The sequence below is a fragment of the Winogradskyella psychrotolerans RS-3 genome (assembly GCF_000427335.1).
Taxonomy (GTDB): domain Bacteria; phylum Bacteroidota; class Bacteroidia; order Flavobacteriales; family Flavobacteriaceae; genus Winogradskyella; species Winogradskyella psychrotolerans.
Genome location: NZ_ATMR01000215.1, coordinates 1 through 57671 on the forward strand (window position 1 = coordinate 1; position 57671 = coordinate 57671).

Here is a 57671-nt window from a genome sequence, read left to right on the forward strand (position 1 = left end):
AGTAACCGTTACACTATCTATATCTGAATTCCCAAAACTATCCGTTACTGTTACCGTGTAAGTTGTAGTTTCTGTTGGATTTAAAGTTAGAGAATCACCTGTTTCACCTGTACTCCATGTGTAATTTATTCCGCCAGAAGCATTTAATGTAACACTTTCGCCAAAACAAATAGCAACATCATTACCTGCATCTGCATTAACTTCTGCTATGACTGTTACAGTAACTTCCGCTACACTCTGACATCCATTAGCAGAAAAACCTGTAACACTATAAGTTGTTGTTTCTATAGGACTAACCTCAATTGAATTGGAAGTGTCACCTGTATTCCATAAGTAAGAATCTCCTCCACTCACTAGAAGTGTCGTAGAACTACCAGTTGTAATCGTTATATCTTCACTTACAACAAACTCTGGCATGGTAGAAACAAATACGGTAACATCAGCACTATCTGAACAATTGTTAGAGAATGTCTCTACTGTATATATAGTGTCTTCATTGGGATTTACTGTAATATTAGCTGTAGTCTCACCAGTATTCCATAAATAAGTATCCCCACCTTCAGCTGTTAAATTTACAAACTCACCTACACAAATAGTTTGGTTTTCTCCTGCATTTGCTATTGGTAATGGATTGACGGTTACAATAACATCATCTGTATCCGAGTTTCCAAAGCCATCAGCAATTGTAACTGTGTAAGTTGTGGTTTCTGTAGGTGTAACTGTTGGTGTTGCAACTGATCCACCTGTATTCCAAATGTAAGTTATGCCTCCTGAAGCATTTAACGTTACGCTTTCTCCTAAACAGATTGAAACGTCTTCTCCAGCATTGGCATTTAATACTTCTACTACAGTTACAGTAACCTCAGCAGTATTTTGACAACCATTTTCTGAAAATCCTGTAACTATATATGTTGTTGTTACATCTGGACTTACTGAAATTTCATTTGTAGTTTCTCCTGTACTCCAAACAAAATTATTCCCTCCATTAGCCGTAAGTGTTGTAGAATCACCTATCATAATGAACACGTCATCACCAACTGTAATATTTGGTGATTCATTTACAAATACAGTAACACTATCATCTTTAGTATAACCATACTCATCTTCCACAGTTACTGTATAGGTTGTTGTAATCGTAGGGTTAATAATAAGTTCAGAACCTGAATCTCCTGTATTCCATAGATAGGTTAATCCACCTGAGGCAGATAAAGTAACGAATTCTCCATCACAAATAGTAACATCTTCACCAGCATCAGCTATGATTTCGGCTATTACTGTTACAGTAACATTAGCACTACTTACACATCCACTCCCACTAACAGAGTTAACTGTATATGTTGTTGTTTCTGCTGGATTTACCTCTATAGATTCTGTAGTTTCACTTGTGCTCCATTCGTAGTTTTCTCCACCAGTTGCTGTAAGCGTAGTTGTCTCACCTTCAACAATTACAATATCTTCAGAAATAGTAATATTTGGAATTTCGGCTACAAAAACAGTAATTTCATCTATGATCGAACAGTTCTCATTACTTACTTCAACACTATAGCTTGTTTCTACTAATGGATTTACCTCAATTGAAGCTGTAGTTTCACCTGTATTCCATAAATAAGAGACTCCTCCGGTAGCAACCAGTGTTGCAGATTGACCTAAGCAAATAGTTTGATCTTCCCCTGCGTTTGCTAAAGGTATGCTGTTTACTGTTACAGTAACACTCGCTTCTTCGGATTGACCAAAATCATCTGAAACAGTTACAGTATATGTTATTGTTGCATTAGGAGTTACTTCAATACTTTCAGTAGTTTCACCTGTACCCCAAACATAACTTGTTCCTCCACTCGCTGTAAGTGTGACGCTTTCGCCTTCACAAATTTGTTGGTCAGTACCTGCGCTCGCTTGGAGCGCTTCAGGAAAAACCGTTATTTCGGAGGTGTCTGTAAATCCTCCATCATTAGTAGTAAATGTAATTGTAACATCACCTAATGAAACCGGAGTCACTAATCCGTTAGAATCTACTGTTGCTATAGATTCATCGCTTGAAGTCCACTCCCCACTCTGATTCGAAGCATTTGATGGTGTTATTGTGGCTATTAACTGTAGTGTTTCTGATATTTGCAATTCTGCAGTGGCAGGAGTTACTGCTATGCTTTCAATTCCTATTGCTGCAGTTTCAGAGTCGGCATCTACACCATTAAGGTATTCTTCTAACCACGTGTAACCGCTTGGTGCTATGTCGTTGTGATTTTGACCTGCTGGAACGTTTGCAGCAAACCAAACTTCTGGTATGTGTGGGTTTGAAGCGTAGAAATCTGAAGATCTCGTATTTTGCGGAATTGTAGGGTAAGGAATCTCACTTCTAGGAAAATATGTAAAATTAGATGAACTATAACTAACAAATGTATCATCTTGTATCATTGATATATCATTTGCATCCTTAGTATCCAAATACTCATTTATAGTACCATTAGCATTTAATGTTTTATTAGCACCAACATCATTCAATACATCTAAATAAGCTTGGTTTGCTGTTTTTATGGTAAAAGCTTCTCCTGCTAACGGAAACTGAGTGCTTGTAAAAAAATTATTTGCCACTGGATTACCTTCAGGGAAGGCTGAGTTAGAACCAGCAAAATACTGCCACATATCAGAATCATCCTCTAGAGGGACTTCTCTTTGTCCTGTAATTACACTTCCTGATGTGTAAATAAGCGGATTATCTGTTAGTTGAACTTGTAACTTATGTAATCTTGAAGTGATTTCAGTATTACCAGGATACCATCCAGCTCGTCTTAAGCCTTCTTTTGATGACTTATAATAATTATTAATAATATTATAATTTCCATTTCCAGTAGCTCTAATAAGTCGGTTGTTCCAATTATAAACCACATTATTAACCACATCAATCTGACCATTTGTATCTGCTGTTGTATTTGGAAACCTATGAGAAATACCACTGATCGCATTATTGGTAAAAGTAAAACTTCCAGTTGCTGACTTATCCCCCATCAATGATCCTGTTTTACTATCTTGTATAAAACAATTTTGAATAGTTATGTTATTTGACGATCTAGGACTAGCAGAAGAACTCACATCAAGTCCTTCATCATTACCATGACTAAACGTACAATGATCATAAATAACAGTATCAGAACCTAATAACCAAACCGCATCTGAATTAGAATGTGAAGAATTGTTTCTGAACCTTAAAAATCTCAAAATCACATTATCAACCTCATTTAGCACAAAAAAACTGGTTTTTATTGTGATTCCTCCTTTAGGAGCTGTTTGACCGGCTATTGTTAAATTACCATATTCAGAACCCGAAACTAATGTTTCATAATCACCCATTGCCGTTGCGTCTATTTCTCCACTTACGTCAAATACTATTGTCCTGGGTCCTGGCGTAGTGATAGCCTCTTTTAAACTTCCTGGTCCATCCCAGTTTAATGTTGTTACATGAATTACCTGTCCACCTCTACCGCCTGATGCATAAGCTCCTGCTCCTTTTGCAGAAGGGAAAGCTAGTTGCTGTGCTGATAAATTAGAAAAAGAAAGTAATATGAATAGTATTGGAAAATAACCAATTGAAGTTGGGAAGGTTTTAAAAATTTTCATAAATTCTTAAGGTATTTTAATTAAGTAGGTATGGCAATCTATAAAATTAAAATATCTTTTTTAGCTTAAAGGATTAATTATTCGATAAAATACATTGCAATGTTAATATATTCGTTTAAAAGGATTTTATTGTAAGTTTTTACATATGAAAAAATAGTTTTCAAACTTAGAGTTATATACGATTACATTACAAGTTTAGATGTTTGTTGTCGGAATATTTAACACTTTAACGGATTTTATTACAAAATAACCAGTGATTAAGTTCATTAAAAATTGAGAATTTGAGGTCTAAAATTTAAAAATCTAACAACAATTTTCAAATAAATAAAGTTAATTGATAGATTATGCTAAGAATATGAACTTAATTAGAGTTATAGGTTTCCCATCTGATCATAACTTTAGATAATTTCTTATAAAATTTGTATTTAAACCGAAAACAATAGACTTCACGTAATAATAATCTGATTTTCAATTATTTTATTCATATTTGTGTCCTTAAAAAATATTATGCCTTAAATAAACTATACCTACAGTAATTCATACAATTAAGCCTTTGTAAAAAACATATTATCGCATTAGTTTTGATCTTATTAAGTTTATTTACAGATAATAAAAATGTATTTGATAATTAAATATGTTAATTAAAAAATTATTAGAAAAAGCAAACATTGCTCTGCAGAATCCTATATTTAAAAGTATGGCAATTGTTGCAGTTGTAACTTTTCTTCTTAAAGCAGTTGCATTTTATAAAGAAACAATTATTGCTGGTAGTTTTGGACTAGACGAAGTTATAGACACTTTTATAATTGCGTCATTAATCCCTACTTTCATTAATAGTGTATTCATAAGTTCACTTACAAATTTATTTATACCAAACTATATTGCTGAATTAAAAAATGATGGTAATAAATCCAGTTTTCAAACTATAGTTTTTCTAATAACAATAGGTATTTCAATTGTTTCAATACTAATCTCATATTTCTCAATAGATTTTATACTAGATATTATCTACCCTAATCAACCAGAAGTAAATTACCAATTAGTTAAAAATCAGCTGTATATAATTTTGCCATGTTTATTATTTTGGGGAATTGAATCAGTCATGGTTGGACTTTTAGAAGTTGAAAATCGCTTTTTAATATCCACCATCTCTGGAATCTTTCCATTACTCACAATGATTCTATTTCTTTCTTGCTTTTTAGACACATTGGGACCTATGGTTCTAGCATATGGTACATTAGCAGGTACTATTATTGGTTTTATATTTTTATCTTTTGTCTCCATTAAATATAAGATCTTATCAATTGGAAAGCCCGTTTTAAACGATAACTCAAGATTAATGATTAGGCAGTTGCCACCAAAAGTATCTTCAGGTTTTCTTTCGGCCATGAATAACTTTATAGATCAATTTTTTGCAGGTCAATTAATCGTTGGTTCACTGGCGGCTTTAAGCTATGCCAATAGAATTCCTGCATTTGGTGTTGCTATTGTTATTATGTCTTTAGGAAATGTATTATTACCTCATTTCTCCAGACTTGTTATTGAGGACTTAAAAAAAGCTTATCAATATTTATTTAAAATTCTAAAATGGGTTTTTATTGTTGCTTTTGTAGCAACTGTTATGGGGATAATACTCTCTGATTGGATAGTTGAACTTTGGTTAGAACGAGATCAATTTACCCATGATGATACTATAAAGGTCTCAGCTATTCAACAAATTTTATTTCTAAACGTTCCTTTCTATCTTTGTACATTAATAATTGTCAAATTTTTAACAACTATTAATAAAAACAGCTTTATGGCATGGATATCTTTGGCTAATTTGATAATTAATATAATATTAAATGTCATTTTAATTAAACATTATGGTGTTTTTGGATTAGCTATGAGCACCTCCTTAGTATTTATTATAAGCAGTTGCTTTTATTTTGGATACACTTACAAACAGTATAAAAAACTAATCTAATGAAAATAGATTTTGTTGTTAATTCCCTAGCTTCAGGAGGTGCAGAACGCGTATTAGTCCTACTAGCCAATTACTTTAAAGAAAAAGGGAATGATGTTTCAATTATAACCTTTAATGAACCAGATATATGGGAACCTAAGGAAGATATTAAGCGTATAAGACTTCATCATGGTAATATTAAAAACCATATGATAAGAAGCTTTAAAAATTTAGTACAACATTATTATTTCAAAAAGAATAGACCAGATGTGCTAATCTCTTTTATGATTCATACCAATTTTATTGGCACACTCATATGTAAGCTATATGGTATTAAACTTATTGCATCAGAGCACAATAACCATCTCGAAAAGACGGATTTTATTGGAAAATTAACAAGAAAGTATATCTATCGATTTAGTAATGCATTAACTGTACTAACTAATTTTGATAAAGTCTACTATGAAAATAGAGATGTTAATGTATTTGTTATGCCCAATCCGTGTTCATTTACCGTTTTTAAAGAAAAAAATAGAGCTCGAAACAAAACAATACTAGCTGTTGGAGCACTTAATCGTTATCATCATAAAGGCTTTGATAATTTACTTAAATTAATTGGGCCTGTATTGAAAGAGAATCCAGATTGGAAACTAAGACTTGTAGGAGGTGGCGATGAAGGAAGTAAATTTTTAAAAAATATAGCGGCCAAGGAAAATTTAAATGATAATGTAATATTTGAAGGTTTTTCAAACGAGATTTCTGAAATTATGAAAGACTCTGAAATATATATCATGACCTCCCGATTTGAAGGTTTACCAATGGTATTGCTAGAAGCAATGTCTCAAGGCATGGCCTGTATTTCTTATGATTGTATTTCTGGACCTTCAGAAATTATAACGCATAATATAAATGGTATTTTAGTTGAAGATCAAAATTCTGAGTTAATGAGTAAGGAATTAGACAAACTCATTAAAAACCCTGAAAAAAGAATAGAATTAGCGGAGCATGGTATTAATTCGTTAGACCGATTTAAAATCGAAGCAATTTACTCCAAGTATTTAGAGATTTTTAAAGTCCTTTAAAGATGAAAAATAAACTAATTATAAGTCTTTGTTTTCTAGTCCCTTTTGTAATAACTGTACTCAATTTACAAGTTTTAGTAACCATATTTATATCTGCGGCGATTGCTCAGGTTATGGCTTATCTAAGTCTTGGCTTAATTATATTAGGGATAATTCTTATTTTAAAAAACAGAGGAGAGTTTTCTAGAACAGCGAGACTTTGGATTTACTTTTATATCTTATATTTTGTCATTGCCATTTTTTCTGGAGCAATCCATAATAATTATACCAATATCATAGCGAGTACAATTCCCTTTTTCTATGTGATAGGTTTTTACTATTACCTTAGCTTACCTGAAAATAGAAGCATTTTTGAAAAAACAGCTATTATCTCATTTATAACATCATGTGTCATCTCTATTTATTTTAATAGTATTAATTTTGATCTCGACAGTCGAGGTATAGGAGAATATGTTGTAGATAGAGCTCAGGGTGTCTATGGAGACGCTAATAACATGGCCTTGGTTACAATTCTAACATTCATTTTTATATATAAAATCTATAAACCCCAAAAGAAACTTTTTAAAATACTTAAAATAGGCATATTAGCAGTTGTGTTTTATAGTCTATTTATAACTTTCTCAACAACTGGACTTTCAGTATTCATCATCTCTTTAGTAATGCTGAATAGTAAATTTTTTTCAGGGTTAAGACTCATATTTGGAATTTGCTTACTACCTGTAGTGTATATTTTACTTTTAAACTTAAACAGTCTTACAGCTAATATTAATTTAGTAGGACAACAAAGAGATAAAATTAATAATCTTGTAAACGTATTGTCATTAAATTTTGAAGAAATAGATGATTCTGGCAGAAGTGAATTAGTTGCAGAAGTTTTAAATTATGTCTATGAAAACCCGCTATTAGGTAACGGAGTTGACTTTGGTGCAATTCATCAAACTCATAATACTTTTATTGCCGTTTGGGCAGATGCAGGAATTTTTGTTTTGTTATTCTTTTTAATTATGCTTGGTGTTTACTATCGTAGAGCCTTTTCATGTCCTGAAGAGATAAAATATTTTGTCTTACCAATGCTACTCACAATGTGTGTATTTATGCTCAGCCTGCACAGTGTAATAAACCAACCTTATCTTATGGCTGTTTTTGTTTATTTAGGCTATCTAATTGATGACGATAATAAGCAAATTATTTAATATTGAGTTCTCTTATTAGTATCAGAATATAATTAAATATGGAATCATCTTTTGCTGTTAAAAATGTTTATTCTATAAAATTAAGTATATCCATTCTTTAAAAATTTTATTTGCTATTAACTAGAATAAAGTTAAAGAAGAGAATAATATTGCAAATAATTAAATTTTAAGTGTTTAGTTTGTTCTCACTATCTAATTATGTAGATAATAGTTAATAATTGTAAGTTCAAAGAATTATTTTGACATTACTATTATTAACTCTCATATTTACCAATCGCAATTATGACCTAGCATAAAAACGACTCAAATTTAACCAACTATGCTGTTTAACTCGTTTGAATTTTTCATATTTCTGCCAATAGTCTTTATACTCTATTGGTTTGTCTTTGGCAAAAAATTGAAGTACCAAAATTTTCTTATAGTAATTGCTAGTTATGTGTTTTATGGTTGGTGGGATTGGAGATTTTTGTCACTCATTATTTTTAGTTCATTTATTGATTATGGTATTGGTGTACTATTGAGTAAAGAAAACAGACAGGTAAAACGTAAACTTTTACTCTGGACAAGTATCTGCATTAACATTGGATTTTTAGGTTTCTTTAAATATTACAACTTCTTTATTGAGAGTTTTGTAGCTTCATTTTCATTTTTTGGGTCTGACATAAGCACTAGCACACTTAATATTATACTTCCTGTAGGTATAAGCTTTTATACATTTCAAACATTAAGTTATACCATAGATGTTTACAACAAACGCTTAGAGCCTACTAAAGATATAGTAGCCTTTTTTGCCTTTGTAAGCTTCTTTCCTCAATTAGTTGCAGGTCCTATTGAAAGAGCAACCAATTTATTACCTCAATTTTATAAAAAAAGAGAATTTCATTATGCCAATGCAGTTGATGGAATGCGCCAAGTAATTTGGGGATTATTTAAAAAAGTGGTTATTGCAGATAATTGCGCAAAATATGCCAATATTATATTTAATAATTCAGACGATTATTCGGGAAGCACTTTACTTTTAGGAGCCTTTCTATTTGCTTTTCAAATTTATGGCGATTTTTCTGGGTATTCAGATATTGCAATTGGTATTTCTAGATTTTTTGGATTCAATCTAAAACAAAATTTTGCGTTCCCTTATTTTTCTAGAGATATTGCTGAGTTCTGGAGACGTTGGCATATCTCTTTATCTACTTGGTTTCGAGACTACATCTATATTCCCTTAGGTGGCAGTAGAGGAAGCTTAAATAAAAAAATCAGAAATGTATTTATTATATTTCTTGTTAGTGGCTTTTGGCATGGAGCAAATTGGACTTTTATAATTTGGGGTGGATTAAACGCTCTGTATTTTTTACCTTTATTATTAACAAATAAAAATAGAGTAAATACAGATATCGTCGCAGGAGATAAGTTACTTCCAAATTTTAGAGAAATTTTACAAATGACAAGTACCTTTTTTATAACATTATTGGCTTGGGTGTTCTTTAGAGCAGATTCCGTAACACATGCAACAGATTATTTGCAAAGTATGTTTACAGTTTCATTATTCTCAAAACCAGCAATTATGCCTTTCACAGTTTTATTTTTGGTTACAGTATTTATCACCATAGAATGGCTTGGAAGACACGGACAATATGCTTTAGAAAGAATAGATAGAATAAACAAACCATTACGATGGTCTATATATATTGTACTAATTATGCTAATGTTTCTTTTTACAGGAGAGGAACAAGCATTTATTTATTTTCAGTTTTAAATTAAAAAATGAAAAAATTCTTAAAACAGTTTGCATTAGGTTTATTCGTGTTTATAATTTTAAATACAATAATCGCAGTTACATATGAGTATCCTACATATAAATCTGTAAAGAATAAAACCAATAGAAATTATCTTAAATGGGAAGCGCTACATCAAAATGAAAATACTTTTGACTTAATAATTATAGGAACTAGTAGAGCATATGCTTCTTTTAATCCAATGCTTATAGATTCTGTTTTAAATACAAATTCATATAACATGTCCACATCTGCACAAGATATTGCAGAAACCTATTACTCTTTAGAAGAAATTTTCGATTACCAAAAACCTAAGTATATTGTTTTAGATTTATTTCTTCAGGCTTCAGATGCGTCCTATGATTATTACCAAACCTTTTCTAATGCCTCATTTTTTAATTCTGATAAAAGAAAATTTAATTTAATATACAAAGGTTATGGGACAACCGGAATTTTAAATTATAGTATTCCCATAGTCAAATTTAAAAACTATATAAAACAAGATATGGTTGGATTGTTTTCTAATAACAAATCACTTAGAAAAGAAGACACGTGGTTTAAAGGTTATCTATATGATACGCTTACCGTAAGCAAAGCTCAAATATCTAATTTTGAACCTATATCTAATTTTGAAAATACTACTTTTAATAAAAATCGTTTCGATAGTTACATGAAAAAAATAATGAGTCTTGTAAAGGATAATAATTCACAATTAATATGTGTTAGAGCACCTTACCCTCCATCAAGATTTAAATTAAATGACAATGACGATGAAAACACTTATTTTCAATCCTATATGAAAAAGGTTAATATTCCATTTTACGATTTAAATAGTTTTAAAAATTATAAATATCAGGACCAAGATTTTGCAGATTATCATCACCCTAATTATAAAGGTGCTAAAAAAGCATCACAACAGCTTATAGAAATTCTAAAAAAATCTTAGCTAAGACCAATGAATACCACCATTTGAAATCAAATACATAGTAGAAGAAAATATTTTTTGAATTTGTGCGCGAAATTCACCAAATTTGATTCAGAACTGTCTTTATAGATTTTAAAATTAACCTTATTAAATGAACCCAATCCGATGATTTTTAATTCCATAGATTTTTTGTTTTTCTTGCCATTGTATTCATTCTATACTGGGTTGTTTTAAAGAAAAGTATTAGAGCTCAGAATATATTATTATTAATTGCTAGTTATACTTTTTACGGTTGGTGGGATTGGAGGTTTCTGTCTCTTATTATTCTCAGTACCACTGTGGATTATTTTGTTGGAATAAAAATAGATTCATCAGATGACAAAAAGCTAAGAAAATATTGGCTATGGGGTAGTGTTGGTTTCAATTTAGCTTTATTAGGTTTTTTTAAATATTATAATTTCTTCGTTGACTCTTGGGTAGACATGTTATCAGCGATTGGTTATAATACAACGAGCTCTTGGACATTACGAGTTATTCTTCCTGTTGGAATATCCTTTTATACGTTTCAAACCATGTCTTATTCTTTTGATGTCTATTATAAAAAATTAAAACCCACAAAGGATTATTTAACATTTGCAGCGTTTGTAAGCTTTTTTCCGCAGTTAGTAGCAGGTCCTATTGAGCGTGCCTCTAACCTACTCTCGCAGATAGTAAAAAAACGAACATTTAATAAACAACAATCCGTAGATGGCTTAAAACTTATACTTTGGGGATTATTTAAGAAAATTGCAATTGCCGATTCTTTAAGTCCAATTGTTGATGATATTTTTACAAATTATGCCCATTACCCTGCTTCTACGCTTATTTTAGGTGTAACATTATTTAGTTTTCAAGTCTATTGCGATTTTAGTGGTTATTCAGATATAGCTATAGGTACAGCTAAACTATTTGGAATAGAATTGATGTCTAATTTTAAATTTCCACAATTTGCTAGAAACGTAGCCGAGTATTGGCAACGCTGGCATATTTCGCTTTCTACATGGTTTAGGCATTACCTTTATATACCGTTAGGAGGATCTAGAGGAAGTAAACTAAAATCAATTCGCAATATCAGTATCATATTCCTAGTAAGTGGTTTGTGGCATGGAGCTAATTGGACTTTTGTTTTTTGGGGTGCATTTCATGCTGTGATGTTTATCCCTGTTTTCTTAATGGGAAGAAATGCAATTTATAAAGATTCCGTGGTTGCTCAAAATTCCATATTCCCATCACTTACTGAAATAGGACAACTTATTCTAACGTTTGCTATTGTTACGTTCTCACGAATTTTCTTTAGATCTGAAACTATTACGGATTCATTCATATTTATAAAAAGGATTTTTACAGATTTTTCATTTGCAACATACCAACATCCTTTAGGATATAGAATGATAGACTATTATGTTCTAGTAATACTATTTGTAATTTACGAATATATCATACGTAAAGATGAGCGATCACCTTTTAAGTTTAAATCGAAGTATGTAAGATATACTATCTATTCTTTAGTAATTATGGCTATGCTCTTATATTACGATGCCTCAGCAGATCAATCATTTATTTATTTTCAATTTTAATTATGATAAAGATTATAAAAAATATTTTAACATTTTTGGTAATATTCTTAGTTATAGGAGAAATAACTGTACGTCTCAAAAATGGGGTGAGTGATATTCCACAAAGGCAAATAGATGAATTTGGAATTCAAAAATATTATCCTAATCAGCAAGGTTTTTGGAGAGGAGGAACACATGCTTGGAATATTAATGAACTAGGATGGCCGGGTTACCTTCCTAAAAATTATGATAATTTAATCTCTATTATTGGAGATTCTTTTATTGAAAATTTCATGAATCCTAATGATTGCCATCAATCCGTTTTTCTTAAAGAAAACGCTCCTAAATACAATTTCATCGAAGCAGGAAGATCTGGCGTATCTTTTATTGAAGGAATGGAAATCTCAAAACAGCTAAATAAATTTAAACCTATTACCAATTTAATATATGTAAATGATGCAGATTTTTATCAAAGTTTAGTAGAGGTTGCGCCTGCTGAAGACATTACACAATTTAGTTTAGAATCAGATTCTATAGTATTAGGAAAAATGAAATCTCCTCTATTAAAAAAAATACTTTATAACTGGAAATTTGCATATTACATGTACAATAAAAAGATTTGATTAAAACCCTTTTAATAATGAACCTCAAGTTAGTTTTAGGGACAGAATGAAAGAAAACCTTCAAGAAAATAATATAAAGGTTTTTAATCTTATAGATTATATTAAACTAAATTACGATATAAGTAGAATAACTTTAGTATTTCATCCTAATTCTAATAAGGATATAATAGAAAAATGTAAAAGTGTAGGTTTTCAAATTATTATTTTAAATTCAGACAATGATAAAACTTGGATATTTGAAAATGATCACCATTGGACATGTTATGGTCACAAAAGAGCTGCTGAACAAGTATCAGAGCAATTACTCTTAAATTTAAATAATTATAACTCTAATTAAATTTACTTTTAATATAAATAATTATGTGCGGAATATATGGTAGTACAAAAGTCTACAACGAATCTCAAGTTAAATCAAAATTAAAACGCACAGCATTTAGAGGTCCCGACCAAATGGGATGGGAATTTTATAAATCGGATAATTATTCTATAGTCTTTGGTCATAACAGATTATCAATTATTGATTTAGACGCAAGATCAAATCAACCTTTATCCTATTTAGATAATATAGAAATTGTGTTTAATGGTGAAATATTTAATTTTCAAGACATTAAAGATAACCTTCATAAAAAGGGGTATACTTTTAAAACTACAAGTGACACAGAGGTTATATGTGCAGCTTATTTAGAATACGGTGAAGATTGTGTAAATCATTTCAATGGTTTTTTTGCTTTTGTGATTTATGATAAGTTAAACCATTGCTTTTTTGGGGCTAGAGACCGTCTAGGTCAAAAACCGTTTTACTATTATCATAATGGTAAGGATTTTGAATTTGCAAGTCAAGTGTCTTCTATACAACTTCATAATAATAACCTAAGCATCTCAGAGTATGCCATAAAATCTTATTTAACTTGGGAAACGATTCCTGACCCTTTATCTATTTTTAATGAGATACATAAATTATTACCAGGTCATTCTTTTAAATTTGATTTAACATCAGGAACTTTTAAAACTAAACAATACTGGGATATTGATTATCACGGTAAAAATAAGTTTAAAGGAGATTACCAAGATGCTAAAAAAGAACTTAAAGACCTACTATCTAATGCTGTAAAAATCAGAATGTTTGCAGATGTACCTGTCGGTGTATTTCTTTCTGGAGGAGTTGATTCTTCTATTATAGCTGCTATGGCATCAGAAACTTACGATGGAAAAGTAAAAACGTTCTCTGTAAAATTTAATGATAAAGGTTTTGACGAAAGTGTTTATGCTGCTAAAGTCGCTTCTCACCTGCAAACAGAACACAATATTATAGAATGCAACTACAATGAAGGGATTGAGTTAATTGAAAACTTTCACCATTATTACGACGAACCTTTTGCAGACTCTTCCGCCATACCATCAATGTTATTGGCTAAGCATACAAAAAAACAAGTAACCGTAGCCATTTCTGGTGACGCTGGTGACGAAAGTTTTTCTGGTTATCATCGCTACAATTGGATAAACCAAGGGGCTCAATTTATGAAAATCCCGTATCCAATTAGGGTAATTCTTTCTAAATTAACGTCGTTGGCACCTACTCATAGGTTAAAAGTTATATCAAAATATATGGCCTTTAAATCCATAGAATCTATTTATTTAGATTCGTTAAGTGACATTTCTCTTTCAGGACATTCAGGTGGAAAGTATGTTAATGAAGTTGAAGAATTAAAATATCTAATTCATAATAATAAAAATTTACTTGAAAGAGTTTCTGATTTCGACCTTAAAACCTACTTAAATTGGGATATAAACACCAAAGTAGATAGAGCAACAATGGCGTATTCATTAGAAGCCAGGTCGCCATTAATGGACTATAGAGTTGTAGAATTTGCACGTTCACTTCCTACTGAATTCAAATTTAAAGGTGGAAATCAAAAACGTATTTTGAAAGATGTATTGTATCAATACGTACCAAAAGAATATTTCGATAGACCTAAAGCAGGATTCACAATGCCATTTGAAAATTGGTTTAGACAAGATTTAAAAGAGTATGTACTTACAGAACTTAGTAAAGACGGTTTAAAAGTAATTCCAGGTATTAACATAGAAGACGTCTCTAATAGGATTAATAAACATATGGATGGTAGTGCTAATAATTATCCACTAATATGGAAATTATTAGTATTAAAACAATGGTTAAACAATAACAAAGGTTATGAAATCAGATAAGATTAACATCACATTTGCACTCCCCAATTTATTGCCTGGAGGTGCAGAACGGGTGATGTCATATATAGCACAAAATCTAGATTCTAATAGATTTAAATCTACACTCCTTATTATTGGTTATTCAAAAGATGCTTCTTACGATATCAAAAATATTGATGTTGTATATTTAGAAAAACCAAGAGTATCAAAAGGTGTGATTGCGTTATTCAATTATATTCGCAAAACAAAACCCGACATACTAGTAAGTGCTATTGGCCACTTAAATACAGTAACCGCCTATTTTTCTTTAATTTTCCCTAAGACCATATTTATTGCTAGAGAGGTAAACGTATTAAGTGTGTTAGCTAATTACGAAAATCAAGGTAAATCTTCTCCATTTGACTTTATCTCGCAGAGAAGATTCAATTTTTTTAATAAAGTTATTTGTCAATCTCAAGATATGCTAGATGATTTTCATAAAAACTTTAATATTAAAAAAATAAATTAGTTGTAATTAATAATCCCATTACCGATAATTTTAAAGTTAAAGAGCAAAAAAGTAAAAATGAACTCATAAGATTTATCACCGTTGCAAGATTTGATTTAGAAAAGGGACATCAAAGAATTCTTGAAGCGTTATCACAAGTTACTTTTGATTTTCATTACACACTAATAGGCAAAGGAGTGCTTCACGATGAAATTTTTGCATTAATCGACCAGTATAATTTAAAAGATAAGATATCTCATATCATTTTTACTAAAGAGGTTGAAAAATACTTAGCCGAAAGTGATTTATATTTACAAGGGTCATATACCGAAGGGTTTCCTAATTCTATAATAGAAAGTTGTATGGTAGGTACACCTGTTCTAGCAATTGATGCCCCTGGTGGCATTAATGAAATTATTTACCCCAATATAAATGGTAAAATAGTTGCTAATGTAAATGAGTTTGTGTCAGAATTAGAGAATATTAATTCTAATTACAGGTATAATGCAGTAGAGGTTAGCGCAGCAGTTAGTGAAAGATATAGTAGCAAAACTATTTTATCTAAGTACGAAGATTTATTTGTGAAAGTTTACAAACAAAAATTTAATTAAAAGTGAAATTAGGGATTCTTATTTACTCATTATCAGGAGGTGGCGCAGAACGCGTGGTATCTCACTTAACCTCATATTGTTTTAATAATAATATTGATGTAGAGTTGATACTTATGAATACAACTATTGAATTTGAACTTCCAAAAGGTATAAAAATTCATTTTATAGAAAAATCACAAGGGAATGAAAACGGTATAATGAAAGCGTTAAAAATCCCATTTTTAACATATAAATATTCAAGACTAGTAAAAAATTAAAAATAACCCATAGTTTAAGTTTTTTAACAAGACCTTCATTCATTAATATTCTTGCTAGTAAATCAACATTCTATAATTTTAAAGTTATCACTAATGAAAGGGCCTTCCCTAGCCTTCAATATAATTATAAAGGCTTTCAATCCACGTTTAATAAATCACTGATTCGCTCACTATACAAGAAATCAGATTTAGTAATTTCAAATTCTTTTGAAAATGCAAAGGACTTATTAGATAATTTTGAAGTACCATCTAATAAGTTAAAAGTAATTCATAATCCAATCGATTTAGATAACATAAAAGCTATAAAGACTAATGCATCTTTGTTTGATCTAGAATTATTTAATATCATTACGGTTGGCAGATTAGATAAAGGGAAAAACCACGAACTATTAATTAGAGCTATTCATCAATCACAAAACCCCTCAATACGATTGTATATTTTTGGCATTGGTGATATGCAACAAGAATTAGAAGAACTCATTGATGAATTAAACCTCATTAATCAAGTTATCTTAATGGGTTTTGATTCCAATCCTTATCAATATTTAAAAGCTGCAAGTTTATTTATATTTGGTTCCAATCATGAAGGTTTTCCAAATGTATTATTAGAAGCAATGGCATGTGGATTACCAATTTTAACCTCAAACTGTCAATCTGGACCAAGTGAAATCATGAAACTAAAGGTTTTAAAAGATGATTTAATGATTACTGATTATGGAATTTTAGTACCCATTAAAAATATAGAGCTAATGGCAAAAGGCATTAACTATTTTGTGGAGCATCCAAATTTTGGAATCAATTGTAGAAAAAATAGTTTAATTCGAGTTAAAGATTTCGAAAAGAATAAAATTTTAAAAGAATATATAGATTTAATAAAAACCACAATCTAAGAATATTAGTCAAACCTTATTAAAATATGTGTGGAATTAACGGCATAATAGCCAAAACTAATAGAAACAAAGACGACATAACAACTGTCCTTAATACAATGAATAATTTAATTATTCATAGAGGACCAGATGAAGACGGCTTATTTTCTGAAGAAAATGACCAATTTACTATTGGTATGGGCATGCGCAGGTTATCCATTATAGACTTGTCCTCAGGAAAACAGCCTATTTTTTCGGATGATAAACAAATCGTCATTGTATTTAATGGTGAAATTTATAATTACAAAGTCTTAAAATCTAAATTAGAAGCAGAAGGTGTTACTTTTAAAACCTCTAGTGATACAGAGGTTATTTTAAAAGCTTACGAAAAATACGGTATAGAATCTTTTCAATGGTTAGATGGCATGTATGGGTTTAGCATTTATGATAAAAACATCAACAAGCTATTTATCGCTCGTGATTTCTTTGGTGAAAAACCATTGTACTATACCCATACTGATAACGAATTTATTTGGGCATCAGAATTAAAGTCTATTATAAATACGATTGATTTCACTCCTAATATTTCGAAAAAGGGATTGAACCTCTATTTCAGATTAACTTACATTCCTGCGCCACATACTATTTACGACAACATTTTTAAGTTAGAAGCTAATCATTATATTGAATACGATTTATCATCAGATAATACCACAATTCATAAAATAAACGCTGAACCAAAACCTAAAGCTATAAATATAACTTTTGATGATGCTAAGGCAAAAACGAAAGATTTAGTTTATAAAAGTGTAGATAGTAGATCTATTGCAGATGTTGGTTTAGGTACATTTTTATCTGGTGGAGTAGATTCGTCTATCATTTCATTGTGTTTAGCACAAACCACCGACAAAAAAATAGATACATTCTCTATTGGGTTCAAAAAAGCATCCTATGATGAAACAGATAAATCTAGAGTGGTTGCTAAACAATTAAATAGTAATCATCATGAATTTATAATTGATGAAAACGATCTTAAAAATAACATCCACAAAATTTTAATTAATTTCGATGAGCCTTTCTCAGATACTGCGGCACTGCCCACTCACCTATTGTCCGAAAAAACAAGAGAACACGTCACAGTTGCTTTAACAGGAGATGGTGGAGATGAAGTATTTGGTGGATACAACAAGTATTACATTGGTAAAATGAATAAAAAATACACGAGTGTTGTACCTGAAGGACTTCATAAAAGTATTTCAAAATTAAGTAACAAGTATCTTATTAATAAAGATGATACGCGAGGTAGAAAATTTCAGATTAATAAACTCTTAAATGCTATTGATTATGATGGTGCTTTTTATTGGGATATCATTTCACTTGCCAATACGAGCAATCAATTAGCCGAAATAATGTCACCAGATTATTATGACCCCAATATTTTTCAAGAGTATAAGACCGTTTTAGGAAAACAAAAGATTGAAAGCTTAACCGATTTTAGACTTGTCGATAAAATTTTGAGTTTAGAAGGAGGTATGCTAGCAAAAGTAGACAGAACCAGTATGCTGACGTCTTTAGAATGCAGAGCCCCTTTCCTAAACAGAGAGTTATGGGAATTTGCAAATACTCTACCTGAAAGCTATTTAATGAAAGGATGGAATAAAAAGTACATCTTAAAAGAAGCTTTTAGAGATCAGTTTCCTCCTGAATTTTTAGAAAAAAGCAAAAGTGGATTTGGATCACCGACTGGAGACTGGTTAAGACAAAGTCTTAGAAAAGAATTAGAATCTTATATTGAACCAAGCATGCTTAAATCGCAAGGTATATTTAATGTAGATGTTATAACGAAATTAGTTAAAGATCATTTAGAAAGTAAAAAAGATAGTACTTTTAGGGTATGGTCTTATTACTGTTTTCAGAAATGGTATACGTTTAATTTTCTAAAACAAAACTAATTAGAGATGGATAAAAAAAGAATATTGCTTATTGCATCTCTATCGGGTTCTTTAATAAATTTTAGAGGAGACTTTATTAAGAGTTTAATAAAAAATGGATTTCAAGTTTTTGCTGCTGCACCAGAGCATCCTGAAGATATACGTGCTAAACTAGAAGCGTTAGGTGCGACTCCATTAGAATTTAGTCTAAATAGAACTGGCCTCAACCCTATTAAAGATCTGCAATCTATAAATGAATTAAAAGGACTTATAAGAGATAATAATATAGATCTCGTATTCCCTTACACCGTTAAACCTGTTATTTATGGTTCAATTGCGGCTAACCAATGTAAAGTCCCTGTTATTTCATTAATTACAGGCTTAGGTTATGCTTTTACAGGCTTATCCGCTAAAGCGAGATTGTTACAACGATTTAATGAAATCTTATATAAATTATCTGTTCGAAAAAATAAAGTCATCATTTTTCAAAATAAAGATGATTACCAATTATTCTTAGATAGGAAAATTATTTCTAAGAAGCAAAAAGTCGATTTTGTTAGTGGTTCGGGAGTTAATCTAAACCAATTTAGCTTTAAAGAAAAAAATCCATTAGAACATGTTAGTTTCCTTTTAGTTGCAAGATTGATTAAAGAAAAAGGTATCGATTTATACATGGAGGCTGCCAAGATATTGAAAGTAAAATACCCTAAAGCAGAATTTCATTTGATTGGTTCTCCTGAAACCTCTCCTTCTGCAATTAATATAGACGAATTAAACAACCTACACAAAGAAGGGATTATAGTATTCCATGGTGAACAAAGCAATATTGACAAACATCTTCATAAAAGAGATGTATTTGTTTTGCCAAGTTACTACAGAGAAGGTTTGCCAAGAACTACTCTCGAAGCTTGTGCATGTGGTAATCCCATTATTACAACAGATTCCGTAGGTTGCAGAGAGTCTGTAAAGGAAGGTGTCAATGGCTTTTTAATCGAGCCTCAAAACTTGAATGCATTAATAAAACCAATGGAATATTTTATTACACACCCAGAAAAAATCAAAGAAATGGGAATTAATAGTAGAAAATACGCTGAGGAGCGTTTTGACGTTGATATTATAAACAATGATTTGATCAACTTAATTAATAAAGAATTATAAAACATTTATTAATTCTTTAAATGAAACTAGTATTTAACAAAATAGATAAGTTCTCAATTACTGTAATATTTGCTCTAGGAATAGGCGTGGTTAGTTCCTTTGTAGATTTTGGTATTATATCTGTTTTATTTAGCGTCATTACGCCAATAATTTTTATAATTACTAGCGTTTTAGCTCTATACGGTCTATTTAAAAAAAAATATTATTATTTAATTGGACCATTACTATATTTACTTTTTTATAACTTTTTCCTTCAATTTAATAACATAACTCATATAGAATACACTGACTCTATAAGTATTTTATCCTATAATGTGAGAGCATTTAAACAACCAACAACAAACCATCCTAATACAGATGAATCCTCAAGCATTATAAAATTTATTGACTCCATTGATGCAGACATACTAACATTACAAGAATCTTCATATAAAGAAGGACAAAAAATAAACGGTTATCCCTATTCTTTCTTAGGGTACAGACCAAACAAAGACAAATCTCTACTTACTATACATTCTAAATACCCCATAATTAATCAGGGTTTTATAGACTTCCCTGACACAAAAAACAGTACTATTTATGCAGATATAAAAATTAATAAAGACACAATTACTGTATATAATTCACATCTACAATCCTATATTTTCAAACCTAGTGATATCACAAACAAACAGTTAGATTATCGCTATTTTAAAAAATTAAATAATACCATTGCAAAACAAATAGAGCAAGCAAAACTTATAAAACGCCACGCTAATAATAACAATAAAAAAATCATTATTTGCGGAGATTTTAATGCCACTCCATTTAGCCAAACATATAGAATTTTAAAAAAAGAACTCAATGATTCTTTTTTAAATAAAGGAGATGGGTTAGGTAGCACTTATTCCCTATTAAACTACCCCTTGCGGTTAGATTATTTTCTTAGTAATGAGCATATTGAAGTCATTAATCATGAAAATTTTAACTTAAATCTATCAGATCATGAACCAATACATATTAAGTTTAAAATTTTATAATAACTTTATCTCATAATTTTTCGATTAAAGCAATGTATTTATAATGTTTTTTTTTAATTATAACTGACCAAAAAAATGAAAAAACTATATAGTGTAATACTTAAACCCCTATTCGATTTTTTAATAGCACTTGTTGGACTCTTAATTATTTCTCCTTTATTTATATTTTTAATTATTAGTCTTTTTATACTTAATAAAGGCAAACCATTCTTTTATCAATTAAGAGCGGGAAAAAATGGAAAATTGTTTACTATCATTAAGTTTAAAACCATGACAGATAAGACGGACAACCAGGGTAACTTGTTGCCAGCCATGGAACGTGTGACTAAAATCGGAAAAATTTGCAGAAAATTATCATTAGATGAATTACCGCAATTAATTAACATTTTAAAAGGTGATATGAGCCTAATTGGTCCTCGACCATTATTACCTGAATACCTTGAGCGCTATACTAATACACAGAACATGAGACATAATGTTTTACCAGGTATAACAGGTTGGGCTCAGGTTAATGGAAGAAATACTATTAGCTGGGAACAAAAATTTGAATATGACGTCTATTATGTAAAACATCAGTCTCTGCCTTTAGATTTTAAAATTATTCTCAAAACAATAGATAAAGTTATTAACAGAAAAGACATTAATAATTCTGAAACTTTAGATATGCCAGAGTTTAAAGGTACTAAGGCATAACCGTTGCATTAAACTACCTCATGAACTTCCTAAATGGCCAAATTATAATAAATAAGATTTTAATTAAAAAGGAGTCTATAGACTTTATGTATGCCTTTAAAGGATAATCGAGATACTTAGATGATCGAAGAGTTATGTACGCTGTTTTTAAAAAGTAAATAGGTGCTTTATAGAAGTACTTACCTAAAAACCAATTATTTATAGCTAAACCATTAAATACTATTCCGAAAGCACTTTTTGAAGTCATTGGAGTATTCATAATAGAATCTTCAACACCAACATGGTATATGCGTAGCGTTTTATTAACGCATTTAGTTAGAAACCCCATTCTGGCTACAGTATTCCATATTATGCTTTCTGGAATAAAACCGAAAGTTAGCATGTAAGGATGAATATTTATATTCCTTAATACCTCTGTCTTTGTAAAACCCCATTTTTCTCCGGATATCTTATTTGTAATCGCTGCCTCAAATGTATTACAATAAAAAGGGTCTTCAGGAAATAGATTTCCAATAGGATTACCATATTGGTCTTCACAATTAACAGTTATCGCTGCAACTTTAGGCTTTAACTCATTAGGTATTTCCTTATACTCATTATTAAAAACTTCCAAAGTATTTGGATAACATTCATCATCACCATCAAACGGAAGTAAGAATTCACCTTGAGCCAATGCTATGGATTGAATGAAACAACTCATCTTGTGTTTATTCTCTTTATTATTGACATAATGAATGTTGAGAGGAGAAGTCTCTATAATTTGTGTAATAACATCATGAGACTTATCCGTAGAAGCATCGTTTATAATAAGCCATTCAAAGTCTTTGTAAGTTTGATTCAATAAGGAATCATGAACTTTTTTTATAGATTTTTCACAATTAAAAACGGGAGTAAATACAGTAAACCTATACTTAAAAAGCAATGGTGTCTTTTCTTTATATGTAGGCATTAAATCCTTAAAATTCATAATAAGTACATATTAAATAGCATTAGTTATAAGTAACGGTTATTTATAACAACCTTAGATAAAAATCTAATTATTTAAAAAATAATCTCGCTAATAAGACTATCGATCATTTTTATTGAACTAAGTAACAGTGTCAAATGAAATAAAAACTATTCAATATTTATATCCTTTATAGACATGATCCATTCCATTGGTTGGTTTTCAGGAGTCATAAATTTATGTGATTCAAAATGAATATTTCTACCATTATCTATTAATGCAACGCTTTTCCATCCTAAAGTATTTGGTGCTAAAAAATCCTTTTTCAAATTGTCTGCTATATAATAATATTCTGCGCCTGTTAAAGCGTTTTCAATAGCTTCAAAATTGGCTGAACTTGGCTTTTCAGAACCTATTTCTTCAGATATAATTATTTTATCAATATAGTTTAAAATACCAAGGCTTAGTAATTTTGCTCGTTGTGTTTTAGATCTGCCATCAGTGATGATTCCTATTTTACCATTTTTAGATTTGATTGCGTTAAATACGTCTAATACCCCTTCAAACAATTCAATATCCGGATGATGATCTCTATACATAGCAACTAAAAATCCAATTTCAGTTTTGTGGGTCGTAGAAAGAAATTCAAAAACATTATCCTTGCATCTATAAAGTGAAAACATTTTAGAATATAAGGCTTTCCAATCCCCGGGATCTAAAAATTCAGCAATCTCCTTATAAGCAGACCTCAAATAATCTAATTCATTGTACAGCGTATCGTCTAAATCAAAGACTACCACGGTATTTTTATTAATCTTTATATCCATGTACTAAAACTTCATCATCATAACGAATCATTAATAAATCACTTTCCCAAGCATCAAATTTTTCTTCTATTGATTTATCATATAAATATTCCTCAATAATCCATTTCGTAAAATTTGCACCTGAAAGATAAGATAAGGGATAACCTCCACCAAATCGAGGGTTGATTTCAATAGCATAAATCTTTTCATTATCATCTTTATGCAAAAAAAACTGAGCCGTAAGACATCCAACGGCACCATTTATTTTGTTCAAGTTTTTCTTTATATAAGGAACCAAAGAATTTCTGACTGTCAATGCCTTATAAACCTCTCCATCTCTAACCTCTATCCGTTTTCTTGGCACCACACATTTTAATATATGATCTTTGCTAAAATATAAATCACATGTAAATTCATCATATTCTTCATGATCTATATACTCTAAAAACATTAACTTTTCATTACTAAAATGATAGTCTGTTAGATCTTCTTTTGTTCGTATTAAATATGTATCCACGCTCCTACTTCCATCTATAGGTTTAATAAAAAGTGGCAAACTGTAATTGTCTTTTTCGTATTCTTTAGCCACACTAACATTATGGGATTCAAAAAACTGATGTATTACACGTTTGTTTCGACACTTAGAAACAAAATCAACCGACGAAATCACAACTTCAATACCTTCCTGCTTAAATTTTTCTTTATTTTTTGCCAACTCAAGTAGTTCAGTATCTATTGTTGGAACAATCAAAGAAATATTATGTGTTTTACAAAAATTGATTAAAACGGAAATATAATCAGGCGCATCTAATCTTGGCACTTTAAAAAAGCCATCAGCGATTTGGCAAGCAGCAGATAAAATAGGATCAGCATCTGTAGCAAAAACTTTACTGTCTTTATTGATTTTATTGATTTCTTTTTGAAAGGATCTTATAAGCGAAACTCTACGTCCTGCTGAAGTGATTAAGATATTCATTTTATCGATTTAAATTACGTTTTTTAAACACTTTTATAATGTTATAAATATAATATAGTTAGCATTATCATTGTTAAAAAAAAGAGATTAAGATATGAAAAATTAAAAGTCAAGTCAAGTTAAGTTACATATCTATTTTTTAAAACAGGCAACTCAAATGTAAGGTTTTTGACATAATTATACGATTAAGGCAATTCAAAAAATTATCATAGATCAAATGGATTATAATATTCACTACTTTTGCCAAAATAAAAAACGTAATTATCTGCTTTTAATCGTTTTATTAGGGTTAACCCAATATAAAAACGCATATTTACCTATTAAATTAGATCGTGTCCCAGATCCCTCTAATGACATGAAATTGAATAGTAATAGCATAATTACTTAACAATTTTTACGTATGAAACCTAAAATATGGCTTTCATCACCACATATGAGTGGTAATGAACTATCTTATATCAATGAAGCTTTCGAAACCAACTGGGTTGCACCACTAGGACCAAACGTCAATGGTTTTGAAAGTGATTTACAATCTTACCTTAACGACAATCGACATGTTGCAGCATTAGCTTCTGGTACATCTGCTTTACATTTAAGCCTAATTATGTTGGGCGTTGGCATTGGAGATGAAGTGATTTGCCAAAGTAAAACATTTTCTGCTTCGGCAAACCCGATAGTCTATCAAGGAGCTTCGCCTGTTTTTGTGGATAGCGAAAGAGACACATGGAATATGTGCCCAGAACAACTAGAAATCGCTATTAAAGACAGAATATCAAAAGGAATAAAACCTAAAGCTATCATCGCTGTACACTTATATGGTATGCCTTATAAGGTTGATCAGATTAATGAAGTTGCTTTAAAATATAGTATACCTGTTATAGAGGACAGTGCAGAATCCTTAGGAAGTTTATATAAAGGTAAAAATTGTGGTACGTTGGGAGATTTCTCTATACTATCATTTAATGGAAATAAGATTATAACAACTTCTGGAGGAGGTGCTTTAGTTACTAAAAGCAAGGAACTTAAACAAAAAGCTGTTTTTTTAGCAACTCAAGCTAGAGATGATGCTCCACATTACTTGCACTCGCAAATTGGATATAATTACAGAATGTCTAATATTGTTGCTGGTATTGGCCGTGGACAAATGACAATATTAGATAGCCATGTTGCAAAACGTCGTTCAAATCATCAATTTTATTTTGATGCTTTTAAACACAATAACAGAATCACTTTTCTTCAAGAACCAGAAGGTTATTTTTCTAACCGCTGGCTATCTTGTATTCTCTTAGATTCTAAAGAGACTCGTGAGAATTTAAGATTGGCATTAGAAAAAGAAAATATTGAATCTAGACCGTTATGGAAACCAATGCATCAACAACCGGTTTTTGAAAAGTATCCTAGTTACCTTAATGGTGTTTCTGATGAGTTATTTGAGAAAGGTTTATGTCTGCCTAGCGGGTCAAATCTTACTGATAATGAATTAGAAAGGATAGTTTTAGCGATAAATGCGTATTTTGTAACATGTTAATTAAACTTCTGAATAAAATATCGACAAAATATGCCTCCAAATGGCTTGTACTGTTATTCGATGTAATAATTGTAATAGCTTCATTTTTCTTGGCCTATTTAATACGATATAATTTTCAGATAGATTTTGACTTTACAAACCTATTAAACCAAGTACCATACGTCGCAATTATTGCAGCTATTAGCTTTGTTGCTGTTGGATCGTATAAGGGAGTCGTTAGATTCACAGGATTTAAAGACATTGTAAATATTATTATCGGAGCAAATATATTAGCTACTATTCTAATATTTTTTACGTTTTTAAGTAGAAAAATGCTTGGTGATAACAGTATTTTTAATTTACCTGGATCTATTATTTATATTAACTTATTATTAAATATCTTATTGCTCATTGGAGCTAAGCTATTTATCAAATCTATTTATAACCATATAACTCAAGATTTTCAATCAGTCTCTAATGTTTTAATTTTTGGAGCCGGAAACTCTGGCATGTTAACTTACGATGCTATTCAAAATGACACTAAAAGCGGCTTAGAAGTTGTCGGTTTTATTGATGATGATGAACGTAAAATAGGAAAAAAATAAACTTATTAAGAGTTTATAGTATTGAATCTATTACAGAAGATTTTATTAAAATTAATGATGTTGAAGACGTTATAATTTCAATTCAAAATATTGATCCTACGCGATTGCTTCAAATTACGGGGAGTCTTTTTTCTTTAGGTCTTAAAGTTAAAATTGTACCTCCTGTCCAAAGTTGGATAGATGGAGACCTAAGTGTTGGTCAAATAAAAGAAGTTAAAATTGAAGATTTACTAGGCAGAGATCCTATTAATATAAAAAATCCTGATTTAGAACACCAATACGACAATAAAGTTATTTTAATAACTGGTGCTGCAGGCTCTATTGGAAGTGAGATTTGTAGAAAGGTAAGTTTATATAACTATAAGAAATTAATATTAGTAGATAATGCAGAGTCTGCACTCTACGATATACAACAAGAATTTAGACAACTAGGTTTAGAGAATATTGAAGCTATTGTTGCTGATGTTCGTAATCGAACGAGAATAGACCAACTATTCAATCTATATAAACCTAAAATAATTTTCCATGCAGCGGCTTACAAACACGTTCCGTTAATGGAGAACAACCCATTTGAAGCGGTTAGTGTTAATATTGGTGGCACTAAAAATGTTGCAGATATAGCCGTAAAACATAGTGTTGATAAATTTGTTTTAATTTCAACGGATAAAGCAGTTAATCCAACAAATGTGATGGGAGCAACTAAGCGAATAGCTGAACTGTATGTAAGCTGCCTAAAAGGAAAAGGACACACAAAATTTATAACAACTAGATTTGGAAATGTTTTAGGTTCAAATGGATCTGTTATTCCTTTATTTAAAAACAAATAGACAAAGGAGGCCCTTTGACAGTAACTCATAAAGATATTACTCGTTATTTTATGACAATCCCAGAAGCTTGTCAATTAGTATTAGAAGCTGCAGCTATGGGTAATGGTGGTGAGATTTTTGTCTTTGACATGGGAGAGCCAATTAAGATTTTTAGTCTAGCCACAAACATGATTATTTTATCTGGCTTAAGATATCCTGAAGATATTGATATTAAAATCACAGGTTTAAGGCCTGGCGAAAAGATTTATGAAGAGCTTTTAGCTGATGGCGAGAACACTAAAAAAACATATCATGATAAAATAATGATTGCAAAATCAAGACATGTAGATATTAGTAATGTAGAAAAACAAATTAATAAGCTCACCGCAATAAACTCGTTAACCCAGCCCTTAGAAATTGTATCTTCAATTAAGCAGTTAATACCTGAATATATCTCTAATAATTCAACATATGAAGTGTTGGATATAAAAAAATAAACTAAATTTTACAATAAAATTTAAACAGCGCTAAACATGAAAACCCGTTTTCTCATCATCTCAGTATTATCAATCTTTATTGCCACTTCATGTGGTTCTCGAAAAGATTTTATTTATTTCCAAGATGAACCTCTTTTAGAAGGACAGCTTTCGTCTGAACCAACTGAATTAACTTATAAGCCTGACGATATATTAACTATTAATGTAACCGCATTAGACCCAGCCACCGTTAGTCCGTTTAATTTACCTGCAGTATCACATAATACTTCAGATTTATTAAGTGCTCAAGGAGGACTAACTCAACAAACTTATTTAATTGATTATAATGGTAATATTGAGTTTCCAGTTTTTGGAACGCTAAAAGTTGAAGGGCTTACACGGTCAAAATTAACTACTATGTTAGTTGAGCGTATTAGCACCATGGCAAAGGATCCTATTGTGAATGTTCGATTAGCAAATTTCACCATAACCATTATTGGAGAAGTTAGCAGCCCCGGAACTTTTACCATGCAAGATGAAAGAGTAACCATTTTAGAAGCATTGGGTTATGCTGGCGATTTAACCATCTTTGGAAAACGAAAAACGATTAAATTAATAAGAGAAATTGATGGAAAAAAGAAGTTTGCCAATATTGATTTAACGTCAATTAATTCAGTTAACTCACCGCTATATTATTTACAGCAGAATGACGTCATATATGTTGAACCTAATAATGCTAAAATACGCTCTTCAACATACAATCAAAACAATGGTGTCTTAATCTCTGCTATTGGTACGCTAACTACAGTAATCGCTGTATTCTTAATAAAATAATCTAAGCTTTTACAATCTAGTATTACATGGAATCTAAAAATATTATATTTACGAAAGAAATAAAGAAAACATTGAGCTTGTACTTATCTCGATGGAAGTTAATTTCTTTTTCGTTATTATAGCATTAGCATTTGCATACACCCACTTACGTTATTCAACTTATCAATATGAAGCTTCTGCTACAATAAGAATTAAAGATGATAAGGAGTCTCAGAAATTACCTAGCTTAGCTGAACTTAGCGGCAGTAGTCTTTTATCTGGTAAATCGAATGAGATAAAAGATGAGATTGCGGTTATGATGTCAAGAACCTTAATATCTAACATTGTTAAGAATTTAAAACTAAATATTACATTTTATGAACAAGGCAAAATAAAGGAGCAAGAAATCTATGAAAATCCTCCTATAAAATTAAACTTTTTTGCCAACGATTCTATTATACATAAAATAGACACTACTCTTTTTATTAAAATAAAATCTTCGTCAGAGTTTCTAATGTTTAAAGATGATGGAAAATCACTTATGGACCGTGATGAATCTTTAGGTAAACCCTTTTCTTTTGGTGATCGTATAAAAACAGGGTTTGGTGATATCGTAATTGTACCGAATAGTGGAATCTACAGTCCAAAAACAGGAAGCAACTTAAGAGTATCTATCAGACATATATCGAGCGTTGTAGGTCTGTACCAATCAAACCTCGCAATATCTGCTGGTGATGAATCAAGTATCGTAAAATTAAGCCTTAAAGACAACATACCTAAAAGGGCTATAAATTTTTTAAATCAATTAATAAAAGAATATAACAATGATGTTATTACGGATAAAGAAGAGGTTGTAAGGGTAACTTCCGACTTCATAAATAACCGTTTAGAATTAGTATTCAAAGAATTAGAAGAAGTCGATTTTACTGCAGAACAACTTCAAAAACGAAATAATTTAACAGCCCTTGGTGCTCAAGCAGACATATACCTACAAAGTGAAAGACAAAATGAGTCTCAAATTAATAACACTGCAAACACGATTAATTTAATTGATTACTTACAGCAAGAAATACAAGAAAAAATAAAAATTCTGACATTCTACCTTCAATAGGGATTGCTGACGGAAACGTAGGTCAAGTCACTCAAACTCACAATGAATTAGTAGCAGAGCGCGATAAGCTTTTGAAAAATTCCACTGAAAGTAATCCTGTAGTCATTAATTTAAACAATCAAATTAATTCCTTAAAGGAAACTTATCGAGTTCACTTGAAAGTATGAAAAGATCAAATGAGATTACACTCAATAATCTCAATAGAGAAGATGCGCGAATTAGAGGACAATTGTATTCTGCTCCAACCAAACAAAAACAACTAAGAGGTATCGAACGCCAGCAAAGTATTAAAGAATCACTTTACTTATATTTATTAGAAAAACGGGAAGAATCAGCTATTACCCTTGGAATGTTCACGTCAAATGCTAAAGTTATTGATCATGCCTATTCCTCATTTAGGCCTGTCTCACCAAATAAAATGATTACGTATTTAGCATCTTTGCTATTAGGCTTAATGATTCCCATAAGCTTTATTTATATAAAAGACTTGTTAGATACAAAAATCTATGATAAAGATGACCTATTAGAAGTACTTAATATTCCGTACATAGGTGATATACCATTAACAAGTAAAAAGACCGAGCTAATCTCTAAAGTAGATTACTCTCCAAAAGCTGAAGCGTTTAGAATAATAAGATCTAACATAGATTTTGTTTTGAAAAAGAATGATTCTAAAACAAAAATATTTTTATAACTTCTACTAGAGCTCAAGAAGGCAAATCACACACCAGCGCTAATTTAGCCTCTTCCATTTCGTTTTCTGAAAAAACAGTCTTATTGATTGAAATGGACATTCGAGTACCTAAAATCATGAAATATCTAAATGAAAAACCAGATTCGAATGTGGGTTTATCAGACTACATTGCAAACAAATCAATAAAGCCCAATGAGATTGTAAATAAATTAAAAAATAACGAATATTTAGATGTTATTTCTTCTGGGACAATTCCACCTAACCCATCAGAATTACTGATGAGTGACAGAGTAAAGGATTTATTTGAATATTTTGAAGATAAATACGATTATATTATTGTGGACACTTCAGCAGTAGGCTTAGTCAGTGACACATTACTTGTCTCAAAGTTTGCTGATATGTTTATTTATGTAGTTAGTGCAGATAATGTTGATAAAAGACAATTAGCTGCGGTGGCGAAACCGCTTTATGATGATAATAGATTACCAAATATGAATATGCTTTTAAATGGAACTAATTTTGGTAAGAAAGGCTATGGCTATGGTTACGGTTACGGCAACAATCCTCACAAAAAGAAAAAATGGTATCAATTTGGAAAGTCTTAATTCAAATACTCATTACTTTTCAAGTTATCTAAAATAAAAAAAAGCCACTAATAAAATTTAGTGGCTTTTTAATTTAATATTTTTAATAGTTGTATTTCTACAACTTTCGTCTCCGCTTCTCCGTTTTTAATAAAGTCAGTTCCCTACTAGTCTGACCAGAAACAGACGTGTTCTCCTCTGCCCTTCTAATTAAATAAGGCATCACATCCTTAACAGGGCCAAAAGGGATGTATTTTGCCACATTATAACCTTGCGCTGCCAGATTAAAGCTGATATGATCACTCATGCCGTATAATTGCCCAAACCAAACGTTATTATCTTGCTTGGCGATATTATGAGCTTCCATAAGTTCCATTGCTAAAAAGCAACTTGCCTCATTATGGGTGCCAATAAATACAGAAATATCTTTTAAATTATTGAGAATATAATTTAGTGCATCGTTAAAGTTATCGTCTGTTGCTTTTTTGTTTTCGCAAATTGGAGAGTCATATCCTTTTTCTAATGCACGATCACGTTCCTTTTCCATATAAGCACCACGAACAATTTTCATACCTATTTTAAACCCACTTTCTTTAGCACGCTGGTGTAAATCTTTTAAATAATCTAAACGATCCCAACGATACAATTGCAACGTATTATAAACTATAGTAACATCTTTGTTATAGCGACGCATCATTTCTTCCACCAAATCATCAGCTGCATCTTGCATCCAACTTTCTTCTCCATCGATTAAAACTTCGACGTCTTTCTCTTTAGCAAGTTTACAAACGGTATCAAACCGGTTTATTATTCTGCCCCATTCAGCGTCTTCCTCTGTTGTTAACGCTACTCCTTCGGTCTTCTTTTGATATAACAAAAAGCGTCCAAAACCTGAAGGCTTAAAGACAACAATTGGCATCGCTTCTCTATCATCACAAAAACGAATGATTTTTAGTATTTTCTCTAAAGCATTATCGAATTGATTTTCTTCTGCTTTTCCTTCCACTGAATAATCCAAAACTGAACTAACACCTTCTGTATATAATTTATCTATAACAGGTAAACAATCTTCTTCATTAACACCTCCACAAAAATGATCAAACACTGTGGCTCGTATTAATTTTTCTACTGGCAAATGTGCTTTCAACGCAAAATTTGTCACAGCTGTTCCAATCCTAACCAAAGGTTCAGAAGATATCATCTTAAATAAAAAATAAGCACGTTCTAATTCTGAATCAGATTTTAAAGTAAATGCTGTACCGGTGTTCTCAAAGAGTGAACGATTTATCATTAGCTAAAAGAATATAAATGCAAATATATTTATTATAGTCTTACTTTTTTTTCTAAAAAGGAAGTATTTTCACATCTTATTTTGCAGACAATATTAATTATGGAATCTATTTCAACAAAAAACGCCGTAGTACACTTTAATTCTGAAGTTTACACAGAACTTAATAACTACATTAAAACAGCAAAACCGTCTAAGATATTTATTTTGGTAGACACAAACACACACGATTATTGTTTACCAAAGTTCCAAGAGCGCATAGAATCTCACGACATAGCTATAGAAGTTATGGAAATGCCAAATGGAGAAGAACACAAATCTATTGATATTTGTACTGGTGTTTGGGAAGCTTTGTCAGAGTATAATGCCGATCGCAAAAGTTTATTAATCAATTTAGGTGGCGGTGTCGTAACAGATTTAGGTGGCTTTGTCGCAAGTACCTATATGCGAGGCATAACTTACATAAACATACCAACCTCTTTATTAGCAATGGTAGATGCTTCTGTTGGCGGAAAAACAGGAGTTGACTTAGGGACTTTAAAAAATCAAGTTGGGGTTATAAACGAAGGTGTAATGGTAGGCGTAGACACTTCTTTTTTAGATACACTTCCTCAAAATGAAATGGTTTCTGGTTTTGCAGAAATGCTAAAACATGGTTTAATCTATGATGAAGCGTATTGGAATACCTTAACCAATCTCGAAAATTTAGACCTTTCTGATTTAGACGGTTTAATTTATGATTCAATTGTTATTAAAAACACTGTAGTAACTTCTGATCCTACCGAACAAGGCTTAAGAAAAATCTTAAATTTCGGACACACTCTAGGTCATGCTATAGAAAGTTATTTCATGGAAAATGCAGATAAAACTCCGCTACTTCATGGTGAAGCTATAGCCATAGGCATGATTTTAGAAACTTATTTATCAACTAAAATTTGTGGACTAAGCCATGATCACTTAGAAATAATCACAAAAGGGATTTTAAAAACATTTTCTAAAGTTGAAATCACTAAAGTAGATCAACAACAAATCATAGAATTTTTAAAATACGACAAGAAAAACAGTCATGGTGTTGTAAAATTTGTACTTCTTGAAGCTATTGGAAAACCTAAACTAGACTGCGTAGTTAGTAATGATTTAATTATAGAAGCGTTTGATTATTACGCGAATTAAAGGTAGCGTTCGTTTATAATTTTGAGGTGATGATTTTCATGGCCCATTATAATATAACCAATTGCTCTAACGGATACAGGAAAATTAGATGCTTCCCCAATAAGAAGTAATGTATCTGTATCGAGTGAACTAAATAATATAATCGTTGCTTGCCGTACAGCTCTATATTCCTCTAACAAATTATCCATAGTACGCTTTTCTGCATTTGCTTGCACAACATAATCATCTTGCTCAAAACCTGCTAACGGTGTTTTATCTTGTCTAGCTATTCGTAATGCTCTATACGCAAAAATACGCTCAGTGTCTATAGTATGAAGTAATACGTCTTTTATAGTCCACTTCCCTTCTGCATAGGCATAACTATGTTTTTCTTGTGGAATATTTGAATAAAAAGAAACCAAATCGTCTAAATTTTGTTTCAATCCTTCAACAATACCCAAATCCATATTGGTTGCTTCAATATATGGTTTATAATAAGGATTGTATTCTGATACTTTAATAGAGTTCATGTACTTTTAAATAAAAAAGCCCTAAGTCATAGTAACTAAGGGCTGTTGTTAAAATATTTTACTTTGATTACAATTCATTAAAAATGGTATGCATCAAACGTTTCTTATCATTAAGACTCTCTTCTAACGAAATCATAGTCTCTGTTCTATAAACTCCTTCAATATCATCTAACATAAAGATAATGTCCTTTGCGTGCATTGTGTCTTTCGCTCTTATTTTACAGAAAATATTGAACTTCCCTGTTGTAATATGCGCTACCGTCACATAAGGTATATCTGTAATACGCTCTAAAACAAATTTAGTCTGTGATGTGTTTTGCAGAAAAACACCTACATAAGCTATAAATGAATAATCGAGCTTTTGGTAATCTAGTGTTAAAGATGAACCCATAATAATACCAGCTTCCTCCATTTTCTTTACACGCACATGTACAGTACCCGCAGAAATCAATAATTTTTTTGCTATATCTGTGAAAGGAATACGCGTATTATCGATAAGCATATCGAGAATTTGGTGATCAACTTCATCTAATTTAAACTTTGCCATAATTATATAATCTTTAAACTAAACGCAAAAATAGAACATTTACATTAACAATTATGCATTATAACTGAATATTTTTACGGTTTTAATGAGATTCTTTCATTATTCATCATTACGAAATCGATTTCGGAACCTATGGTTAGTTCAGAATTCCCTATTGTTTCTACTAAAAACCCATTGGCTTCTATTTCTTTATGTCCGTACTTCTTATTTAACTTAGAGACTTCTTCTACTATTGGCACAAATTGTAATTTACCCTCTATTAAAACCTCTTTATACTGAATTGCAATATCAACCAAATCGTCTAAGTCGTTACATTTTGCATTCCTTATAATAACATCGTAGAAACATTTTGCATTTTCTGGTATATCAAAATAAGCTTCATACTTATCAATATCAACTCCATTCACAATAACATCGAGTCCTTTCAAAATAGCAATAAACATAAAACGCCTCACCTCTTCTCTATCGTAATCATTTTTATAGTGTCCGGCTTCATATAGTAATGTAGGCACACCAAAATCCTGAAAAGTATCACCAACACAGTTAATATTAAAACCATCATCATAACGCCCTATTCCATTCGGAATTTCACTCTGAAGTAATTGATTGATTTCAGCTATAATAGACATAGCAGCTTTTCTATTTGCTGTTAGCGTACGCTCTTGGTTTTGCGCAGGAGATAGAAACGAAAGCGTCGCTACATTATCTGTTTCACCAGCACTAAAAATAGTCCGTTGCCCATGAAGATTAAAGCAATATTCCGGTCTAAAATCATTATATAATTGACGTAGTACATTGCTTTCTGGCTGAGATAAATTTTGTGCATCTCTATTCAAATCAATTTCATTGGCATTTACACGTGTATAACATTCAGCTCCATCAGGATTTAAAATAGGAACCACCATTAAGGTGCAGCGTTCTAATATGCGATTTGAAAGATCTTGTTCTGTTTCAAACATATTGAAGCAATCGAAAAGTGCTTTAGTAGATGTTGATTCATTACCATGCATTTGTGACCATAGTAAAATTTTGATAGGCCCATTACCATATTTCAAACTATATATTGGTCGATTTTCAACGGAATATCCAAGTGTAGAAATAATAGGATTTGATAATTTATCTAAACAATTTTCAATCTGAGAATTGGTAATATAGCGACCATATAGTTCAGGTGTTTTTACCTGTAAAAATATCTGACTTAAAGACTTTAAATTCATAGGAGTAATTTAATGGTTACAAATGTAATCATTTGATAATTTACAATTGTAAACAGTGTAATTGAGTGAAGTTGTTACATTCGTAAACAATCTTTCGTATAAAACCGAATCCTAAAACTAAAACACGAACACAAAATCTAAACAAAAACATTAAACCACAATAATTAACATGTTTTCAGTATCTTAACACACAAAATCAAACTAATAATTTAATGTAAATAAAATAATTACCCCATATTTCGCTCACACCCAAATACTATTGTTTACATTTGTATCGTTATAATTACAAATCTCAAGTTTACAATGATAAACTCAATAGAATTTACCGGACGCCTACAAAAAGTCATTGATTATTATAGCGAATCTGCCTCTAGTTTTGCTGAGAAAATCGGAGTACAACGCTCTAGTATTTCTCATATTTTAAGTGGCAGAAACAAACCCAGCTTAGACTTTGTAATGAAAGTTCTTCACTCATATCCCGAAGTAGAATTGTACTGGTTAATGAATGGAAAAGGCGACTTCCCAAGTCAGCCTAAAACATCAGAACCAACGCATCCTACCATAACCGAAACAAAACCAAAACCACAAATTCCAAAACCAAACTCTACTCCCGTCCTTGGTTCTCGTTCTAGTTCTGATTCTGATTCTGAAATTGACAAAATCGTAATATTTTACAAAGACGGCACTTTTAAAAGTTACAAGCCCTAATATTGGTTGTACTATTTATTATCTTTGTTTAAAAGATTTATATGAGATTTTTTCTTTCAATATTAGCGTTGGTATTATTAAGCAGCTGTTATTCTATAGAGCGAGATTGTACAGATTTCAAAACAGGCACTTTTGAGTTCACGTATTCTATAGATGGCATTGAGCAAACCTCGCGATTTATGCGCACGGAGGATTTAAACATTGATTACCACGAAGAGGAAAAGGCGGATTCATCATCTATTAGATGGATTAATGATTGTGAATTTATATTGAAGAAATTACACCCAACCACTAATTCTGAAAAAGAGGCTATTCACATGAAGATCCTCTCCACCACAGATGATTCTTATACGTTTGAATACAAACTCGCGGTAAAAAGACCTAACAGGCCTTCACGAGTCGAAAAAGGTGTTGCAAAAAAAATAAAATAACATTATGCTCGATTTCTTGCTAACTACCGATGCTATAATGGCATTGTTGACTTTAACGTTTTTAGAAATTATACTCGGTATAGATAATATTGTATTTATATCTATTGCAGCAAACAAATTACCAGAACACCAACGAAGTAAAGCCACCAAAATAGGACTATTATTTGCTTTGGTACAGCGTATTATCCTGTTGTTTTTTGTGTCTTTTTTAGTAGGACTCAGCAAGCCATTTTACAACATTGAAACTAATTGGCTATCGATTGGAATTAGCTGGCAAGCCATTATTCTATTTGCTGGTGGTTTATTTTTAATCTACAAAAGCACGTCTGAAATACGAGAAAAAGTAGAAAATCCATCTCACGATGAAGACGTCGTAAAATCCAAAGCCACCAAATCAATAAGCAATGTGATTGTTCAAATAATTATTCTTGATTTTATATTTTCGATTGACTCTATCTTAACCGCGGTAGGAATGACAAATGGACTACACCCAAATCACAACTACACGCTAGTGTTAATGATTATTGCGGTCATGATCTCAATTGGCATTATGATTGGTTTTGCTAACCCGATTCGGAAATTCATAGACAAACACCCAAGTATTCAGATTTTAGGACTTGCCTTTTTAATTTTAATAGGCTTTATGCTAATAACTGAAGCTGCGCATCTATCTCATACCGAATTCTTCGGAAAAACGGTTGGCGCAATACCTAAAGGCTATTTGTATTTTGCTATAGCATTTTCTTTGTTTGTAGAATTCTTAAATTTTAAAGCGTTTAAAAAGAAATAGCTCGAGGCTTCCGCCCAAAATACTGATGTTAGATATTTAAAACAACGTCACCTGCCCCTTATCATCCATCTCTAAATCGTCATCATCATCGGTAGACGAACTATCAGATTGAGGCTTGTTTTCAGCTTCAGTATCACCATCAACTTCCTTATCGATAGTTTCCTCATCAACAACTTCTATGTCATCTGCAGGCACCTCCTCTGGAGCTTCATAAGGCAATGGATCTAGTAAATTTATTTGGTTTATTTTATCTTTAGTTAGCTGATTTCCTAAGGCAGTAATCCCTTTTACCGAAATGAATTCTTCAAGATCAACCTCCATGTTTGGTCTACGCTCTTTACCGCGCTCTTTAGTGAATTCCACATCTGCTATTGGCCTCCAATCGGTTGAAACAATCTCTAATTGAGAGTCTGGATGGTCCGAAATAAAATCTTCCTCTTTGCCTTCATGTTCTATTATAAAACGCTTTACATAATAACGTTCTTTTTCCCCATCATAATAAATTGCAGAAATTGGTTTTTTAGGAATCCATTTTTCCATAATAATCATGTCACTGTCAAAATGGGTAGTTAATTCTGGGATAATGGTTTTTACAATTCCGGATTGGTTAATAATAAGAAGCCTATCTTCACCTCTAAATTCACCTATCAACTCACCTCTATCATCAACATTTAAACGTTGAACCGTATCGTCAAACCAAATTTTTCGTGGTTTTAAGGTAGACACACCTCTTTCTTTTAACTCTACGCGTTTAATCGCATATTTAGTAACACGATTACCTTTAGACGCTCTACCTTTTATTAGAACTTCAGCAAAATCTAAATCCCACTTCAGTTTCTTAATACCACCAACTTGACGCAACATAATAGTCACAACTTCAGCTTCGCCATTAGGATTCGCAGAAAAGTACCACAACGCAGACCCTTTGTTTCCATTGGTTAAATCGTATTCACGATCACGCGTCATACTAGTCACGGCAAATCGTTTCACATAAGAAGGACCACCTTTACCATCGCGATAAATCATGTTATAAATAGTACGCTTATCTTTTTTCTTAAAAACAGCGACATGAATAATATTCTTACCAATAAAGGTTTTAGTATCCACCTTAGTCACCATCATAATTCCATCGTTTGTAAACACAATGATATCATCAATATCACTACAATCACAAACATATTCATCGCGTTTTAATGATGTACCAATAAAACCTTCTTCTCTGTTGACATAGAGTTTAGTATTTCTAATAATTACCTTGGTAGCATCTACATCATCAAAGATTCTAATTTCGGTTTTACGCTCTTTCCCTTCACCATATTCTTTTTTTAATCGCTCGAAAAAAGCTATTGCATAGTCAATTAAGTTCGCTAAGTGATGTTTTACTTCAGCTATTTGATCTTCTAATGCATCAATTTTTTGCTGTGCTTTATCAATATCAAATTTCGAAATACGCTTAATTCTAATCTCAGTTAACCGCGTAATATCTTCAACAGTAATCGCACGTTTTAAATGTTTAATATGTGGTTGCAACCCTCTATCAATTGCACTAATTACTCCATCCCAAGTTTCTTCCTCTTCAATATCGCGATAAATTCTTTTTTCAATAAAGATACGTTCAAGGGATGCAAAATGCCATTGTTCTTGAAACTCATCAAGTCGTATTTCTAATTCGCTTTTTAAAAGCTGCACTGTATTATCAGTAGAACGTCGCAACATTTCTGTAACACCAACAAAATAAGGTTTGTTATCTTCAATAACACATCCTAACGGTGATATTGACGTTTCACAACTCGTAAATGCATAAAGCGCATCAATCGTTTTATCTGGCGACAAACCTGCAGGTAAATGAATTAAAATCTCTACTTCCGCAGCCGTGTTATCTTCAATCTTTTTAATTTTATTTCCCTTTTTCATTCGCCTTAAGAATAGAATCAATAAGCGATGATGTGGTTGTTCCGAAAGGGATTTCGGTAATCATCAATGTATTCTTATCACGTTGAGAAATTAGCGCACGCACGCGCACCTTCCCCCCTCGTAAACCATCATTATAATTGGTGAAATCTGCAATACCAGCCGTTGGGAAATCTGGTAAAATTGTAAAACGCTTGCCTTTTAAGTGTTTTACAGAAGCATCGATAAGCTCAATAAAATTGTGAGGTAAAATTTTTGTAGACAAACCAACCGCAATTCCTTCACCTCCTTGTGCCAACAACAATGGAAACATTACCGGCAAATTAACTGGCTCTTTACGCCTACCATCATATGATGCTTGCCATTGCGTAATTTTCGGATTATAAACAACATCCATCGCAAACTTAGAAAGCCTTGCCTCAATATAACGCGATGCTGCCGCACGATCACCTGTTAATATATTCCCCCAGTTTCCCTGCGTATCAATCAATAAGTCTTTCTGACCAATCTGAACCATTGCATCTGCAATACTTGCATCACCATGCGGATGGTATTGCATTGTATGACCAACAATGTTCGCTACTTTATTATAACGACCATCATCTAAGTCTTTCATAGAGTGCATTATACGACGTTGTACTGGCTTAAAACCATCTTCGATTGCAGGTACAGCACGCTCTAAAATCACATAAGACGCATAGTCCAAGAACCACTCCTTATACATTCCGGTAACCTTAGTAATAGTTTCTTGGCTACCATTGTCTTCATTTAACAACTCCTCATGTTCTTCTATCATCTATCCAACTTTATGCTTTTATTTTCTTTTATTATCTTACGCAGAGATTGCCTAACATACTTTACCTTTTTATATTTCAAAAGCGTAATATTAAAGTGCTCCTTCTCTATTTTCCCATTACTATGTGATACATAAATAACCAAACTTTTATAAAAGTAATAGTTGCGAATTTTATAACCCGATAATTTTTCTCTAGGAATTTCAATCTTATTTTCTCTATAATTTAAATAATCTGTAAGTATTAATCCACTGTTTGTGATTATAACTTGCGCACCATCACTATCATACTCAAAGAATCGTGCAACAAAATGTACTACAACTACAGCAATTAATAAACCTATTAATACGTAGAGTGAGCTTCCTTCAATTAAATTATAAGACTTAAATACCGTAGCCAGTAAAATTGCTGCGATTATTAATATAAAATAAATAGAAATTATGGTGTTTTTTATTTCTCTGTTATCTGTTCTCATAGTGCATCTTCAACAACATCAAGTTCAACCTTAAGATTATCAATAATAAATTCTTGACGCGTAGGTGTGTTTTTCCCCATGTAGAAAGACAGCAACTCCTCAATAGACATGTCTTTATCTAACATTACAGGATCTAAACGAATATCTTCACCAATAAAATGCACAAATTCATCTGGTGAAATCTCACCCAAACCTTTAAATCGCGTAATTTCTGGTTTTGGTTTTAATTTCTCCATAGCATGGCGTCGTTCTTCTTCAGAATAACAATAGATGGTTTCCTTTTTATTTCGAACTCTAAACAATGGGGTTTGCAAAATATACAAATGACCGTCTTTTATAACTTCTGGAAAGAATTGTAAGAAAAACGTAATTAACAATAAGCGAATATGCATACCATCGACATCGGCATCAGTTGCAATAACCACATTGTTATAACGCAAATCTTCAAGAGATTCTTCAATATTTAACGCGGCTTGCAAAAGATTAAACTCTTCATTCTCATAAACGATCTTCTTACTTAAACCATAACAGTTTAGTGGCTTCCCTTTTAAACTAAAAACAGCTTGTGTATTTACATCACGGGACTTGGTAATACTACCAGATGCTGAATCTCCCTCGGTTATAAATAAAGTCGATTCTAAATTCCGATCGTGTTTAATATCTCCAAAATGCACACGGCAATCACGTAATTTTTTATTATGAAGACTTGCTTTCTTCGCTCTGTCTTTTGCTAATTTTCTAATACCAGACAATTCCTTACGCTCGCGCTCAGCCTGAAGGATTTTGCGTTGAAGTTTCTCGGCAGAATCTGGATTTTTATGTAAAAAGTTATCTAAATATGTTTTTACAAAATCATTGATATAAGTTCTTACTGTCGGCAATTCGCCTCCCATATCTGTAGACCCTAATTTTGTTTTGGTCTGACTCTCAAAAACAGGCTCCATAACTTTAATTGCAATAGCAGTAACTACGGACTTTCTAATATCTGAAGCCTCATAACTTTTACCGTAAAACTCTCTAATGGTTTTTACAATAGCCTCTCTATAAGCTGCTAAATGCGTTCCTCCTTGAGTCGTGTTTTGTCCGTTAACAAAAGAATGATACTCTTCGCTATATTGTGTTTTACTGTGTGTTATAGCAACTTCGATATCTTCACCCTTTATGTGAATGATTGGATATAACATATCTGATTCATTAATATTCTCAGATAATAAATCTTTTAATCCATTTTCACTATAAAACTTTTCACCATTAAAAACAATAGTTAATCCAGGGTTAAGGTACACGTAATTTTTAAGCATCTTCACGACATATTCGCTACGATACTTATAATTTTTAAATATAATTTCATCTGGAATAAAGGTTACTTTTGTTCCTTTTCTCCTAGAGGTATCATCTAAAAGGTCTTGATTAGTAAGGTTTCCTTGGTTAAATTCTGCAGATGCCGATTTATTATCTCTTGTAGATTCTACCCTAAAATAAGATGACAGCGCATTAACCGCTTTAGTACCTACACCATTTAAACCTACGGATTTTTTGAAGGCTTTAGAATCATACTTCCCACCAGTATTCATCTTAGACACAACATCTACCACTTTCCCCAATGGAATACCACGACCATAATCACGGACTATAACGCGTTCACCTTGAATAGAAATTTCAATCGTCTTACCTGCTCCCATCACATATTCATCAATGGAATTATCTAATACTTCTTTTAAAAGTATATAAATACCATCATCTGGAGAGGAACCATCACCCAATTTACCGATATACATACCTGGTCGCATTCGGATGTGTTCTTTCCAATCGAGTGAGCGTATGTTATCTTCAGTATAACTAGTCTGTTCTGACATAAATTTAGGTGAATATTTAGATGAAAGGCTAATATAAGATTATACCTTAAAACATGAAATAAGGAGGCGGTAAAGTAATTAACAAAACTGTATTAATATGTTGAGAACATTGGAGTTTTTCAAAATCGACACCCAAAATAGCTGCATTTAGTATTTTAACCGTTTTTCTCTCTTCCTTTTTTATACAAAAACGCTCGATTATTCTTTTTTATACAAAGACATAAAAACACCTAACTGAGAATAACTTTTAACCAATTTCCAGTTATTCATAATTTCATTTAGCTCTTCGTCTTTAGTCTGATTATCAATATTAGAAAGCAATATGAATTGATTTGTTTCTATATTAAAATCAGCATAACGATCTGCTTCTTCCAAATTTTTAAATTCTGAAAAATCGCGTTCGTTAAACCGAATTCTTGTACCAATTTCTGTAGGCTTAACCCCTGAAGAATCTAAATAACTCTCCATTTGCGATTCAACCGTGTAACTATTTAAATACGCTAAAGAACTATCCCAAGATTGCGATATTGTTGGAGGATAAATCCAGAAATGACCTGAAATAAACATTAAAACAATAGCAGAATATATTATCGGTTTCTTAGCTAACTTATAATGTGTTATTAAGTTGATGAGCAATAGGATTGCCAGTAAATAACAAATCATAAAATACCGATCACCAATCGGATTAGAAAATGGTACCATACCTATAAAAAAGACAAATGCAAACACAAAAAAGGCGATGGCTATTCTATCTATTTTAATATTTCTATTCGTTTTGTCTTTTATATATTTCACTAATAACGGCAACAAAAATAGCGCAATTATAAAGCGCCCGTATTCCAGAAAGCTTTTAACATACACAATACTATTTATTAGTATTTGTTTTACCCCAACCGATTGCCTTTGCACATTATAGTTTTCTTTCTGAGTGATTAAAAACCAACCTAATTTTTCATATTGAAAATAACAAAACACAGCAAAACTTAAAAGAGCAGCTACATAAGCTAAATAGATAGGCTTCTTGTTTTCTATCAATTTTAAGCGCGAATAAATAATATGAATTAACACTATAGATATCACAATATAAATTCCTCTAAGATTGGTAAATAGCAATCCTGTTAACGCTAAATAAAAGAGCACTGATTTAGATTTGATAAGCGCATTTAAACTAAGTAACGTAAAAAACAACAATAGCATATCATTATTTAAATTAGTAGTTTGAGCTATAAACGTAGGCTCTAAACACACCAACAAAACTGCAAATACAGATACTGTTTTCAAAAAATGAGTTTTGCAAAACAACACTAGTTGCCAAACCACGCCAATATTAACAATCAGCAATAATAATCTTGAAGACCAAAGCGCTTTCTGAAAAATCGTCCAGAAAACAGCCAATAAAGCAATCCACAAAGGCGGATGGCCAGAGTTACGATCTGTTGGCACAATAAACTCTGTAAGACCATTAGCATAAATCCAACTCGCACGAGACGATTTACTGATACCATCCCAAAAAAAAGGTGTCTGTTTTAGTAGCAGAAATTCCGCGACTAACACACACACCAAAAAAATAAAATCTGTTTAAAGCTTATCTTTTTTATATAATTTATCATTTATGCAAGTTACACATTAAACAAGAAATGCATCACATCGCCATCCTTAACGATATAGTTCTTTCCTTCTACTCGCATTTTACCAGCTTCTTTTACTTTAGCTTCACTACCAAATTCTACAAAATCGTTGTAAGCAATAACTTCTGCTCTAATAAATCCTTTTTCGAAATCGGTATGAATAACTCCTGCCGCTTGTGGTCCTGTTGCACCAATATTTACAGTCCAAGCTCTTACTTCTTTTACACCTGCAGTAAAATACGTTTGCTGCTTTAATAATTTATAAGCTGAACGAATTAATTTAGCAGAACCTGGCTCTTCTAATCCAATATCAGCCAAGAACATTTGGCGTTCTTCGTAATCATCTAATTCGTTAATATCCGCTTCTGTACCAACAGCCAACACTAAAACTTCTGCGTTTTCGTCTTTAACAGCTTCTTTTACTTTATCTACATAAGCATTTCCTGTATTTGCAGCAGTTTCATCAACGTTACAAACATACATCACAGGTTTATCTGTAATAAATTGAGAAGGCACTACGTAATCTTCGTAATCTTCTTCAGAAAACTCTAAAGCTCTAATTGAAATACCAGCTTCTAAGTTTTCCTTTATTTTTAAAAGTACCGCTTCTTCTTTCTGCGCCTCTTTATTACCCGTTTTGGCAGCACGCTTTACTTTTTCTAACTTCTTATCGGCAGTTTCCAAATCTTTAAGCTGCAATTCCATATCAATAGTTTCCTTATCTCTAATAGGATCTACAGAACCATCAACATGAATAATATTTGGATCATCAAAACAACGTAATACATGTAAAATGGCATCCGTTTCTCTAATATTAGCTAAGAACTGATTCCCTAAGCCTTCACCTTTAGATGCTCCTTTTACTAAACCTGCAATATCAACAATCTCTACAGTTGCTGGTAATACGCGTTCTGGATTAACGAGTTCTTCTAATTTTTGCAATCTTGGATCTGGCACATTTACCACACCAATATTTGGTTCTATTGTGCAAAACGGAAAGTTAGCACTTTGCGCTTTAGCATTAGATAAACAGTTAAATAAGGTTGACTTTCCTACGTTTGGTAATCCTACTATTCCAGCTTTCATCGAATAAATTTAATTAGTCATTTCCGCTACAACGGAAATCTCTTTTTTGCGACTGCAAATGTAAGTTATTTGTGTAATACTTGGATTATAATTTTTTGAAATGATTGCTCTTAGAATTTAGAGCTTAGCGATTCAGGTATGACGAGAATCCTTTTCAATGATTTGTATCCACTCAAACACGAAGTCAACTATTAAAAAAAGGATTCAGAACACATTGAACCCTGTGTTTTGAAAATAAAAAATTGACATTATAATTTTGTATCTAGTAGTAAATAAACTCCTAGTTTTTACATAATCTAAGCCTGTGTTACATTTTTAAAAGTCGGGGAACTTTCAGAAATACTCCCAATACCTTTTTTATTCACCTTAAAAACAACATCCTTTTCAGTAGTAAACAATAGAACAGATAAAAAAGAGCTTTTTAAATGTGATTTCACAACATCTAATGACTCAACTAGAGTAAGCTCCTCCTCAATATCTTCTGTTTCCCTGAGCCTATACCGATATTTAAGCAAAACCATAAATTCATCATCCGAATAAATTGGCCTTATAAAAATATTTTTTAACTCAGGCTTACCAATGGTTTTTGCCATCGTTAATTTAGCAAAAGTACCTTTGCTAATACTTTTTTTACTTGTTCCCAAAAAACAATAAAATCTTCTTGGTATGTCATAAACTCAAAATATAAAATAAAATCAATTGTGCATTTACTTCTTAGACTGTTACTCGCGCTCTAATAATTTTTTAGAAACTTTATAAGTCGCAGAATAAACTAATCCCTCTTGACGCTTTTTAAGATCTGAAAACGCTTTGGTATACCATTTTGGGTCCGTTGCTTTCTTTTTATAATCGTCATGACTAGAAACATCAAACACCTCACCTTCTAACAAAGGCTCAATCTTGTAGATACTAAGACCAAAATGTTCTGCCTTCTTAAGAACCGTTGCAAAATCAGATTCAGAAAAATAATGAATAGACTCATCAGAGCTATCGTTTATATTTTTCAAATCAATAAATATATTTTTTTCTAAAAATTCAGTTTGTTTCATAGTAATTGGTCATTATATTAAATAACTCGGTTTAATTAGTGACACCAAGTAAAGTGCGAAGTTAATTTTTCCTTTCTACAATTTATGCTTCAGGAAGATAAATATCAAAAATAGCTCCATTATTAAACTCACTTCTCGCTGTAATAAACCCATCATGGTTTTCTATGATTCGTTTTACAATAGCCAAACCAATACCTGTACCAGAATAATCTTCTTTACTGTGCAGACGCTGAAATACTTCAAATATTTTTTCGTGGTATTGTTGCTCAAAACCAATACCATTATCAGAAAAACGAATATGGCAGTATGTACGATCATTTTTTAAAGAAGGAACACCTGTTTTATTCCCTTTTAATATTTCGCAACTAATTTTAATGATAATTGCTGTCCCTTCTTTTGAAAATTTAATGGAATTGCTAACTAAATTTAAGATTACTTGCTGAAATTGTACAGGAATAATGCGAACATCACAAATATCTTCAAGTTCGAAAGCCACTTTTTTCTCTTCTAATTCTTCACTTAAGGTTTCTTTAGTATCATCAATAATGTCTTGAAGGTTATAAATTTCGAATGTACTTTCTTGAGCATTGGTTCTAGAATACGCAATTAAATCTTGAATTAAATTTTGCATTCGATATGCAGAGGTCTGCATTCTTGAAAAATAATTCTTAGCACTATCTGATAATCTATCTAACTCCTTTTCTTTTATTCGCGAAGCAAAGGTTTGTATTTTCCGCAAAGGCTCTTGCAAATCGTGACTAGAGATATACACAAATGATTGTAACTCTTTATTCATTTTTTCGAGATCTAAATTCTTCTTTTCTAACTCGTTGGTTCTTCGTTGCACCATACTTTCGAGTTTAGCTGTAAATACTTTTTGCTCTTGAATATCCGTACTACTACCTACCCACATCTTAATAACACCATTTGCATCTTTTTGCGGTATGGCACGGCTCAACTGCCAACGGTAGTCTCCATTATGTTTACGGAATCGATGTTCTAACAAGAAATCTTTACCAGAATTAATAGCTTCTGTCCAAACTTTAATGTTTTCTTCCCTATCGTCTGGATGTACAATTTGTAGCCATCCTTCTTTCATAATTTCGTCTAATGTTAACCCAGAAAAATCATAAACCGATTGGTTAAAATAATTAAGATTACCCTCCGGATCTGACGTCCAAATGAATTGCGGCATAGAATCAGCTAGTAGTCTAAATTTTTCTTCTCGATCCAATAATTGCTGATGAAAATTCCGCTCTTCTGTAATATCTCTTACGGTGCCCAGCATACGTTCTGGCTGATTATGCTCGTCGTAAAACACTTTCCCTTTTACATCTTTCCAATGCAAGGTTTGATCTTCCCATATAATTCTTATCTGATAATGTAAGACACCCGTTTTATATGCTTTTTCAAAGGCATCAACTCTAAGATGAACATCTTCAGGATGTACCTGAGAAATCAATTTTTCTTGTGTTAAATCATTATTGCTAGAAAAGCCTAAAATATTATAGCAACGGTCTGAGGCCAACATGTATTCGGTTTTTAGGTCTAAATCCCATATACCAAGTTCGCTTGCTTCTATAATAAGCTTTAACTTCTCTTCATTTTCCTCTATAATATGTTTTGCCTCTACTGTTGCTGTAACTTCCGAAGCGACAACCATAATACCTGTAATAGTATTGTTTTCCTTTAATGGATGATAAACAAAATTGAAGTAGCGAACCTCCGTTTTACCATTACGGTTTAAATAGACAGGGAATTCGTAACCATAAAAGGCATTTCCTGTTTTATAAATATCTTCAATTACTGGAGCTATAATTTCTTTAACTTCGGGTAGGCTTTCAAAAAGTGGCTTTCCAACAAATTGCTTCTCTGTTCTATCGACAATGTTCAAATAATTTTTATTTGCCATTTCAATAATGTTCTCAGCACCTCTAAAAATAACAATACCAAGTGGTGCTTGCATTACAGAATCTCTAAATCGCTTTTCACTTTCTTCTACTTTCTGTTTAGCTTCATGCAACTCGGTAACTTCGGCTGCGGTATTCATTACTGCATAGACATTACCCTCAACATCTAGCAATGGAGTAAAGCTATAATTATAGTAAAAGGGTTTTAATTCTTCATTTTGTATAATTTCAACTTTTTGGTTTTTCGCGTGAAAAGCAATTCCCGTACGTAACACCTTGCGTATTTGACTAAATATTTGTTGGTTGTCAAATTCTGGTAATATCTCTGTGTATAATTTACCGATAACATCGTGTCCTTTTCCCCAAGCATCCATAATGGATTGATTAGCAAGTGAAATCCGCATCTCTTCACCAACAAAAACTCCAATTGGAAAAGGTGCACTTTCTACTAAAGCGCGTATACTCTGTTCACTTTTTTCCACCTTTTTTCTTGCTTCTACTTGGGGTGTAATATCATTTCCGATGGTCATAATACCATTGATTTTCCCTTGAGTATCATATAGCGCTTCATAAGAAAAATCAACATACATCGTTTCTAAAGTTCCATTTCTTAAAAGCTCAATAGCACGTTCTGGTGTAGAAAAACTAATACCTGTATTTAAAACACCGTCCATTAATTCTTTAATCCCTTGTGTTTTGAGTTCTGGCATGGCTTCAAAAATGGGATAATTAAGCATCTCATCTTCTGTTCTTCCCCATAATTCCAAAGCATACTTATTGGCAATTTCCACTTTGTAATCGGCTCCCTTTAAAATTGCAATAGCTATAGGAGCCTGAAGAATCATTAATCTTAGACTGCGTTCACTTTCTTCTATTTTCTTCCTTGCCAACACACGGTTGGTGACATCCTCTACAGTTCCTGTTAATCGATACGCAATTTTTTCTTCATTAAACCAAGCTTTACCTTTGGCATGTACTATGGTTTCTTTTTTGGTGAGTTCGTTTATAATGGTGTATTCTGCATCGTAGTGTCCACCTGATGCGTAATTCAAAACATCCAAAATGGCATTAGACACACGATCTTTATCCTTTTTTGAAATAACATTTAAAGCCTCCGAAAGTTCAATTTGTTCTTTTTGAGCCAAACCAAACCACTCTTTTAATCTCGTATTACAAGAAAATTTATTTGTGAGAGGATTATAATCGTACGTGGCTAGTTGTGCTGCTTCAATTACAAATTTGAGTTCATCTTTACTATTCTCTAAATCATGTTCAACTTTCTTTTTATTAATGGTTTCTATAGCGGTCACCAACACTCCGCCTACTTCACCAGATTCCAATCGTATAGGACTGTAAGCAAAATCGAAATAATAGTTTTCAACACTACCATTTCGATGTAATGGCAGCATAAAATTAGGTAAACCAACCGCTTCACCATCCATTGTACCATCGAAGGCAGAACCAATACGATCCCAAACTTCAGAAAAAGTTTCTCTTGAGCCGCCTCCCAAAGCCTTTGGATGCTTGGTGGCTCCCAAAACAGGAATATAAGCATCATTGTAAATTTGAGTCAACTCTTTTCCCCAAGCAATGCACATAGCTAAGGGATTGTTTAACATTACACTCACCATTGTTTTTAAAGATTGCGGCCAAACTTCTGGGTCACCAAGTGGTGTGTTACTCCAATCTCTAGCTCTAATGAGTTCCCCCATTTCTCCCCTTCCTCTTAAAAAAATATGCTCTTCTTCTTCTTTAATACTCATGCAATAGTTATGGTTGAATAATGAATTTATCCCTAGAACGTAGTTCCAAATTAGTGTTAGTGAATAATGAAATTGCCTTTTCAACAACTTTTTTTATGTTTGCGAATTCTCCAGGCTTTTGAATATAATGATGCGCTCCCATATCATAAAGCTGGCTAACAACAGTTCTATCTAAAGATGTAGAGTAAATAATAATAGGAATATTCTTTAATTTATTAATCGCCTTTATTTCAACCATACATTCCATACCTGATTTTCTAGGCATATTAAGATCTAGAAAAATTAAGTTAGGATGATTAATGGGGTCCGTTAGTAAAAAATTCATTAGTTCAACGCCATCATTTAGTACAGATAGTGTTAATTCTCCAATTTCATCAATAGCTTCTTTAAAAAAGTCGCAATCGTCAATATCATCATCCGCAAGTAAAAGGTGAAAGTTCATATTTTTCATTTTATAAAATTAGAGACATATACAGTGGACTAAATTATGTAATTAAAACATTATTGTAATTGCAATAGGATTATTTTATTTTTTCAACGAAAAAATCTCCTAAACTAAATATTCGATAAAATAATTGTGATGTTAAAAACCCTCTATGATTTGTGGATATTGATCTAAATTTTAGAATACCTAAAACAAAAACACCTCCCTTTTAAGGACTAAAATAATAATAAAAACTTAAATAATAAAACTAAATTATGTGATACATAAAACTTTATTCTGTCCATAACATTTAACTTGTAAGGGAAAATTTACGTGTAAGTGTACACTTCAATTTTTACCTTTCTTTTCATTAAAATTGAGTTCAGTCAAAGTATTTATACAGCGATTTTAAGTTGATAATTGTTAATACCCACTAAACCAACTGACTCATTAACTTATTTTTAAATACTAATGACTTCAAATTATTATATTTAGGATAGTCCAAGCTAGATTTACTGTAAAAATAATAGCAATAAATAAAAACCTTAGACTCAGACACCTCTAATCTCAATGTTGAATCTCCTTATCAACAAAACACAGAATAGTTGACGTTTGCAACAATCGTTGACCCCGAAAACTCGAAAGAACACATAAAAGCAATTTTAGTTAATACTATAAAACGGCTCTATAATTACATCATTTTAAAACCACCTTACATTTTATAGTTCGTACAAATAACCTAACGTATTAAAATAATATTCAATAGAGCAACTCCGATTAAGTTGTGTTAGTTATCTTGGATAAATCTTAGAAACCAACTGTTGGCTATAAATAAAAATTATAAAATGAAATTCTTCAGAAAAATAAAGCAAATCACTCATTTAATGAAGCAAGTAGACTTCAAAGAATTGGGAGAGATTTCAGAAAAGATAGATTTACCTAAAATTATGAAATCGGTTGGTGAGTTAGACGATAATCAACTCAAAGGATTAATGAAAATGTTGACTGAAAAAGCAAAAAAAGGTCAGCACCAATTACCACCTATTGATGGTGATTTTTATGACTATGATTTAAAACTGAATCAAGAACAACGTGCCATACAGATGAAAGTCCGCAGTTTCATGGAAACTGAGATCGAACCAATCGCAAATCACTATTGGAATAAAGCCGAATTCCCAATGGATATCATTCCAAAAATGGCAGAATTGAATATTTGTGGCGTGGCTTACGAGGGCTATGGATGTCCTAACCTACCTTTTATAATGGAAGGAATTATAGCTGAGGAATTAGCACGTGTTGATGTATCAATTTCTACATTTTTTGGTGTTCATAGTGGGTTGGCCATGGGCTCAATCTACCTCTGCGGAAGCGAGGAACAAAAACAAGAATGGCTACCAAAAATGCAAAAAATGGAACTAATTGGCGCTTTTGGGTTAACAGAACCTAATGTAGGAAGCGGTGTTGCTGGTGGGATGGAAACTACCTGTAAAAAAGTTGGTAACGAATGGATTTTAAATGGTCAGAAAAAATGGATCGGAAATGCCACTTTTGCAGATGTTATTATTATTTGGGCAAGAGACGTGGATGATAATCAAGCTAAAGGGTTTTTAATGCGCAAAGGAAACCCAGGTTATAAAGCAGAGAAAATTGAAAACAAAATGGCTTTACGTACCGTCCAAAATGCATTGATTACTATTACCGATTGCAAAATTCCAGAAAGTGACCGCTTACAAAAAGCAAATTCGTTTAAAGACACCGCCAAAGTATTACGAATGACACGTGCTGGTGTCGCTTGGCAAGCTCTAGGTTGTGCGAGAGGAGCTTACGAAAGTGCCTTAAAATACACAAAGAAACGCGAGCAATTTGGAAAGCCCATTGCAAAGTTTCAGCTCATTCAAAACCATTTAGTAGAAATGCTAGCTAATCTCACAGCAATGAAGGCCATGGTTTATAGACTTTCAGAATTACAAGATCAAGGCTTACTTACAGACGAACACGCGTCACTTGCCAAAGTATTCTGTTCTATGCGAACAAGAGATGTTGTAAGTAGAGCACGCGAAGTTATGGGAGGTAATGGTATACTTTTAGAGTACGATGTTGCGCGTTTTGTTGCTGATGCAGAAGCCATATATTCTTATGAAGGCACTAAGGAAATCAATACTTTAATTGTTGGCAGAGCTATTACGGGTTATAGTGCTTTTGTATAGCTTAGTAGGTTACACTAAAAATTGAACATAAAAAAATCCCAAGTCAAGGACTCGGGATTCAATTAAATCTCTATTTCAATTATTTATATTGAATTAATTTCAGCCTCGACTTAACCATCAGGATGCATAAATTTCTGTTTTCCTAATAAAACCTCTTCAGTTTCCACATGATCCTCATCTGGCACACAACAATCCACAGGGCACACTGCTGCACATTGTGGCTCTTCATGAAAACCAACACATTCTGTACACTTATCTGGTGATATGTAATACACTTCATCACTTATTGGTTCTTGTGTTTCCTCTGCATCTACTTCTTTACCATTTGGTAGTACTACTTTTCCTTCTAAACTTGTACCATCAGCATAACGCCAATCATCAGCACCTTCGTAAATAGCAGTATTAGGACATTCTGGCTCACAAGCTCCACAATTAATACATTCGTCTGTGATTATTATTGCCATAGTAATTTGTGTTTTTTATTTGTTTTTAAAACGAGTCACATTTAAATCTGATAAATTTAACTTATTATCAAAATCAAAACTTTTCTTGCTCATTTGCTTTGCTTAAATTTGCAATTGCAAAAATAAAGCCAAAACATCGCATAACCAAACCCATTATGGATTTAGAACAAAGAATTAACGCATTTGTAAAATTAGGCGCCTTTTTAAATCAATTTCAACAAAATGAAAGCATAAAAAACAACAATGTAGAAGCCAATGAATTGTTTTTTGACGGCTTTAAACACCAATTAAAATTAGCAGAAGAACATAATGGTTGGTTTACAAAACAAAATATCGCTTTCACGTTAAGTAATTGGTCTAACGCACTGACTAATAAAAACATTAACCTATGGATAAGCAAGTACAACTTTAACACTTCCACCTCACAGACTGTTGCCATAATTATGGCAGGAAACATTCCTTTGGTTGGTTTTCATGATTTCTTAAGTGTGCTAATATCTGGGCATAATGTATTAGTAAAACAATCGTTTAACGACAAACATATACTTCCATATTTAGCCAAATATTTAGAGGTTGTAGAGCCTGATTTTAAAGGTAAAATTAAATTCACAGAAGAAAAACTAGAAAACTTCGACGCCGTTATTGCAACGGGAAGCGATAACACAGCGCGTTATTTTGAATATTATTTTAAAAACAAACCCTCTATAATTAGAAAAAACAGGAATTCGGTTGCGATTTTAACAGGAAACGAAACTAAAGAAGAACTGGAAGCTTTATCTGATGATATTTTTAGGTATTACGGTTTGGGCTGTAGAAATGTATCTAAATTCTTTATACCAAAAGAGTATAATTTTGATGCATTTTTTAATGCAATTTACAAATGGCACCCTATTATAGATGGATCTAAGTACGCTAATAACTACGACTATAATAAAGCAGTTTATTTAATGAGTGAGTTTGATATGCTAGAAAATGGCTTCCTAATGATAAAGGAAGATGCTAGCTACTCCTCTCCTATAGCAACGTTGTTTTACGAAAAATATAACGACATCGCAGAATTACAACATAAATTAGAAACAGATTCAGACAAAATACAGTGTATCGTTGCTAATGGGTTTACAGATAATGAAATTACATTTGGAGAAACTCAAAATCCTCAACTTTGGGATTATGCAGATAATGTAGATACTGTTGATTTCTTGCTAAAAATATAGCCTAAAAATTATCAATTTCATAACATAATTTAGGCAATTAATTAGCACCTTTGTATCTGTTTAAAAATAATAGATTCAAGATTAATTTGTTAAAATCTTGAATTAAATTCAGAATAAAATGAAAAAACACAATTTTAGTGCAGGTCCATGTGTACTACCAAAATCGGTAATGGAACAAGCAGCAGCAGCAGTTTTAAACTTTGACGATGGGCTTTCGCTTTTAGAGATTTCTCACCGTAGCAAACCTTTTGTTGATGTTATGGAAAATGCACGATCCTTAGCTTTAGAGTTATTAGGACTTGAGGGTAAGGGTTATAAGGCGTTATTTCTTCAAGGTGGTGCTAGCACACAATTCTTAATGGTTGCTTTAAACTTATTAGAAAAAAGAGCAGGCTATTTAAATACAGGTACATGGGCAGATAAAGCGATTAAAGAAGCTAAAATCTACGATGATATTTACGAAATAGGATCTTCTAAAAGTGCCAACTACAACTACATTCCTAAAGGTTACGATATCCCTGAAGATTACGATTATTTTCACTGTACATCTAACAATACCATTTTTGGAACTCAGATGAAGAGTTTTCCAAACTCGCCGATTCCTATGGTATGTGATATGAGTAGTGATATTTTTTCGCGTCAGTTAGATTTTTCAAAATTTGATTTAATCTATGCTGGTGCTCAAAAAAATATGGGCCCTGCAGGAACAACCTTAGTGGTAATAAAAGAAGATATTTTAGGTAAAGTATCGCGTAAGATTCCTTCAATGATGAATTACAAAGAACACATTAGCAAAGGAAGTATGTTTAATACACCTCCTGTATTTGCTGTTTATGTTTCTATGTTGACTTTAGAATGGTTGAAAAACTTAGGAGGTATCAAAGCTATTGAAAAAGAAAATGAAAAGAAAGCGAGATTAATCTATTCTGAAATAGATTTAAATCCTCTATTTAAAGGTTATTCAGTTAAAGAAGATCGTTCTATAATGAATGCGACGTTCACTTTAGAAAATGAAAACCTAAAGGAAACGTTTGAATCTATGGTAAAAGAAGCTGGTATCAACGGCATCAATGGACATAGAAGTGTTGGTGGTTACAGAGCATCGATGTATAACGCATTGTCTTTAGATAGTGTAAAAGCACTAGTTGAAGTGATGAGCGAATTAGAAAGTAAGGCTTAAATTTTAGTGTTCAGTTAGCAGTATTCAGTGCTCACTCAGACGCAATAAAAAGAAAGTTTTTCAGCAAGAAAAATAAAATTTAATATTAACTATAAAATTACCCGAATCAGTTCTCTTTCCTTAGGAAAGAGTTAGGGATAGGAAAATGAAAGTATTAGCAAACGACGGAGTTTCTCAAAGTGGAATTAATGCATTAGAAGCAGCTGGTTACGAAGTCATCACAACAACAGTTGCACAAGAACAATTAGAAAACTACATCAACAAAAACGAAATTTCGGTTTTATTAGTTAGAAGCGCAACAACAGTACGTAAAGATTTAATAGACAACTGCCCTAGCCTAAAAATTATAGGTCGTGGTGGTGTTGGTATGGATAATATCGATGTAGACTATGCACGTAGTAAAGGATTAAATGTTATTAATACTCCTGCAGCGTCTTCTCATTCTGTAGCAGAGTTGGTGTTTGGCCATTTTTATGGTTTAGCACGTTATTTACATAACTCTAACCGTGATATGCCGTTAGAAGGAGATTCTAAATTTAAAAATTTAAAAAAGGCTTACGCTAAAGGAACTGAACTTAAAGGTAAAACTTTAGGTGTTTTAGGATTTGGACGTATTGGACAAGCTACAGCGAAAGTGGCTATTGGAGCAGGAATGAAAGTTGTTGCCTTTGATCCATTTTTAGAAAAAGCGAATTTAGAATTGGATTTCTTCGATGGTCAAAAATTGAATTTTGAAATCACTACCATTTCAAAAGAAGATGTTTTAAAACAAGCGGACTTTCTAACACTTCACGTACCAGCACAAAAAGACTATGTGATTGATGAAGCTGAATTCAACCAAATGAAGGATGGTGTCATTATCGCCAACGCTGCACGTGGTGGAGTTGTTAACGAAATTGCTCTTGTTAAAGCGATAGAAAGTGGTAAAGTCTCTAGAGCTGCATTAGATGTTTTTGAAAAAGAACCACAACCAGAAATTCAGTTATTAATGAATCCGGCATTATCATTAACTCCTCATACAGGAGCTGCAACTAATGAAGCGCAAGATCGAATTGGTACAGAATTAGCAGAACAGATTATTACAATTCTTGGTTAATAAAAAATGTGACCAAATCAAATAAAATGAGTCCTACTATCGTGGGACTTTTTTTTGTACCTTGAAATGATATTTTTTAACCCTTAATTATATATAACAAAATGGCAGGAATTTTAGATTTATTGAACAGTGATATTGGAAAAACCATCATTAGTGGTGTTTCTGGTTCTACAGGAACAGATCAAGATAAAACAAGTAGCGTATTAACAATGGCATTACCTGTACTTATGAAAGCTATGGAGCGTAACGCTTCTACTCCAGAAGGTGCAGCAGGACTTATGGGCGCATTAAGTAGCAAACATGACGGAAGCATTTTAGATAACCTTGGTGGTTTATTTGGCGGTGGTGTTGATGATAATGTAAAAAATGATGGAGCTAAAATTCTTAGTCATGTATTAGGCAGCAAACAACAAGGTGTAGAACAAGTCATTGGTCAGAAAGCAGGCTTAGACGCTGGTTCTGTGGCTAATATTCTAAAAGTAGCAGCTCCGATTTTAATGGGTGTTCTAGGTAAACAAGCGAGTCAGAATAATGCCAGTTCTCAATCAGATATCAGTGGCCTTTTAGGTGGTTTACTTGGTGGAAGTAGCTCACAAAACGAACAAAGTTTCTTAGAAAAAATATTAGATGCAGATGGTGACGGAAGCGTTATTGATGATGTCGCAGGT

The 57671-nt window shown here is 31.9% G+C and carries 49 protein-coding genes and 3 pseudogenes (1 of these 52 running past the window's edge); 34 read left to right on the forward strand and 18 right to left on the reverse strand.

All coding sequences use genetic code 11. The features are described from left to right. The coding region (locus ADIWIN_RS19810; protein WP_200859830.1) for an Ig-like domain-containing protein at nucleotides 1-3612 on the reverse strand (3612 nt) is incomplete at its 3' end. Nucleotides 3613-4246: 634 nt separating this feature from the next. On the opposite strand from ADIWIN_RS19810, the gene murJ reads away from it, so the two are divergent. The 18 genes and pseudogenes from murJ to ADIWIN_RS18915 all read left to right on the forward strand — a co-directional run bounded on the left by murJ (nucleotide 4247) and on the right by ADIWIN_RS18915 (nucleotide 21959). Beyond that, nucleotides 4247-5578 carry a murein biosynthesis integral membrane protein MurJ gene (murJ, locus tag ADIWIN_RS18840; RefSeq protein ID WP_040757740.1) on the forward strand — a complete coding sequence of 444 codons (1332 nt, stop codon included), beginning with the start codon at nucleotides 4247-4249 and terminating at the stop codon, nucleotides 5576-5578. Continuing rightward, nucleotides 5578-6639, forward strand: a complete 1062-nt coding sequence (locus ADIWIN_RS18845) for a glycosyltransferase family 4 protein (RefSeq protein WP_020896240.1) — start codon at nucleotides 5578-5580, stop codon at nucleotides 6637-6639. Before murJ ends, ADIWIN_RS18845 begins: the two co-directional genes overlap by 1 nt. 2 nt (nucleotides 6640-6641) lie before the next feature. After that, the gene (locus tag ADIWIN_RS18850) at nucleotides 6642-7832 is read left to right on the forward strand and encodes an O-antigen ligase family protein (RefSeq protein WP_020896241.1); all 1191 of its coding nucleotides are present in this window, start codon (nucleotides 6642-6644) and stop codon (nucleotides 7830-7832) included. A gap of 319 nt (nucleotides 7833-8151) precedes the next feature. After that, complete coding sequence (locus ADIWIN_RS18855) at nucleotides 8152-9585, forward strand: MBOAT family O-acyltransferase (protein ID WP_040757741.1); 1434 nt, start codon at nucleotides 8152-8154, stop codon at nucleotides 9583-9585. Between the two features lie 8 nt (nucleotides 9586-9593). Further along, nucleotides 9594-10550 carry an LB_356 family protein gene (locus ADIWIN_RS18860; protein ID WP_020896243.1) on the forward strand — a complete coding sequence of 319 codons (957 nt, stop codon included), beginning with the start codon at nucleotides 9594-9596 and terminating at the stop codon, nucleotides 10548-10550. Nucleotides 10551-10867: 317 nt separating this feature from the next. After that, nucleotides 10868-12145 (forward strand): MBOAT family O-acyltransferase, encoded by a 1278-nt coding sequence (locus tag ADIWIN_RS18865; RefSeq protein ID WP_020896245.1) that lies wholly within the window; start codon nucleotides 10868-10870, stop codon nucleotides 12143-12145. A 2-nt stretch (nucleotides 12146-12147) separates the two neighbouring features. After that, nucleotides 12148-12747 carry a hypothetical protein gene (locus ADIWIN_RS18870; protein WP_040757743.1) on the forward strand — a complete coding sequence of 200 codons (600 nt, stop codon included), beginning with the start codon at nucleotides 12148-12150 and terminating at the stop codon, nucleotides 12745-12747. Between the two features lie 46 nt (nucleotides 12748-12793). Further along, nucleotides 12794-13084, forward strand: coding sequence for a hypothetical protein (locus tag ADIWIN_RS18875; protein WP_020896247.1), 291 nt, complete (start codon nucleotides 12794-12796; stop codon nucleotides 13082-13084). A 23-nt stretch (nucleotides 13085-13107) separates the two neighbouring features. Continuing rightward, nucleotides 13108-14955 carry an asparagine synthase (glutamine-hydrolyzing) gene (gene asnB, locus ADIWIN_RS18880; protein WP_020896248.1) on the forward strand — a complete coding sequence of 616 codons (1848 nt, stop codon included), beginning with the start codon at nucleotides 13108-13110 and terminating at the stop codon, nucleotides 14953-14955. After that, entirely contained in the window at nucleotides 14942-15442 is a 501-nt protein-coding gene (locus ADIWIN_RS18885) for a glycosyltransferase (protein ID WP_020896249.1), read from the forward strand. Before asnB (ADIWIN_RS18880) ends, ADIWIN_RS18885 begins: the two co-directional genes overlap by 14 nt. 74 nt (nucleotides 15443-15516) lie before the next feature. Beyond that, complete coding sequence (locus tag ADIWIN_RS18890; RefSeq protein ID WP_235047157.1) at nucleotides 15517-16032, forward strand: glycosyltransferase; 516 nt, start codon at nucleotides 15517-15519, stop codon at nucleotides 16030-16032. A 2-nt stretch (nucleotides 16033-16034) separates the two neighbouring features. Continuing rightward, on the forward strand, nucleotides 16035-16289 hold the full coding sequence (locus ADIWIN_RS19815; protein ID WP_020896251.1) for a glycosyltransferase family protein: 255 nt from the start codon (nucleotides 16035-16037) through the stop codon (nucleotides 16287-16289). Between the two features lie 161 nt (nucleotides 16290-16450). Next, nucleotides 16451-16519 (forward strand): annotated as a pseudogene (locus ADIWIN_RS22265) (hypothetical protein); the annotation flags it as partial. Nucleotides 16520-16609: 90 nt separating this feature from the next. Further along, nucleotides 16610-17179: a glycosyltransferase gene (locus tag ADIWIN_RS20650; RefSeq protein ID WP_020896252.1), complete on the forward strand. Its 570-nt coding sequence runs from the start codon at nucleotides 16610-16612 to the stop codon at nucleotides 17177-17179. A 26-nt stretch (nucleotides 17180-17205) separates the two neighbouring features. Continuing rightward, nucleotides 17206-19110, forward strand: a complete 1905-nt coding sequence (asnB, locus tag ADIWIN_RS18900; RefSeq protein ID WP_040757744.1) for an asparagine synthase (glutamine-hydrolyzing) — start codon at nucleotides 17206-17208, stop codon at nucleotides 19108-19110. Nucleotides 19111-19116: 6 nt separating this feature from the next. Continuing rightward, the gene (locus tag ADIWIN_RS18905; RefSeq protein ID WP_020896254.1) at nucleotides 19117-20247 is read left to right on the forward strand and encodes a glycosyltransferase family 4 protein; all 1131 of its coding nucleotides are present in this window, start codon (nucleotides 19117-19119) and stop codon (nucleotides 20245-20247) included. Nucleotides 20248-20267: 20 nt separating this feature from the next. Continuing rightward, the gene (locus ADIWIN_RS18910; protein WP_020896255.1) at nucleotides 20268-21266 is read left to right on the forward strand and encodes an endonuclease/exonuclease/phosphatase family protein; all 999 of its coding nucleotides are present in this window, start codon (nucleotides 20268-20270) and stop codon (nucleotides 21264-21266) included. A gap of 75 nt (nucleotides 21267-21341) precedes the next feature. Further along, entirely contained in the window at nucleotides 21342-21959 is a 618-nt protein-coding gene (locus ADIWIN_RS18915; RefSeq protein ID WP_020896256.1) for a sugar transferase, read from the forward strand. Nucleotides 21960-21972: 13 nt separating this feature from the next. Here the strand turns inward: ADIWIN_RS18915 and ADIWIN_RS18920 are convergent, their stop codons facing one another. The 3 genes from ADIWIN_RS18920 to ADIWIN_RS18930 form a co-directional block, all read right to left on the reverse strand. Then, a complete protein-coding gene (locus tag ADIWIN_RS18920) occupies nucleotides 21973-22926 on the reverse strand; it encodes a glycosyltransferase family 2 protein (RefSeq protein ID WP_020896257.1) in 954 nt (317 codons plus the stop codon). Nucleotides 22927-23075: 149 nt separating this feature from the next. Then, entirely contained in the window at nucleotides 23076-23732 is a 657-nt protein-coding gene (locus ADIWIN_RS18925) for an HAD family hydrolase (protein ID WP_040757745.1), read from the reverse strand. Further along, nucleotides 23716-24687 (reverse strand): ATP-grasp domain-containing protein, encoded by a 972-nt coding sequence (locus ADIWIN_RS18930; RefSeq protein ID WP_020896259.1) that lies wholly within the window; start codon nucleotides 24685-24687, stop codon nucleotides 23716-23718. Before ADIWIN_RS18930 ends, ADIWIN_RS18925 begins: the two co-directional genes overlap by 17 nt. Before the next feature lie 400 nt (nucleotides 24688-25087). Here ADIWIN_RS18930 and ADIWIN_RS18935 point away from each other — a divergent pair, with 400 nt between their 5' ends. The 7 genes and pseudogenes from ADIWIN_RS18935 to ADIWIN_RS21595 all read left to right on the forward strand — a co-directional run bounded on the left by ADIWIN_RS18935 (nucleotide 25088) and on the right by ADIWIN_RS21595 (nucleotide 31304). Then, nucleotides 25088-26215, forward strand: a complete 1128-nt coding sequence (locus ADIWIN_RS18935) for a DegT/DnrJ/EryC1/StrS family aminotransferase (protein WP_040757746.1) — start codon at nucleotides 25088-25090, stop codon at nucleotides 26213-26215. Beyond that, nucleotides 26209-26799, forward strand: coding sequence for a nucleoside-diphosphate sugar epimerase/dehydratase (locus tag ADIWIN_RS22040; RefSeq protein ID WP_316929668.1), 591 nt, complete (start codon nucleotides 26209-26211; stop codon nucleotides 26797-26799). The genes ADIWIN_RS18935 and ADIWIN_RS22040 overlap by 7 nt, the downstream gene beginning before the upstream one ends. 104 nt (nucleotides 26800-26903) lie before the next feature. After that, nucleotides 26904-28102: pseudogene (locus ADIWIN_RS22045) on the forward strand (UDP-N-acetylglucosamine 4,6-dehydratase family protein). A 36-nt stretch (nucleotides 28103-28138) separates the two neighbouring features. Continuing rightward, the gene (locus tag ADIWIN_RS18945; protein ID WP_020896265.1) at nucleotides 28139-28915 is read left to right on the forward strand and encodes a polysaccharide biosynthesis/export family protein; all 777 of its coding nucleotides are present in this window, start codon (nucleotides 28139-28141) and stop codon (nucleotides 28913-28915) included. Nucleotides 28916-29006: 91 nt separating this feature from the next. Continuing rightward, entirely contained in the window at nucleotides 29007-30005 is a 999-nt protein-coding gene (locus tag ADIWIN_RS21585; RefSeq protein ID WP_020896266.1) for a Tyrosine-protein kinase Wzc, read from the forward strand. A gap of 163 nt (nucleotides 30006-30168) precedes the next feature. Then, nucleotides 30169-30699, forward strand: a complete 531-nt coding sequence (locus ADIWIN_RS21590) for a GNVR domain-containing protein (protein ID WP_020896267.1) — start codon at nucleotides 30169-30171, stop codon at nucleotides 30697-30699. Continuing rightward, on the forward strand, nucleotides 30696-31304 hold the full coding sequence (locus ADIWIN_RS21595; protein ID WP_235047158.1) for a tyrosine-protein kinase family protein: 609 nt from the start codon (nucleotides 30696-30698) through the stop codon (nucleotides 31302-31304). The genes ADIWIN_RS21590 and ADIWIN_RS21595 overlap by 4 nt, the downstream gene beginning before the upstream one ends. 97 nt (nucleotides 31305-31401) lie before the next feature. Here ADIWIN_RS21595 and ADIWIN_RS18960 read toward each other — a convergent pair whose 3' ends face one another. Beyond that, on the reverse strand, nucleotides 31402-32574 hold the full coding sequence (locus tag ADIWIN_RS18960) for a proline dehydrogenase family protein (protein ID WP_020896269.1): 1173 nt from the start codon (nucleotides 32572-32574) through the stop codon (nucleotides 31402-31404). A gap of 99 nt (nucleotides 32575-32673) precedes the next feature. Here ADIWIN_RS18960 and aroB point away from each other — a divergent pair, with 99 nt between their 5' ends. Beyond that, nucleotides 32674-33744 carry a 3-dehydroquinate synthase gene (gene aroB / locus ADIWIN_RS18965; RefSeq protein ID WP_020896270.1) on the forward strand — a complete coding sequence of 357 codons (1071 nt, stop codon included), beginning with the start codon at nucleotides 32674-32676 and terminating at the stop codon, nucleotides 33742-33744. Here the strand turns inward: aroB and ADIWIN_RS18970 are convergent. The 3 genes from ADIWIN_RS18970 to ADIWIN_RS18980 all read right to left on the reverse strand — a co-directional run bounded on the left by ADIWIN_RS18970 (nucleotide 33741) and on the right by ADIWIN_RS18980 (nucleotide 36017). Beyond that, nucleotides 33741-34253 carry a DinB family protein gene (locus ADIWIN_RS18970; RefSeq protein ID WP_020896271.1) on the reverse strand — a complete coding sequence of 171 codons (513 nt, stop codon included), beginning with the start codon at nucleotides 34251-34253 and terminating at the stop codon, nucleotides 33741-33743. The genes aroB and ADIWIN_RS18970 overlap by 4 nt on opposite strands. A gap of 67 nt (nucleotides 34254-34320) precedes the next feature. Continuing rightward, complete coding sequence (locus tag ADIWIN_RS18975; protein WP_020896272.1) at nucleotides 34321-34800, reverse strand: Lrp/AsnC family transcriptional regulator; 480 nt, start codon at nucleotides 34798-34800, stop codon at nucleotides 34321-34323. A gap of 74 nt (nucleotides 34801-34874) precedes the next feature. Beyond that, nucleotides 34875-36017, reverse strand: coding sequence for a M14 family zinc carboxypeptidase (locus ADIWIN_RS18980; RefSeq protein ID WP_020896273.1), 1143 nt, complete (start codon nucleotides 36015-36017; stop codon nucleotides 34875-34877). A 303-nt stretch (nucleotides 36018-36320) separates the two neighbouring features. Here ADIWIN_RS18980 and ADIWIN_RS18985 point away from each other — a divergent pair, with 303 nt between their 5' ends. From ADIWIN_RS18985 to ADIWIN_RS18995, 3 genes are read left to right on the forward strand one after another with little or no spacing between them, the layout of a single operon-like run. Further along, nucleotides 36321-36725, forward strand: coding sequence for a helix-turn-helix domain-containing protein (locus tag ADIWIN_RS18985; RefSeq protein WP_020896274.1), 405 nt, complete (start codon nucleotides 36321-36323; stop codon nucleotides 36723-36725). Nucleotides 36726-36766: 41 nt separating this feature from the next. Next, nucleotides 36767-37156 carry a hypothetical protein gene (locus ADIWIN_RS18990; protein WP_020896275.1) on the forward strand — a complete coding sequence of 130 codons (390 nt, stop codon included), beginning with the start codon at nucleotides 36767-36769 and terminating at the stop codon, nucleotides 37154-37156. Nucleotides 37157-37160: 4 nt separating this feature from the next. After that, nucleotides 37161-37946 carry a TerC family protein gene (locus ADIWIN_RS18995; RefSeq protein ID WP_020896276.1) on the forward strand — a complete coding sequence of 262 codons (786 nt, stop codon included), beginning with the start codon at nucleotides 37161-37163 and terminating at the stop codon, nucleotides 37944-37946. A 36-nt stretch (nucleotides 37947-37982) separates the two neighbouring features. On the opposite strand, the pseudogene ADIWIN_RS19000 reads toward ADIWIN_RS18995, so the two are convergent. From ADIWIN_RS19000 to ADIWIN_RS19040, 9 genes and pseudogenes are all read right to left on the reverse strand, one after another. Beyond that, nucleotides 37983-40653: pseudogene (locus ADIWIN_RS19000) on the reverse strand (DNA gyrase/topoisomerase IV subunit A). After that, nucleotides 40650-41126, reverse strand: coding sequence for a hypothetical protein (locus ADIWIN_RS19005; protein ID WP_020896279.1), 477 nt, complete (start codon nucleotides 41124-41126; stop codon nucleotides 40650-40652). The pseudogene ADIWIN_RS19000 and the gene ADIWIN_RS19005 overlap by 4 nt, the downstream one beginning before the upstream one ends. Next, nucleotides 41123-42982 (reverse strand): DNA topoisomerase IV subunit B, encoded by a 1860-nt coding sequence (locus tag ADIWIN_RS19010; RefSeq protein WP_020896280.1) that lies wholly within the window; start codon nucleotides 42980-42982, stop codon nucleotides 41123-41125. Before ADIWIN_RS19010 ends, ADIWIN_RS19005 begins: the two co-directional genes overlap by 4 nt. Nucleotides 42983-43180: 198 nt before the next feature. Beyond that, nucleotides 43181-44542, reverse strand: a complete 1362-nt coding sequence (locus tag ADIWIN_RS19015; protein WP_235047159.1) for a glycosyltransferase family 39 protein — start codon at nucleotides 44540-44542, stop codon at nucleotides 43181-43183. Between the two features lie 59 nt (nucleotides 44543-44601). Then, on the reverse strand, nucleotides 44602-45696 hold the full coding sequence (gene ychF / locus ADIWIN_RS19020; RefSeq protein WP_020896282.1) for a redox-regulated ATPase YchF: 1095 nt from the start codon (nucleotides 45694-45696) through the stop codon (nucleotides 44602-44604). Between the two features lie 296 nt (nucleotides 45697-45992). Continuing rightward, entirely contained in the window at nucleotides 45993-46340 is a 348-nt protein-coding gene (locus tag ADIWIN_RS19025; RefSeq protein ID WP_235047154.1) for a hypothetical protein, read from the reverse strand. Nucleotides 46341-46418: 78 nt separating this feature from the next. Next, nucleotides 46419-46703, reverse strand: a complete 285-nt coding sequence (locus tag ADIWIN_RS19030; RefSeq protein ID WP_235047155.1) for a hypothetical protein — start codon at nucleotides 46701-46703, stop codon at nucleotides 46419-46421. Between the two features lie 124 nt (nucleotides 46704-46827). Beyond that, nucleotides 46828-50418: a PAS domain S-box protein gene (locus ADIWIN_RS19830; RefSeq protein WP_020896285.1), complete on the reverse strand. Its 3591-nt coding sequence runs from the start codon at nucleotides 50416-50418 to the stop codon at nucleotides 46828-46830. Nucleotides 50419-50425: 7 nt separating this feature from the next. Next, entirely contained in the window at nucleotides 50426-50860 is a 435-nt protein-coding gene (locus tag ADIWIN_RS19040; protein WP_020896286.1) for a response regulator, read from the reverse strand. A gap of 827 nt (nucleotides 50861-51687) precedes the next feature. On the opposite strand from ADIWIN_RS19040, the gene ADIWIN_RS19045 reads away from it, so the two are divergent. After that, nucleotides 51688-53049, forward strand: a complete 1362-nt coding sequence (locus ADIWIN_RS19045; RefSeq protein WP_040757750.1) for an acyl-CoA dehydrogenase family protein — start codon at nucleotides 51688-51690, stop codon at nucleotides 53047-53049. 110 nt (nucleotides 53050-53159) lie between these two features. Here the strand turns inward: ADIWIN_RS19045 and ADIWIN_RS19050 are convergent, their stop codons facing one another. Further along, nucleotides 53160-53513, reverse strand: coding sequence for a 4Fe-4S dicluster domain-containing protein (locus tag ADIWIN_RS19050; protein WP_020896288.1), 354 nt, complete (start codon nucleotides 53511-53513; stop codon nucleotides 53160-53162). Between the two features lie 155 nt (nucleotides 53514-53668). Here ADIWIN_RS19050 and ADIWIN_RS19055 point away from each other — a divergent pair, with 155 nt between their 5' ends. The 4 genes from ADIWIN_RS19055 to ADIWIN_RS19070 form a co-directional block, all read left to right on the forward strand. Continuing rightward, nucleotides 53669-54727 carry an acyl-CoA reductase gene (locus ADIWIN_RS19055; RefSeq protein WP_020896289.1) on the forward strand — a complete coding sequence of 353 codons (1059 nt, stop codon included), beginning with the start codon at nucleotides 53669-53671 and terminating at the stop codon, nucleotides 54725-54727. Between the two features lie 118 nt (nucleotides 54728-54845). Further along, nucleotides 54846-55907: a 3-phosphoserine/phosphohydroxythreonine transaminase gene (serC, locus tag ADIWIN_RS19060; RefSeq protein WP_020896290.1), complete on the forward strand. Its 1062-nt coding sequence runs from the start codon at nucleotides 54846-54848 to the stop codon at nucleotides 55905-55907. 145 nt (nucleotides 55908-56052) lie between these two features. Continuing rightward, nucleotides 56053-57003: a D-2-hydroxyacid dehydrogenase gene (locus ADIWIN_RS19065; RefSeq protein ID WP_020896291.1), complete on the forward strand. Its 951-nt coding sequence runs from the start codon at nucleotides 56053-56055 to the stop codon at nucleotides 57001-57003. A 101-nt stretch (nucleotides 57004-57104) separates the two neighbouring features. Then, on the forward strand, nucleotides 57105-57671 hold the 5' portion of the coding sequence (locus tag ADIWIN_RS19070) for a DUF937 domain-containing protein (RefSeq protein WP_020896292.1). 69 nt of this gene lie beyond the right edge of the window; only the first 567 of its 636 coding nucleotides appear in the window; the start codon lies at nucleotides 57105-57107; its stop codon lies off the right edge, out of view.

Excerpts from the sequence above, each read along its gene's own strand:
- murJ (WP_040757740.1), top strand. The coding sequence starts at position 4,247 with ATGTTAATTAAAAAATTATTAGAAAAAGCAAACATTGCTCTGCAGAAT.
- ADIWIN_RS18845 (WP_020896240.1), top strand. The coding sequence starts at position 5,578 with ATGAAAATAGATTTTGTTGTTAATTCCCTAGCTTCAGGAGGTGCAGAA.
- ADIWIN_RS18850 (WP_020896241.1), top strand. The coding sequence starts at position 6,642 with ATGAAAAATAAACTAATTATAAGTCTTTGTTTTCTAGTCCCTTTTGTA.
- ADIWIN_RS18855 (WP_040757741.1), top strand. The coding sequence starts at position 8,152 with ATGCTGTTTAACTCGTTTGAATTTTTCATATTTCTGCCAATAGTCTTT.
- ADIWIN_RS18860 (WP_020896243.1), top strand. The coding sequence starts at position 9,594 with ATGAAAAAATTCTTAAAACAGTTTGCATTAGGTTTATTCGTGTTTATA.
- ADIWIN_RS18870 (WP_040757743.1), top strand. The coding sequence starts at position 12,148 with ATGATAAAGATTATAAAAAATATTTTAACATTTTTGGTAATATTCTTA.
- ADIWIN_RS18875 (WP_020896247.1), top strand. The coding sequence starts at position 12,794 with ATGAAAGAAAACCTTCAAGAAAATAATATAAAGGTTTTTAATCTTATA.
- asnB (WP_020896248.1), top strand. The coding sequence starts at position 13,108 with ATGTGCGGAATATATGGTAGTACAAAAGTCTACAACGAATCTCAAGTT.
- ADIWIN_RS18885 (WP_020896249.1), top strand. The coding sequence starts at position 14,942 with ATGAAATCAGATAAGATTAACATCACATTTGCACTCCCCAATTTATTG.
- asnB (WP_040757744.1), top strand. The coding sequence starts at position 17,206 with ATGTGTGGAATTAACGGCATAATAGCCAAAACTAATAGAAACAAAGAC.
- ADIWIN_RS18905 (WP_020896254.1), top strand. The coding sequence starts at position 19,117 with ATGGATAAAAAAAGAATATTGCTTATTGCATCTCTATCGGGTTCTTTA.
- ADIWIN_RS18910 (WP_020896255.1), top strand. The coding sequence starts at position 20,268 with ATGAAACTAGTATTTAACAAAATAGATAAGTTCTCAATTACTGTAATA.
- ADIWIN_RS18915 (WP_020896256.1), top strand. The coding sequence starts at position 21,342 with ATGAAAAAACTATATAGTGTAATACTTAAACCCCTATTCGATTTTTTA.
- ADIWIN_RS18920 (WP_020896257.1), bottom strand. The coding sequence starts at position 22,926 with ATGAATTTTAAGGATTTAATGCCTACATATAAAGAAAAGACACCATTG.
- ADIWIN_RS18925 (WP_040757745.1), bottom strand. The coding sequence starts at position 23,732 with ATGGATATAAAGATTAATAAAAATACCGTGGTAGTCTTTGATTTAGAC.
- ADIWIN_RS18930 (WP_020896259.1), bottom strand. The coding sequence starts at position 24,687 with ATGAATATCTTAATCACTTCAGCAGGACGTAGAGTTTCGCTTATAAGA.
- ADIWIN_RS18935 (WP_040757746.1), top strand. The coding sequence starts at position 25,088 with ATGAAACCTAAAATATGGCTTTCATCACCACATATGAGTGGTAATGAA.
- ADIWIN_RS22040 (WP_316929668.1), top strand. The coding sequence starts at position 26,209 with ATGTTAATTAAACTTCTGAATAAAATATCGACAAAATATGCCTCCAAA.
- ADIWIN_RS18945 (WP_020896265.1), top strand. The coding sequence starts at position 28,139 with ATGAAAACCCGTTTTCTCATCATCTCAGTATTATCAATCTTTATTGCC.
- ADIWIN_RS21585 (WP_020896266.1), top strand. The coding sequence starts at position 29,007 with ATGGAAGTTAATTTCTTTTTCGTTATTATAGCATTAGCATTTGCATAC.
- ADIWIN_RS21590 (WP_020896267.1), top strand. The coding sequence starts at position 30,169 with ATGAAAAGATCAAATGAGATTACACTCAATAATCTCAATAGAGAAGAT.
- ADIWIN_RS18960 (WP_020896269.1), bottom strand. The coding sequence starts at position 32,574 with ATGATAAATCGTTCACTCTTTGAGAACACCGGTACAGCATTTACTTTA.
- aroB (WP_020896270.1), top strand. The coding sequence starts at position 32,674 with ATGGAATCTATTTCAACAAAAAACGCCGTAGTACACTTTAATTCTGAA.
- ADIWIN_RS18970 (WP_020896271.1), bottom strand. The coding sequence starts at position 34,253 with ATGAACTCTATTAAAGTATCAGAATACAATCCTTATTATAAACCATAT.
- ADIWIN_RS18975 (WP_020896272.1), bottom strand. The coding sequence starts at position 34,800 with ATGGCAAAGTTTAAATTAGATGAAGTTGATCACCAAATTCTCGATATG.
- ADIWIN_RS18980 (WP_020896273.1), bottom strand. The coding sequence starts at position 36,017 with ATGAATTTAAAGTCTTTAAGTCAGATATTTTTACAGGTAAAAACACCT.
- ADIWIN_RS18985 (WP_020896274.1), top strand. The coding sequence starts at position 36,321 with ATGATAAACTCAATAGAATTTACCGGACGCCTACAAAAAGTCATTGAT.
- ADIWIN_RS18990 (WP_020896275.1), top strand. The coding sequence starts at position 36,767 with ATGAGATTTTTTCTTTCAATATTAGCGTTGGTATTATTAAGCAGCTGT.
- ADIWIN_RS18995 (WP_020896276.1), top strand. The coding sequence starts at position 37,161 with ATGCTCGATTTCTTGCTAACTACCGATGCTATAATGGCATTGTTGACT.
- ADIWIN_RS19005 (WP_020896279.1), bottom strand. The coding sequence starts at position 41,126 with ATGAGAACAGATAACAGAGAAATAAAAAACACCATAATTTCTATTTAT.
- ADIWIN_RS19010 (WP_020896280.1), bottom strand. The coding sequence starts at position 42,982 with ATGTCAGAACAGACTAGTTATACTGAAGATAACATACGCTCACTCGAT.
- ychF (WP_020896282.1), bottom strand. The coding sequence starts at position 45,696 with ATGAAAGCTGGAATAGTAGGATTACCAAACGTAGGAAAGTCAACCTTA.
- ADIWIN_RS19830 (WP_020896285.1), bottom strand. The coding sequence starts at position 50,418 with ATGAGTATTAAAGAAGAAGAAGAGCATATTTTTTTAAGAGGAAGGGGA.
- ADIWIN_RS19040 (WP_020896286.1), bottom strand. The coding sequence starts at position 50,860 with ATGAACTTTCACCTTTTACTTGCGGATGATGATATTGACGATTGCGAC.
- ADIWIN_RS19045 (WP_040757750.1), top strand. The coding sequence starts at position 51,688 with ATGAAATTCTTCAGAAAAATAAAGCAAATCACTCATTTAATGAAGCAA.
- ADIWIN_RS19050 (WP_020896288.1), bottom strand. The coding sequence starts at position 53,513 with ATGGCAATAATAATCACAGACGAATGTATTAATTGTGGAGCTTGTGAG.
- ADIWIN_RS19055 (WP_020896289.1), top strand. The coding sequence starts at position 53,669 with ATGGATTTAGAACAAAGAATTAACGCATTTGTAAAATTAGGCGCCTTT.
- serC (WP_020896290.1), top strand. The coding sequence starts at position 54,846 with ATGAAAAAACACAATTTTAGTGCAGGTCCATGTGTACTACCAAAATCG.
- ADIWIN_RS19065 (WP_020896291.1), top strand. The coding sequence starts at position 56,053 with ATGAAAGTATTAGCAAACGACGGAGTTTCTCAAAGTGGAATTAATGCA.